Origin of the sequence: Agromyces sp. NDB4Y10 (assembly GCF_001620055.1) — a bacterium.
Taxonomy (GTDB): domain Bacteria; phylum Actinomycetota; class Actinomycetes; order Actinomycetales; family Microbacteriaceae; genus Agromyces; species Agromyces indicus.
Map to the genome: position 1 here is coordinate 1 of NZ_LQGY01000059.1, position 45328 is coordinate 45328.

The window sequence follows — 45328 nt, forward strand, 5'->3', positions numbered from 1 at the left end:
CGGGCGGCGCGCGCCTCCCGCGCGCGGCGCCGGGCCGCGCGCCCGCCCCGGACGGATCCCGGACCGGCGATGCCCTCGTCGGCGAATCGGATCCTGGCCTCGGGCACCGCGACCACCCGGTGGCCCGCGAGTCGGGCCCGCGTTCCGAGGTCGAGTCCGTCGTCGACGGTGGGGAGCGCGGGATCGAATCCGTCGAGACTCCGCCACAGCTCGTGCCGGACGAGCATGCCCGCCGGGTCGCCTCCGAGCACGTCGGAGAGGTCGTCGTGCTGGCCCTGGTCGAGCTCGTCCTCCACGATGGCGAGGCTGCGCCCGCCGCGCGTCACCGAGCGTCCGAAGCGCAGGATCCGTCCGGGCTCGTCCCACGCGACGAGCTTGGGGACCGCGATGCCCGCGGTCCGTGCGGTGGAGAGCGCCGCGGAGAGCGCCTCGAGCGCGCCCGGTTCGGGGGCGGCATCCTCGGTGAGCAGCCAGATCGCGTCGTCACCGGTGCCGGGCGGATCGAGCGTGGTCTCGATCGTGCGCACCGCGTCGCCGAACGGCAGCGGCGACTCGACCTGCACCACGCGGGCGGGGTGGGCGGCCTCGACGAGCGCGCGGGTCGCGTCATCGCTGCGCATCAGCACCACGGCGAGCGCGTCGACGGGCCGGCGCTGGGCGCGGATGGCGTCGAGCGTGGCACGGAGGCGGTCGCCGCCATGCTGCACGACGAGGACGGCGGTGACTCTGGGGAACATCGGGGCAAGCCTAGGCGGCGCGTCCCGTGCCATCCGTCAGCGGCCTCGGGCGTGCCTCGATTCGGCCCGCCCGAGACCGGTGATCATCCCGCCTGACGGCGGAGCTTGCGGCGCTCCCGCTCGGAGAGCCCGCCCCAGATGCCGAACCGCTCGTCGTTGCCGAGCGCGTACTCGAGGCACTCGGCGCGCACCTCGCATCCGGAGCAGATCTTCTTCGCGTCGCGCGTGGAGCCGCCCTTCTCGGGGAAGAACGCCTCCGGATCCGTCTGCGCGCACAGCGCGTCGGTCTGCCACGCCAGTTGATTGTCGTCGTCGTCTGCGACCCCGCGAACCCCTGGAACGCCGAGCCGCACGGGGTCGACGAACCAATCCTCAGGTACCCCAGAACGATATTCAGGCTTGCCCATATCGTCTCCCACCCAGTTGTACCGACATCCCGTAAGGGCGTGTCACGACAATTACATCGGTGTAATTCGGTGGAAGTCAAGTCGCGAATCGCAACCCTCAATAGCGCGTCGAGGCTTGTCGCGGTCGGCGACACGCGGACGACGTGTCCGGTTCGTGATGCAGCGGTCAGTCGACGGATGCCGCGCGCCGGGCCGACCACGCGCTCTCGACCATCTCGGCGAGGCTGTGGCGCATGCGCCAGTCGAGGTCGCGGGCCGCGAGCTCGCCGGAGGCGACGATGCGCGCGGGGTCGCCCTCCCGCCGGGGCCCGACCTCCGGCTCGAAGTCGATGCCGGTCACCTTCGCGACCTCGCGCATGATCTCGCCGACGGAGACGCCGTCGCCCGAGCCGAGGTTGTACACCGGCTCGAGGGGCTCGCCGGCGTCCAGCCGCCGGGCGGCCGCGACGTGCGCGTCGGCGAGGTCGGCCACGTGGATGTAGTCGCGCACGCACGTGCCGTCCGGAGTCGGGTAGTCACCGCCGTTGATGCGCGGGGTCCGCCCCTCGAGGAGGGCGTCGAAGACGAGCGGGAACAGGTTGTGCGGGCTGGGGTCGAACACCTCGTCGGTGCCGGAGCCGACGACGTTGAAGTAGCGCAGCGAGGTGTGGCGGAGGCCCGCCGCGCGTCCCTGGTCGGCGAGCAGCCATTCGCCGATGAGCTTGGACTCGCCGTACGGGGACTCGGGATGTTTGGGCGTCGCCTCGGTGACGAGGTCGACGTCGGGGGTGCCGTAGACCGCGGCGCTCGAGGAGAAGACGATGCGGTCCACGCCGCTCGCCTCCATGGCGCCGAGCAGGGTGGTGGTGCCGGTGACGTTCTGCCGGTAGGTGTGCAGCGGGCGCTGCACCGAGACGCCGGCGTACTTGAACCCGGCGAGGTGCACGACGCCGCGGACCCCGTGGCGGCGCATCGCGTCCTCGAGGAGGGCGCCGTCGAGGATGGTCCCCTGGACGAACGGCGCACCCTCGGGGAGGAAGCCCTTCCGGCCCGAGGAGAGGTCGTCCACGACGACGGTGTCGATGCCCTGCGCCTGGAACGCGCGCACGACGTGCGCCCCGATATACCCCGCTCCTCCGGTGACCAGCCAGCTCATGTCCGCCTTCCGTCGCCGGTGCCTCCGGCGTCGTGACGATGCTAGCGGGGCTGCTCAGGCGTTGCGCGGCGGGAGGTTCTCGGCGTGACGCACGCGATCGCGGATCTCCGGACGACCGTAGCCGTCGGTCTCGAGGCGCGTGAGCGTCGCCACGACACCCCACACGGCGAGGGTCGCCAGCACGAGGAAGAAGATGATGTCCATGGCAGGAATCCTGCTCCTTGCAAGATCCTGCCGACAGTGGCAGACTCGCCACTGATCGACACATTCCTGCCAGCGTGCTGGCCGCACCAGGAGGCCCTCCGTGCTCCACTCCATCGCCTGCCTCGCCGTCCCGCAGATGGCCCCGTTCGAGTTCGGCGTGATCTGCGAGGTCTTCGGGATCGACCGCTCCGAGCAGGGCGGCCCCACGTTCGACTTCCACGTCGTCGCCGCGGAGCCCGGGCCCATCCCGACCAAGCTCGGCTTCGACGTCGTCGTGCACGAGGGCCTCGACGCCGCCCGGACCGCCGACCTCGTGGCCGTCCCCGCCTCGCTCATCGACGAGCCGGCTCACCCCGAGGTGCTCGAGGTGATCCGCGACGCCGTCGACCGCGGCGCCTGGGTGCTGAGCGTCTGCTCCGGTGCCTTCACGCTCGGTCGCGCCGGGGTGCTCGAGGGCCGGCGCGCCACCACGCACTGGATGTACACCGAGCGCATGGCCGAGATGTTCCCCGGGACCGAGGTCGACCCCGACGTGCTGTTCGTGCAGGACGGCCGCGTCGTCACGGGGGCCGGCACGGCGGCGGGCATCGACGCCGCACTGCACATCGTGCGCACCGAGCTCGGCGCGAGCGCGGCGAACATCATCGCCCGCCGAATGGTGGTGCCGCCCCAGCGCGACGGCGGCCAGTCCCAGTTCATCCAGACCCCGGTCGCCGAGTGCCGCTCCGACTCGTTCGCCGAGGTGCTCACGTGGATGCTGGAGCACCTCGACGAGGAGCTCACCGTCGACCGCCTCGCCCGCAAGGCCCTCATGTCGCCGCGCACGTTCGCCCGCAAGTTCCGCGCCGAGACCGGCACGACGCCGAACGCCTGGCTCAACCGACAGCGCCTCCTCCGCGCGCAGCAGCTCCTCGAGGAGACCGACCTCTCACTCGAGGAGATCGCGCGCGAGACCGGCTTCGGCGCCGCCGCCGTCATGCGGCACCACTTCGTGAAGGTCCTCCAGACCACGCCCACGCGCTACCGCCGCGTGTTCGGACCGCGCCAGGCGGGCTGACGCCGGGGCCGCCTAGAGCAGGATCCTCCCGGCCCGGGAGCGCGCGAGGAGCAGGCCGACGAGGATCGGCACCGCGAGCGCCGTCGCGAAGACGAGGAGCGACGGGGCACCCACGAGTCGGCCGGCCATGATGACGAGCGCGTGCCCGAGGATCACCGGCATCGCGACGCCGGCGACGGTGGTCGCGGCGCGCCCGAGCCACTCCGGGACGCGGTGAGCCAGCGACTCGGCGACGAGGATGAGCCCGCACGAGATCGCCGCGGCGACGAGCACGCCCGCGACCGGCGTGCCGACGTCGGCGGCCTTGAGGTCGACCGGGGCGACGAGCCCCGAGCCGGCGAGCGCGAGGCCGCCCACGACGAGGACGACGCCCAGCTCGAGCGGCGCGCGGACGCGGTGGCGCACCTGCCGCAGCCACTCGCCGACCGCGAGGAAGACCAAGGCCATGAGCCCGACGCCCACCGACCAGGGCAGCTCGGCGACGAGCTCGGGCCGCACGGTGGCGACCGCCACGGCGGCGACCCCGACCACGGCCGGCAGCCACGGTCGGACGGCGGAGAGCGCCCGCATCGCCACGACGGCGGCGAACAGCGCCGTCACGAACCAGAAGGCCGCGTACTGTCCCCCGATGGCGGATCCGCCCATGAGGAGCGCGACGGGGTCGGGCATGGACGTCGCCCCGGCGAGCGAGGTGATCGCCGCCCAGGCGGCCGTCACGATGAGCAGCCAGAGCGCGTACGGCACGAGCAGCGACCGCGTACGGCGGTGCACCTCGTCGCCGAGCGGCCGGGACCGGCGCCAGAGGTACCCGCTGATGACGAAGAAGACGGGTACGTGCCAGCTGTACAGGAGCGGACGCAGGAGCCCCTCGGCGGAGACGTGGCCGAGGACGACCGCGACGAGCCCGACGAGCCTGACGAGATCGAGCGCGACGGACCGCACGCGCGGCGGCGCGGCGAGACGGGCGAACTCGATCGTGGGCATCGCGCGGTATTGTACGCACGCCCCGGCTGGGCGATCCATCCGTTTCCACATCGGCCGGGCGCCGGCGAGGCGCCCGCCGCCCGGCTCAATCGGCGGTCGGCTGTCCCGTCGTCGCGACCCATGCCACGGCCTCGGGGGCGACCGTCAGCACCCCCTCGTCGGGCGAGCCGAACACCGCCTCGCCCCGCGGCACGCGCGTCGCACCCGATGCGGCGGACACCTTGACGTCGCCGCCCTCGGCGAGCACGATCGCCGGCCCGGCGAGCGCGAGCCGCGCCGGCGTCGCCGCCGGCTCCACGCGGTACAGCGTGAAGTCGGGCACGGGCGGACGGTACTCGACGACGCCCGGCGCGACCTCGAGCGGCTGCAGTCGAGGCGGCTCGATCGCGCGGAAGTCGAGCACGTCGAGCAGCTCGGGGATGTCGATGTGCTTGGGCGTGAGGCCGCCGCGGAGCACGTTGTCGCTCGCGGCCATGAGCTCGACCGCGAGTCCCGAGAGGTAGGCGTGGATGTTGCCGGCCGCGAGGAAGAGTGCCTCCCCCCGTCGCAGCGTCACGCGGTTGAGCAGCAGGGAGATGACGATGCCGGGATCGCCGGGGTACTCGTCCGCGAGATCGGAGACCGTGCGGAAGGAGGCCGCGTACGGCGACGACAGCGCCGCGTCCGAGGCCGCGAGCGCGGTCACGCGCTCGACCACCCAGGCGGCTTCGCCGGTGTCGCCGCCGCGGCCGTCCTGCAGCAGCCAGCCCACGGTCTCGCGCAGCGGATCGTCGGTGGCCAGTCGCGCATCGAGGAGGTCGAGCGCACCGGGCTGCGGTTCCTCGCTCGCGGCATCCGCGGCGCGCAGCACCTCCATGACGCCGCGCACCTCGTCGAGCGGCCGGAAGCCGGACAGCGCCTCGAAGGCGTCGCTCACCGCGACGATGAGTTCGGGCTTGTGGAACGGATCGCGGTAGTTGCGGTCGAACGCGTCGATCGGGACGCCCTCCGCCTCCTCCTCGGCGAAGCCGGCGCGTGCGCGCTCCGGCGTCGGGTGCGCCTGCAGCGAGAGCGGCCGCGCCGCGGCGAGCACCTTCAGCAGGAACGGCAGGCGCGCGCCCTCGCGGGCGAGCGCCGGGCCGAGGGCGGCGGTCGGGTTCGTCGCGATGAGCTCCGCGAGGTCGGCGGCGCCGAGGGATGCCGCATCGACGACCTCGGCGGGCGAGCCCGCGTGCGCGCCGAGCCACAGCTCCGCCTCCGGGCCGCCGCTCGGCTCGGTCCCCCGGAACTCCGCGATCGCCGTGTGGGAACCCCACGCATAGTCTCGGGGCGTGTTGCGGATGGCGACAAACATGCGTGAGGGAGTCCTTTCGGGTTTGGCAGCAGGCTACCAACGGCTGACGGTGCGCCCGGGGACGTGCCTAGGCTCGTGCCATCCGACGACGTATTGGAGCCGACATGCCCTTCGAGCCGCTCGCGAGCGACTTCTACTCGTACGAATCCCAGCTCACCGAGCGTGAGCAGGAGGCGCTCGCCGCGCTCCGCGACTGGCTCGAGCGCGACGTGAAGCCCATCGTGAACGGCTACTGGGAGCGCGCCGAGTTCCCCATGCAGGTCGTGAAGCCGCTCGCCGAGCTGGGCACGCTCTCGTACGCCTGGGAGGAGACGCGGCCGTTCGAGAACTCGGCCGTCTTCCGCGGGTTCGTCGCGCTCGAGCTCGCGCGGGTCGACCCGTCCGTGAGCACCTTCGTGGGCGTGCAGAACGGTCTCGCGACCGGGTCGATCGCCGTGGCCGGCTCCCCGGAGCAGCGCCGGGAGTGGATCCCGAAGCTCGCCTCGGGCGAGGTGCTGGGCGCCTTCGGCCTGACCGAGCCGCTCTCCGGCTCCGACTCGGCGCGCGGGCTGCGCACCACCGCCCGCCGCGAGGGCGACGAGTGGGTGCTGAACGGGCAGAAGCGCTGGATCGGCAACGCCACGTTCTCCGACATCACGATCATCTGGGCGAAGGACGAGGCCGACGGCCAGGTCAAGGGCTTCATCGTGCCCACGTCGACCCCCGGGTACGAGGCCACGAAGATCGAGGGCAAGGTGAGCCTGCGCATGGTGCAGAACGCCGACATCACCCTCACCGACGTGCGCGTGCCCGAGTCGCTGCGCCTGCAGAACGCGAACTCGTTCCGCGACACCGCCGCGGTGCTCCGACAGACCCGCGCCGAGGTCGCCTGGGCCGCGGTCGGCACCGCCGTCGGGGCGTACGAGGCGGCCGTGCGGTACGCCAAGGAGCGCGTGCAGTTCGGCAAGCCCATCGGCGCGCACCAGCTGGTGCAGGACCTGCTCGTGAAGTGCCTCGGCAACATCACCGCGTCGCTCGGCATGGTCGTCCGCGTCTCCGAGATGCTCGATCGCGGCGAGCAGCGCGACGAGCACTCGGCGCTGGCCAAGGCGTACACGACGGAGCGCATGCGCGAGACCGTCGCGTGGGCGCGCGAGGCGTGCGGCGGCAACGGCATCGTGCTCGACTACGACGTGGCGCGGTTCTTCGCCGACGCCGAGGCGCTGTACTCCTACGAGGGCACGCGCGAGATGAACACGCTCATCGTCGGCCGCTCGATCACGGGCGAGGCCGCGTTCGTCTGAGCCGGGCCTCCGCATCGGGCGTGATGGTGTGAACGGATGCCGCGGGGCGCGCGTCGCCGCCGCGGCATCCGTCGTCTACGACCGCCCCAGCCCGCGGTACGCGAACCCGGCCGCGCGCCACGCGGCGGGGTCGAGCACGTTGCGTGCGTCGATGATGCGCGGCTCGGCCATGAGCGCGGTCACCGCGGCGGGCTCGAGGTCGCGGTACTCGCGCCACTCGGTCACGAGCACGGCGAGGTCGGCGTCGCGCAGCGCCGCCTCCGCGGTCTCGACGTAGTCCAGCTGCGGATGCCGCAGGCGGGCGTTGGCGATGCCGTGCGGGTCGGTCGCACGCACGAGCGCCCCCAGGCCGTGCAGCCGGGCGGCGACGTCGAGGGCGGGCGAGTCGCGCGTGTCGTCGGAGTCGGGCTTGAACGTCAGGCCGAGCACCGCGATGCGGCGCTCGTACACGGAGCCGCCCAGCATCTCGACCGCGAGCTCGACCGCCCGCTCGCGCCGGCGGAGGTTGATCGCGTCGACCTGGCGCAGGAACGCGACCGATTCGGCCCGGCCCAGCTCCTCGGCACGTGCGGTGAACGCGCGGATGTCCTTCGGCAGGCAGCCGCCGCCGAACCCGATGCCGGCGTTGAGGAACCGGCGGCCGATGCGCGCGTCGTGGCCCATCGCGTCGGCGAGGGTCGTGACATCCGCGCCGGTCGCCTCGGCGATCTCGGCCATCGCGTTGATGAAGCTGATCTTGGTCGCGAGGAACGCGTTGGCGGCGGTCTTCACGAGCTCGGCGGTGGCGAAGTCGGTGACGATGCGCGGCGTGCCGCGTTCGAGGACGGCGGCGTACACGCGATCGAGCAGTTCGGTCGAGCGCGGGTCGTCGACGCCGTACACGAGCCGGTCGGGGGTCAGCGTGTCGGCGACGGCGAAGCCCTCGCGGAGGAACTCCGGGTTCCAGGCCACGAGCGCCTCCGATCCGGCCTGCCGGAGCCGCCCGACGAGGTCGGCGGCCGTGCCGACCGGCACCGTGCTCTTGCCCACGATGAGCGAGCCGGCGGATGCCACGGCCGCGAGCGCGTCGAACGCCCCGTTCACGAAGCGCAGGTCGGCGCCGTCGGCGCCGGGCAGCTGAGGGGTCCCCACCGCGACGAAAAGCACCTCGGCACCCGCCGCCTCGGCGAGGTCGGTGGTGAACCGCAGCCGCCCGGAATCGATGCCCGCGCGGAGCAGCTCGTCCAGGCCGGGTTCGAAGAACGGCGCGGTCCCCGCGGTCAGCTTCGCGATCTTCGCGGCGTCGGTGTCGACGCCGACGACCCGGTGCCCGAGCTCGGCCATCGCCGCTGCGTGCACGGCGCCGAGGTACCCGCAGCCGACGACCGAGATCTCCACGCGCGCTCCTCCCGACGGACCAAGCCCATTCTGGCCCACGGTGCGGGCCCGCGGTCGCGGCCGCGCACCGCGATAGCCTTGTGCGCATGACCAGCGGACGACGTCACGCGCTCGAGGGCGCGTTCGCGACGTTCGCGTTGTTCACCGCGTTCTCGGGCCAGTTCTGGCGCAACCTGCTCGGTTGGTGGGGGTTCGGCGTCATCGCGCTGCTCGTCGTGGCCGGCGCGGCTTGGCTCTGGTGGTCGCGACGTCCGCAACTGTCCTGGCGGCGGGTGCCCAAGTCCACCCTCGCGTTCCTGATCATCGCCGCGGCATCCGTGGCCTGGTCGAACTACCCCGGCACGACCGCCGTCGCCGTCGCCCTCACGCTCGCGACGACGTTCGTCGCCCTCTCGCTCGCGCTGTCGCTCGGATGGCACGGGTTCCTGCGGGCGCTCGGCGGCGCGCTGAAGTGGCTGCTCGGCCTGTCGCTCCTGTTCGAGCTGTGGGTGGCCGTGTTCGTGCGCGAGCCGCTGCTGCCCAACTTCCCCGACTTCGACCCGGATGCCGAGTCCATCCCGATGGCCTTCTACTGGTCGCGCGCGCTGCTGTTCGAGGGCGGCCCCATCGAGGGCGTCATCGCCAGCCGCAACCTGCTCGCGATGGCCGCCCTGCTCGCGCTCATCCTGTTCGGCGCGCTGCTGGCCAGCGGCGGCATGCGCCGCGCCCAGGGCATCGGCTGGCTCACCGTGGCCGGCCTCGTGTTCGTGCTCACGCGGTCGGCGACCGTCATCCTCGTCGCCGTCATCGTGCTCGTCGCCCTCGGCTTCGCCCTGTGGGCGCGGCGCCTCGGACCCGACCGTCGCCGACGGGTGTACGCGGCCGCGGCCGCGGCGCTCGCGGCATCCGTCGCGCTGCTCGCACTGTCCTGGAACGCGCTGCTCGAACTGTTCGGCAAGGGCGAGGACCTGACCGGGCGGCTCGACATCTGGGAGGCCGTCATCGGCCTCGCGACCGAGCGACCGTGGCTCGGCTGGGGCTGGGTCAGCTACTGGGCGCCATGGGTCGAACCCTACGACGACCTCGCCGTGCGCAAGGGCGTCGAGTACCTCCAGGCGCACAACGCGTGGCTCGACGTCTGGATGCAGCTCGGCGTGCTCGGCCTGGTCGCCTTCGCATCGATCGTCATCGGCGCGCTGTGGCGCTCGTGGTTCCTCGCCGTCGATCCGCCCATGGACGACCGCGGAGCGCGCGTGCCGTACACGGCCGCCTCCCTCATCCCGCTGCTCGCCCTCGTCGCCCTCGTCGGCCAGTCGCTCGCCGAGAGCCGCATCCTCATCGAATCCGGATGGCTGCTGCTCATCACCATCGCGTGGGGCACCAAGCAGCGCCAGTGGACGCCCGAGCCGCTGCCCGCGCTGACCCCCACGCGTTCGCCGCGCCGCTTCGCCCGACCGCGGGTGCGTCCGTGAGGTCGGCGCTGCGGGAGTTCGCCGGCTCGGCGCGCTTCGCCCAGGCGCTCACCCTCATCGCGATCGGGCTCGCGTTCTCCACCCACGCCGTGCGCGCCATGATCGGGTGGCCCGGCCTGCTCGCCGCGCTCGCGGCACTGCTCGTGCTGTGCGGACTCTCGCTCGTGGCGCGGTGGCGCGCCGTCGAGTGGTACGGCATCCTGCCGCTCACCATCCTCGTGTTCGTCGGCTGGGCCGCGGCATCCGTCCTCTGGAGCGAGGCGCCCGGGACCACGCTCGTGCGGGTGGCGTACCTCGTGGCGTTCGGCGTGCTCGGCCTCTACACGGCCCTCATGCGCGACACCATCCAGATCGTCCGCGCCTTCGGCGACGTCTTCCGCGTGCTGCTCGGGGTCTCCCTCGTCCTCGAGGTGCTGTCGGGGATCCTGCTCGACCTGCCGATCGTCTTCCTCGGCATCCAGGGCGACATCGCCTCGCTGGGCCCCATCCAGGGACTCTTCGGCTCGCGCAACCTGCTCGGGTTCGTCGCGCTCATCGCCCTCCTCACCTTCATCATCGAATGGCGGACCAAGTCCGTGCAGCGGCCCCGCGCCATCGCCTCGGTCGTGCTCGCGTCGCTGTGCCTGTTCCTCGCGGGCTCCCCGGTCACGTGGATCGCGCTCGGTGCGTCGCTCCTCGCGCTCGCCGCGCTCTACGGCCTCCGCCGGGTCCCCGCGGCGAGCCGGTGGCGCTGGCAGCTCGGCCTGCTCGTCGCCGGGTTGGCTGCGATCGTGACCGCGTGGGTGCTCCGGATCCGGATCATCGAGCTGCTCGACGCGCGAGGCGAGTTCGATGTCCGCCTCGACGTGTGGCGCGAGGTCTCGCGCTACCTGGCCGCGAACCCGCTCCAGGGCTGGGGCTGGATGGGCCGCTGGCCGGACTCGGCGCCGTACGTGTGGATCGAGCGGGCGATCGGCCGCGACCTCACCTCGGCGCTCAGCGCCTGGATCGACGCCTACTTCCAGGTCGGCGTGATCGGCATGCTGCTGTTCGCGGCCCTCGTCGGCGTCGCGCTCGTGCGATCGTGGCTGCTCGCCTCGAACCGGCGAAGCGTGGTCTACCTCTGGCCGGCGCTCGTGCTGGTGGCGATCGCGGTGACGAGCTTCGCCGAGAGCTTCGCCCTGCAGGAAGGCGGCTGGATGCTCCTCGTCGTGTGCGCCGTCAAGGCCGCGCGCGACATGAGCTGGCGCGACGCGCTCGCCGCCGCCCGGGGGCCCGAGCCCTCGGCATGATGCGGCAGAATGGGGCGGCGGTTCCAGCGCACGCCGACGGGCGCGCCGCCCGACCGGTGAGGAGGACCGCATGCGCAGGGGCGTGATCGCGCGCGCACTGGGCGGATACGGCCTCTCGGTCGTGCTCAGCGGCATCGTGAGCCTGATGGTGATCCCCGCGGTCATCATCGCGGCCGGCACCGAGTCGTGGGCCACCATCGCCGTCGCGCAGGCCGTCTCCGGGTTCGCGTTCGTGCTCGCCGTCTACGGCTGGGGCGTCGTGGGCCCCACCGAGGTCGCCTCGCGCCCCGTCGAGGAGCGCGGGCGGTACTTCGCCGACTCGGTCCTCAGCCGGGTGTGGCTGAGCCTCGTCGTCGTGCCGGTCGCCGTCGTCGTCGCCATCGCCATCACCCCCGCGCAGCCGGTGCTCGCCGCGCTGACGACGATCAGCGGCATCCTCGTCGCGCTCGGGGCCGGGTGGTTCTACGTGGGCGAGCGGAGTCCGCTGCGGTTCCTCCTGCTCGACACCGCCCCGCGGCTGGTGGGCACGCTCGCCGGCGCGGGCGCGGTGATCGCCACGGGCGATGCGATCTGGTTCGCCGCCCTGCAGCTGGCGGGCGTGGTCGTCTCGGCGCTCATCTGCACGGTCGACATCCTCCGGCGGTACGACGGCTGGCGGATGACGCTCTCCCCCGTGCGCGCGGTGCGGAACCTCAGGGGGCAGGGCCACACGGTCGCGATGTCGGCGACGTCGTCGATCTACGTGAACGTCCCGATCGTGCTCGTCGAGCTGTTCGTCCCCGCCGCCACCGCCGTGTACGCCCTGGCCGAGCGGATGGTGCGCCTGGCGCTCTACGCGACGCGCCCGATCGTGCAGGTCGCCCAGGGCTGGGTGCCGCACCCCGACCCCGCCGCCCTCGCGGCGCGCGCCCGTCGCGTCACCGGCATCGCGCTCGCGCTGGGCGTGCTCGGCGGCCTCGCGTACGCCCTCCTGTCGCCGTGGGCCGGCGACATCCTCTCCGGCGGCGCCCTCCGGATCGGCTGGGACCTCGCGATCCCGATGGGCGTGAACCTCGCCGCGATCCTGGCCTCGCAGCTGACGGGCTTCGCGTGCCTCACGGCGCTCGGGATGTCGCGCGTCCTGTCGACGAGCACCATCGCCGGCGCCGTCGTCGGCACCGCACTGATGATCCCGCTGCTGCTGCTCATCGGCGCGCCGGGCGTGGCCTGGGGCCTCGCCGCGGCGGAGATGGCGGTGCTGGCGGTGCAGCTCTGGAAGCTGGCGCCCAGACTGCGTCCGGCGGTGGCGGTAGGCTCGTAGCGGCCGACCGTCGTCGGCCCCACCGACTTCCCCGGAGAGCAACGAGTGACCTCGACCTGGACCGAGCTGCAGCGCGTCGTCTTCCCGCAGGACGGCGACCCCGATGTCCTGCCCCTGTACGTCGACGCCGACGTGTGGGCGCGATTCGGCACCCGCGAGGTGCGCGTGAGCGACCGCGCGCACATCGACGACGTGCTGGGGCGCGACCGCTTCCGCGTGGCGTCCGGCGAGCGCATGTCGTTCGCGGGCTACTTCAACGCCTTCCCGGCCTCGTACTGGCAGCACTGGACCGTGGTCGACCGCATCCGCCTCCGGGCCACGCTCAGCGGCTCGGGCACGCTGCTCGTGTACCGGTCGACCGCGCAGGGCGTGCCGCAGCGCGTAGCATCCGAGTCGTTCTCGGGCGAGGGCGGCACGGTGCACGTCGACCTGCCCGTGACGACCTTCGGCGACGGCGGCTGGTACTGGTTCGACGTCGTCGCCGGCCGCGGCGACGTGGTGCTGAGCGACGCCGCCTGGGAGACCGACGTGCCCGCCGTCCGCGACGGCCGCGCCTCGATCGGGATCACGACCATGAACAAGCCGGACTACTGCGTCCGCACCCTCGAGGCGCTCGCGAGCGACGCGTCGGTCGGCGAGGTGCTCGACCGGGTCTACGTCGTCGACCAGGGCACGCAGCTCGTGAGCGCACGCGAGGAGTACCCGGGCATCGCCGAGCGCATGGGCGACCGGCTCGAGGTCATCGAGCAGGCGAACCTCGGCGGCTCGGGCGGGTTCGCTCGCTCCATGCTCGAGACCCTCGAGGCCGGCACGAGCGAGTACGTGATCCTCCTCGACGACGACGTCACGATCGAGCCCGAGAGCATCGCACGCTCCGTGCGGTTCGCGCGGTACGCGACGCAGCCGGTGCTGGTCGGCGGCCACATGTTCGACCTCCTCGACCGTCCGGTCATGCACGCCTTCGCCGAGTCGATGGACCTCGGCCCGTTCATGTGGCACGCGCAGCCGCACGACGAGGTGCCGCACGACTTCCGGTTCAGCAACCTCCGCCAGACGCGCTGGATGCACGCGCGCATGGACACCGACTACAACGGATGGTGGTTCTGCCTCATCCCGACGGCGGCGCTGCGCGAGGCGGGCCTCGCGCTGCCGGCCTTCATCAAGTGGGATGACGCGGAGTACTGCCTGCGCGCCCGCGCCCACGGGTTCCCGACCGTGACGCTCCCCGGCGCCGCGCTCTGGCACGTCTCGTGGCTCGACAAGGACGACTCCATCGACTGGCAGGCGTACTTCCACGCGCGCAACCGGTTCGTCGCGGCCCTGCTGCACTCGCCGCACGAGGGCGGCGGTCAGCTCGCCGAGGACAGCTGGCGCTGGGACCTGCGCCACCTGCTGTCGATGCAGTACTACCCGGTCACGCTGCGGCACCGGGCGCTGAAGGACATCCTGCGCGGGCCGGACCACATGCAGGCCGAGCTCGGCAGCATCCTCGGCGAGCTCCGCGCCGAGGCGAAGCGGTTCCCCGAGAAGACCGTGCTGAAGACCGAGGAGGAGGTCCCGGCGACGGTCGAGGGCAAGAAGGTGTTCCCGCTCGGTCCCGACGGCAAGCCCGGCAAGGGGCCCCGCGGCATCCCGCTCGTGCTCTTCACGGCGCGGATGGTGGCGCGCCAGTGGTTCACGAAGCCGCAGCCGCGCAACATCGCCGCGCCGCAGGTGGAGCTGGCCAAGCGCGACGCGACCTGGTTCCGCCTGCCCGTGTACGACAGTGCCCTCGTGTCCACGGCCGACGGGACCGGCAAGGTGCGCTACACGCGCGACCCGCGCACGTTCCGCCGGCTGGTCCGGCAGAGCCGGAAGCTGCACCGCGAACTCAAGCGGCGCTGGCCGGAGCTGTCGAAGCAGTACCGGGACGCGCTCCCGCGCATCACGTCCCCCGAGGCGTGGCGCGACACGTTCGAGCGCTGACCGCCCGGCCGGGAGGGGCCGCGGCCGCACCAGCGGTGCTGTCCGGGCGATCCCGGCTCAGTGGTCGAGGAACGCCGTCGCGAGCACCTCGGCCGAGCGCCGCCCGTCGTGGACCTCGCGGACGAAGTCGGGACCGTCGGCGGCGATCGAGCGGTGACGCTCCCGGTCTGCGACGATCCCGCGGATGACGCGGTCGAGGTCCGCGGCACGGGACTCGACGACGGGCAGCTCCCGCCCCGTCGCCCGGCGCACGTGGTCGCGCACCTGGTCGGAGACATGGCTCACCACGACCCGACCCGTCGAGAGGGCCTCGCACGTCGCCACGCCGTAGATGCCGAGCGAGAACTGGTCGAGCACGATGTCGGCGCGACCGTACAGCTCCGGCATCCGCTCGGCGACGACGCCCTCGTGACGTTCGTAGGTCACGACGCCCTCGGCATCCAGGGCGCGCATCGTGTCCTCGATCAGGTCGGACCCCTTCAGCCCGGCCCGGCTCGGCACGTGCACGACGAGCGGGCGGTCCCGCTCGAGCACGGGGGCAGCGGGTCGTTCCCGCCAGCGCTCGCCGACCACCACCGGGAGCCAGACGCCTTCGGGGACGTCGAGGAGGAGGTCCGGGGTCGACACGAGCACCGTGGACCCGATCCGGTCGAGGAGCGCCCGGTGACGCGTCGCCTGCTCCTCGAGACGATCGGTCTCGGCGTAGCCGCCCTCGACGAACGGCGAGTCGGGCTCGTGGGTGCGATGCCGGCTGGGCAGCCGGATGTCGGAGCCGTGGCACAGCATGGCGACCCGGATGCCGGCGCGACGGAGCACGGCGACCTCGCGGGTGACGTCCTCGTCGTAGCGCCGACCGAAGATCGGCCGCTCCGCCTCGATGATCACGTGGGTGAAGCCCCGCTCGACCGCGCGGACCTGACGTCGCTGCCACGTGCGCGACTTCGCGAACACCGCCGTGGGGACCTCGTAGTCGGTCGGGAACGCGAACTCGCCGGGGTTGCGGTACGAGAGGTTCGTCGCGCCCACACCCGTGATGCGCTCGGCGGCGCGCGCCCACTCGAACCCCTGCCCGGCGAAGTTCGCGGGCGCGATCAGCAGTCGCACGCGGCCCTGCGGGGCGACGATCGGCGCGGGGATGTCGGCGGCGGTGAAGCCGAACAGCTGCGGGCGGAGCCGCATCTGCACGGAGTCCGGGATGAGGGCGACGAGTCGGCGCTGCAGGGTCGAGGGGCTCACCCGTCCATCATGCCGGAGGCGCGGCGGATCGGTCGGCGAGGAACGACGCACCGAGCACCGCAGCCGATCGACGGCCGTCGTGGACGGCGCGCACGAACCGGGGCCCTTCGGCGGCCGCCGCGCGCGCACGCGCGGGGTCGGCGAGCAGGTCGCGCACCACGCGGTCGAGATCCTCCGCGCGCGACTGCACGATGGGCAACGCGCCGCCGCCCGCACCGAGCACGTGCTCGCGGACGTCCTCGCGGACGTGGCCGATCACGATGCGGCCGGCGGCGAGCGCCTCGCACGCCGCGACGCCGTAGGAGCCGAGCGAGAACTGGTCGAGGACGATGTCGGCCCGTCGGTAGAGCTCCGGCATGGCGTCGGCCGCGACGCCCTCGTGCCGCTCGTACCGCACGAGCCCCTCGTCGTGCAGACGCCGCATGGCCGGCTCGATCGCGGCGCTGCCCTTGAGGCCGGCGCGACTGGGGATGTGCACGACCAGGGGCCGATCCCCCGCGAGCACGGGGGCCGCGTCGCGCGCGAGCCACCCCTCGCCGACGACGACGGGCAGCCAGGTGGCGCCCGGTGCGTCGGCGAGGAGGTCGGGCGTCGAGACGAAGACCGGCGCGCCGACCTGCGCCAGCACGTCGAGGTTGCGCGCCGCCGACCGTTCGAGCTGGTCGGTGCCCTCGTATCGTCCGGGCGCGAAGGGCGAGTCGGGTTCGGTCGCCCGGTGCCGGCTCGGCAGTCGGATGTCGGACCCGTGGGCCACCATGGCGACCTCGACCCCGGCCTCGCGCAGGGCGGCGACCTCGCGGACGACGTCGCCGCGGAACAGGCGCCCGAAGATCGGCAGTTCCGCTTCGACCAGGACGTGCGTGAATCGGCCGGAGACGGTCGCGAACCACGTGCGCTGCCATGCGCGGGAGCGCAGGAACGTGCGCGTGTCGACGGCGTAGTCGCTCGGGAAGCCGAAGCCCGCCGCCCCGCGATAGGTCATGCTGCGGGCACCGACGCCGTCGAGCCGCTCGGCAGCGCGAGCCCACGCCCATCCCTGGCCCGCGAAGTTGGCCGGCGCGACGAGCAGTCGACGGGCACCGTCGGGCGGGCTCATCGGAGCGGGCGGCGGACGAAGGTCGGGCACGGCCGAGATCGCCCGGTCGAGGCCGCGCACGACCCCGGCGGGCAGCGCGGCCCGCACGCGCGCGGCGAGGGAGGGCGGCGTCATCCGCTCGCCCCGCTCATGTCAGGCCGGCGAGCGCCGCCTGCACCTTGAACTCCGGCACGCGGGACACGAGCTCGGCGAACGTGCCCTGCGCCACGATCCGGCCGTCGTCGAGGTAGCAGAGCAGGTCGTTGTCGCGCACGGTCGAGAGCCGGTGCGCGACGGAGACGACGGTCACCTTGCCCTCGAGTGCGCGGATGGCCTGCGCGACATCCGCCTCGGTCTTCGTGTCGAGCGCGCTCGTCGCCTCGTCGAGGACCAGGACGAGCGGCTCGCTGTACAGGGCCCGCGCGATCCCGAGGCGCTGCCGCTGCCCGCCCGAGAGGGAGATGCCCGCATCGCCGATGCGCGAGTCCATGCCGCCCGGTCGAGCGGCGATGGCCGGCCAGAGCTGCGCGCGCTCGAGGGCGCGCTGCACGCGGTCGTAGTCGATCTCGCCCTCCCACGACAGCGCCACGTTCTGCGCGACGGTGCCGTTGAACAGGGCCACCTGCTGGGGCACGTAGCCCACGCGGTCGCGCCACGCCGCCAGCACGCGCTCGAGCGGCATCCCGTCGACCTCGATCGTGCCCTGCGAGGGCGAGATCAGCCCGAGCAGGATGTCGACGACCGTCGACTTGCCGGCACCGGACGGTCCGACGAGCCCGAGGGTGGAGCCCATCGGGATGTCGAGGTCGATGCCCTGGACGGCCGGGCGCTCGGAGTCCGGGTAGCTGAACGCGACGTCGCGGAGGACGAGCCGCTCGGGCTCGCCACGGAGCGGCTCGTGGCCGATCTCCTCGGCGCGGCGGAGGTGCTCCTGGGCATCCTCGACGTCGCTCACGACCATCTCGACGTGCGGCGCGTTCGCCTGCGCGTTCGTGAGGAGGCCCTGGAAGGAGATGATCGACGGCACGATGCGGAAGCCCGCGACACCGAACAGCGCGACCGCCGCGATCGCCTCCGAGAGCCCGCCGACGGCGTACGCCGCGCCGCCCACGATGACGAAGCCGCCGACGAGGGCGCCGTCGAGCACGAACTTCGGCACGCCGCCGAGGAAGTAGAGGTTCGCCCGCGCCCGCGTCGACGAGATGCGGTTGCGGTGCACGTTCGCGGCGACCTCGGCCGCCTTGTTGCGCAGCGTGATCTCCTTCAGGGCGTTGACCATGTCGGTCATGATCGCCGCGGCGCGGATGGAGTAGTCGCGGTTGACCCGGCCGGCCTGCACGGCGCGGCGCGAGACCCAGCGGTAGAGCAGCAGGCCGATGGCGCCGAGGTAGACGACCGTGATGAGCGCGGTGAGCGGTGCGGCGACGAGCACGACCACGAGCACGGCGATGAACGTCGTGATGAGCGAGGGCAGCGTGATGACGGGCAGGAGGAAGCCGGACGTGGTCGTCGCCACGCCCACGTCGACGAGCCGGACGAGCTGCGAGGTGCTGCGCGTGATGCGCTCGACCCACGGCGCGCGGATGTACGCATCGAACAGCCGATCGCCGACCGTGAGCTCGTACTTGGCGAACTTGCGCGTGGCGACCCACTGCAGCAGCACGTTCAGCGCGGACTTCAGGATGATCAGCAGCGACACGGCGAGCAGCACCCACACGTACCCGTCGATGCCGACCTGGCCGATGCCGGGGATGTTGATGGGCGCCGACTGCACCATGGAGCCGAGGGACAGCGCGAGGATGCCGAGGGCGAGGATGTCGAGCAGGGCGAGCGCGCTGGAGAGGACCACGAACCACCAGAGGAACGCGCGCTCCTCGGGGGGAAGGATGGGCAGCAGGCGGCGCAAGGTCCGCCAGATGAGCTTCACGGAACCAGATTCTCCTCTCACGTGTCGCGGGGGTCATCCTCCCACACCGGCGGTGCGTGCCCGCTGAGACGGCGGATGCCGCCGGCGGCGTTCCGGATGCGCGACGACGCCGCTGATACGATCCCTTCATGCTTCCGAGGCCCCAGGGCACGCTCATCGTGCTGCCCGCGTTCAACGAGGAGGCCTCGGTCGGAGCGGTGCTGGCGGAGATCCAGCGCGCGATGCCGGGCGTGCCCTGCCTCGTCGTCGACGACGGTTCGACGGATGCCACGGCCGAGCGTGCCGCGGCGGCCGGCGCCACGGTGCTGCGCCTGCCCTACAACCTCGGCGTCGGCGGCGCCATGCGCGCCGGCTTCCGCTACGCCAAGTCGGAGGGGTATCGCACGGTCGTGCAGCTCGACGCCGACGGCCAGCACGACCCGGCCGAGGTGCCCGAGCTGATCGCGGCGCTCGACCACAGCGACATCGCGATCGGCGCCCGGTTCGCGGGCAAGGGCGAGTACGCCGCGCGCGGGCCCCGCCGCTGGGCGATGGTCGTGCTCTCGCGCGTCATCAGCCGCATCAGCCGCACCCGCCTCACCGACACGACGAGCGGCTTCAAGGCCAACGGGCCCCGCGCCATCGCGCTGTTCGCCGAGCACTACCCGGCCGAGTACCTGGGCGACACCGTCGAGGCCCTCGTCATCGCCGCCCGCGCGGGCCTGCGCATCCGCCAGGTGCCCGTCGCGATGCGGCCCCGCCAGGGCGGCGCGCCCTCGCACCATCCGATCAAGGCCGCGGTCTACCTCGTGCGCGCGTTCGTCGCGCTCGGGTTCGCCCTGCTGCGCCCCCGGGTGGTCATCCCCGAGACCGGAGGCAGCCGATGAGCACGGGCACCTACCTCCTCGGCGTCGTCGCGGCGCTCATCGCGTTCGCCGCGGTCGTCGAGCTGCTCCGTCGCCGGCGGCTCCGCGAGCGGCACGCGATCTGGTGGTTCTTCGCCGCGGTCGGCGCGCTGGTCATCGGCTTCTTCCCGAGCCTGCTGACGTGGGCCGCCGACCTGCTGAACGTCGGCGTCCCCTCGAACCTCGTCTTCTTCGTCAGCATCGTGATCCTGTTCCTCGTGAGCCTCCAGCACGCCGGCGAGCTCACCGACCTGGAGGACCGCACGCGAACGCTCGCCGAGGAGGTCGCGCTGCAGCAGGTAAAGTTGGACCGCCTCGAGCGGGCGTCCCGGCCCGACGACGCCGACACCGACTCCCCCGACTGATCGCGGCACCCGCCCACCACCGGGCGCGGCGCCGGAAAGGACATGCCCGTGACTACGATCGCTCCGAGCGCGGACGTCTCAGACGACGCCGTCATCGGCGACGGCAGCAAGGTCTGGCATCTCGCGCAGGTCCGAGAGGGTGCTCGCCTCGGCGAGAACTGCATCGTCGGCCGTGGCGCGTACATCGGCAGCGGCGTCGTCCTGGGCGACAACTGCAAGGTGCAGAACTACGCGCTGGTCTACGAGCCGGCCGAACTCGGGCAGGGCGTGTTCATCGGCCCGGCGGTGGTGCTCACCAACGACACCTATCCGCGGGCGATCAGCCCCGACGGCTCGCTGAAGAGCGCCCACGACTGGACCCCGGTCGGGGTGACCATCCGCGACGGCGCATCGATCGGCGCACGCGCCGTGTGCGTCGCGCCGGTCACGATCGGGCGCTGGGCCACCGTGGCCGCCGGCGCGGTCGTCACGAAGGACGTGCCGGACTTCGCGCTCGTCGCGGGCGTGCCCGCGCGACGCATCCGCTGGGTCGGCCGCGCGGGCGTGCCGCTCGAGCAGCAGGGCGACGCCTGGGTGTGCCCCGAGACCGGCGAACGCTACATCGAAGACGCAGGGATCCTGCGGGAGGAGCAGTCATGAGCGAGTTCATCCCGGCCGCCAAGCCGATCGTCGGCGACGAGGAGCGGGCCGCGGTCGACGCGGTCCTCGCCTCGGGCATGCTGGCGCAGGGCGCCGAGGTCGCCACGTTCGAGCAGGAGTTCTCCGAGGTCCTCCTCGACGGACGCGCCGTCGTCGCCGTCAACTCGGGCACCGCCGGCCAGCACCTCGGCCTGCTGGCCTCGGGCGTGGGTCCGGGCGACGAGGTGATCGTGCCGTCGTTCACCTTCGCCGCGACCGCGAACTCCGTCGCCCTCACCGGCGCGACGCCGGTGTTCGCCGACATCGAGCCGAACCACTTCTGCCTCGACCCCGCCGACGTGGCCGCCAAGGTCACCGAGCGCACGGTCGGCATCATGCCCGTGCACCTCTACGGGCACCCCGCGAACATGACCGCCTTCGAGGAGCTCGCGGCCCAGCGCGGCCTGGCCCTCTACGAGGACGCCGCGCAGGCGCACGGCGCCAGCCTCGGCGGGCGCCGCGTCGGCACGTTCGGCCGCTTCGCGATGTTCAGCCTCTACCCGACGAAGAACATGACGAGCGGCGAGGGCGGCATGGTCTCCACCGACGACGCCGGCGTCGAGCGGATGCTGCGCCTCCTCCGCAACCAGGGCATGGAGAAGCAGTACGAGAACGAGGTCGTCGGCTTCAACGCCCGCATGACCAACATCCACGCCGCCATCGGCCGCGTGCAGCTCACCAAGGTGCTCGGCTGGACCGAGACCCGCCGCCGCAACGCCGCCTTCCTCGACGCCAACCTCGAGGGCGTCGTGACGCCCCCGGTGGCCGAGGGCGCCGAGCACGTCTACCACCAGTACACGATCCGGGTCCCCGAGGACCGCGACGGGTTCGCGACGGCGCTGCGCGAGCAGTACCAGATCGGCTCGGGCGTCTACTACCCGATCCCCAACCACCGCCTGCCCTCGTTCGGCCTCGACCTCGACCTCCCCGAGACCGAGCGGGCCGCGCGCGAGGTGCTGTCGCTGCCGGTCCACCCGTCGCTGTCCGAGGCGGACCTCGAGCGCATCGTCTCGGCCGTGAACGAGCTCGCGAAGGCGGGTGCGTGATGGCGGAACTCCGCATCGGCGTCATCGGCCTCGGCATGATGGGGCGTCACCACGTCCGCGTCACGCGCGAGCTCGAGGGCGTGCGCCTCGTCGCCGTCGCCGACGCGCAGGGCGACCCGCACGGCGTGGCCGGGGGCCTGCCCGTGCTCGAGTCCGTCGCGGCGCTCATCGAGCAGGGCATCGACGCGGCCGTGGTCGCCGTGCCCACCGGCTACCACGAGGCGGTGGCGCTCGAACTGGCGGATGCCGGCGTGCACACGCTCGTCGAGAAGCCGATCGCCAGTGACAGCGCCGCCGGCGAGCGCGTCGCGTCCGCGTTCGAGCGGGCCGGCCTCGTCGGTGCCGTGGGCCACATCGAGCGGTACAACCCGGCACTCCAGGACCTGCGCCGTCGACTCGCCGAGGGCGAGCTCGGCGAGCTGTACCAGATCGCCACGCGACGCCAGGGTCCGTTCCCGGCGCGGATCGCGGACGTCGGCGTCGTCAAGGACCTGGGCACCCACGACATCGACCTCACGGCCTGGCTGGCGCAGTCGGCGTACACGAGCATCGCCGCGCGCACCACGACGCGCAGCGGTCGCCCGCACGAGGACATGGTCTCGGCCACCGGCCAGCTGGCCAACGGCGCGATCACGAACCACCTCGTCAACTGGCTCTCGCCCATGAAGGAGCGCGTGACGGTCGTCACCGGTGAGCGCGGCGCGTTCGTCGCCGACACGGTGAGCGCCGACCTGACCTTCTTCGAGAACGGCACCCAGACCACCGAGTGGGAGTCCGTGGCGGCGTTCCGCGGCGTGTCGGAGGGCTCGATGATCCGCTTCGCACTCGCCAAGCGCGAGCCCCTGCGGTCCGAGCACGAGGCGTTCCGCGATGCCATCCTCGGGAAGTCGTCGGAGACGGTGACCATGCGCGAGGGCCTCACGACCCTCCGCGTCGCCGAGGCGGTCGTCGAGTCCGCGCGCACCGGCCAGTCGCAGTCGCTCGCGGCCGCCTGAGCGATGGCGGACGCGCCCCGGATCCTCATCGCCTCCCGCCTCTTCGCTCCCGAGGTGAGCGCGGGGGCCTTCCGACTCCGTGCGCTCGCGCGGGGTTTCGCGCGGCGAGGCTGCCGCGTGCGGGTGCTCACGACCACCCCGCCGAAGACCGCTCCCGCCCAGCAGGTCGACGAGCCGGGGATCGAGGTCTCGCGCGTACCCGTGCTGCGCGACCGCGGCGGGAACGTGCGCGGCTACGTGCAGTACCTGAGCTACGACATCCCGCTCGTGTTCCGCCTGCTCTTCGCGCGCTACGACCTGGCGGTCGCCGAGGCGCCGCCCACGACGGGGCTCGTCGTGGCCGTGGTGAGCGCACTGCGGCGCAAGCCGTTCGCGTACTACGCGGCCGACGTGTGGACCGACGGCGTGATCTCGATGGGTGCGCCACGGCTCGTGGTGCGGATCATGCGCGCCGTCGAGGGCGCGGTGCTCCGCCGGGCCGCGAGCGTCCTGTCGATCTCGGACGAGGTCACCGACCGGCTGGTCGAGCTCGGCGCGCGCCGCGACCGGATCGCGACCGTGGGCAACGGCGTCGACACCGGGCTCTTCTCACCCGATGGTGCCGCCAAGGAGGACGACGGCCCGTACCTCGTCTACACCGGCACGATGTCGGAGTGGCAGGGCGCCGAGCTGTTCGCCCGGGCGATGCCGGCCGTGCTCGAGCGTCACCCCGACGCCCGGCTGCGCTATTTCGGGCAGGGCGCGTCGGAGCCCGCCATCCGCGGCGAGGCGGCACGGGTCGGCGGTGACCGGATCGTCCTCGGCGGCGTGGTCCCCCCGACGGAGGCGGCCCAGTGGATCCGCGGGGCGGCCGCCGCGCTCGTGAGCATCGTGCCCGGGATCGGCTACGACTTCGCCCGACCCACCAAGACCTACGCGGCCGCCGCGTGCGGAGCGCCGGTGATCTTCGCCGGCACCGGCAGCGGCGCCGCGCTCGTGCGCGACCACGGCCTCGGCGAGGCGGTCGCCTTCACGCCCGAGGCCGCGGCGGAGGCCATGATCCGCGCGATCGACGCGTGGCGCTCCGGCGAGACCGACGCGGGCCGCGCCGCCCGCGCCGACTGGGTGCAGCGCAACGCCTCCCTCGACGCCGTCGGGGGCGCCGCCGCCGACGCGGTCCTGGCCGCGAGCCGGTGAGGCGCGGCATCCGTCGCACCCTCACGGGAAGCGCGGATGCGGTGTCGAGTACGCTTGATCGTCGTCCCGAGAGGAACCCCCACCCCGTGAACACAGACCTGCTCGTCGTCGGATCCGGCTTCTTCGGCCTCACCATCGCCGATCGCGCGGCCCGCGAACTCGGCCTCCGAGTCACCGTCATCGACCGCCGGCCGCACATCGGCGGCAACGCCTACAGCGAGAACGAGCCGCAGACGGGCATCGAGGTGCACCGGTACGGCGCCCACCTCTTCCACACCTCGAACGAGCGCGTGTGGGAGTACGTGAACCGGTTCACGACCTTCACCGACTACGTGCACCGGGTGTACACCCAGCACCGCGGCGAGGTCTTCCCCATGCCCATCAACCTGGGCACGATCAACCAGTTCTTCCGGTCGGCGTACGGGCCGGATGCCGCGCGCGAGCTCATCCGCGAGCAGGCCGGCGAGCTCGCGGGCACCGACCCGCAGAACCTCAACGACAAGGGCATCCAGCTCATCGGACGCCCGCTGTACGAGGCGTTCATCAAGCACTACACCGCCAAGCAGTGGCAGACCGACCCGAGCGAGCTGCCCGCCGAGGTGATCTCCCGACTTCCGGTGCGGTACACCTACGACAACCGCTACTTCAACGACACGTACGAGGGCCTGCCCACCGACGGCTACACGGCGTGGCTCGAGCGCATGGCCGACCACCCGAACATCGACGTGCACCTCGACACCGACTTCTTCGACGAGTCGCAGCCGTTCTCGAAGGGCAACGCGGTCGGGCAGGTGCCCGTCGTCTACACCGGTCCCGTCGACCGCTACTTCGACTACGCCGAGGGCGCCCTGCAGTGGCGCACGCTCGACTTCGAGGAGGAGGTCGTGCCCACGGGCGACTTCCAGGGCACGAGCGTCATGAACTACCCCGACGCCGATGTCCCCTTCACGCGCATCCACGAGTTCCGGCACTTCCACCCGGAGCGCGACTGGTACCCCACCGACCGCACGGTGATCATGCGGGAGTTCTCGCGCTTCGCCGAGCAGGGCGACGAGCCGTACTATCCCGTGAACACCGCCGCCGACCGCGAGCGGCTCCTGAAGTACCGCACCCTCGCCAAGCAGGAGCGCGACGTCCTCTTCGGCGGCCGGCTCGGCACCTACAAGTACCTCGACATGCACATGGCGATCGGTTCCGCCCTGACCATGTTCGACAACCGCCTGCGTCCGTTCCTCGAGGGCTCCGGCCCGCTCGAGTCGGGCGACGGCGAGGCGTGATCGAGGTCCCCGCCCGCAGATGAGCTGGATCGAGGCGTTGCCCGCGATCGCGGTCGCGATCGTGCTGTTCGTGGTCCCCGGTGCGCCGTTCGCGCTGCTGCTGGGACTGCGCGGCGTCGCGTTCCTCGGCGTGGCCGTCGCGGCATCCGTCGGCATCGTCGGCGCCGCGTCGATCGCCGCGCCGCTCGTCGGGCTCGACTGGGGCCTGCTGCCCGTCGGCATCCTGGCGGTCGTCGGCGGCCTCGTCGGGTTCGCCCTGCGTCGCTGGTCGCGTCGCCCGTCGTCGCGGGACGCCGGCGGCTGGTCCGAGCTGCTGCCCGCCGCCGCGGGTCTCGCCGCGGGGGCCGCGCTCATCCTGGCGACGCTGCTGCCCGGCATGGGCTCGCCGCGCAACCCGTCGCAGACCTACGACGCGATCTTCCACCTCAACGCCGTGCGGTGGATCGCCGACACGGGCGACGCCTCGCCCTTCCACATGACGATGACGACGCCCGGCGCCTCGTCGGGCTTCTACCCGACGACGTGGCACGCCTTCGCGGCCCTCGTGATGCCCGCGGCCGGTGCCGATCCGGTCGTCGCCGCGAACTCGCTCGCCGTCGTCGTCGCGGCCGTCGTGTGGCCGGTCGCCTGCGTCTTCCTCGCCCGCATGCTGTTCGGGCCGCGCCCGCTGGTCCTCGCCCTCGCCGGAGCCCTCAGCGCCGGGTTCGCCGCGTTCCCCTACCTGCTCGCCTGGTACGGCGTGCTCTACCCGAACTCCCTGGCGATCGCACTGGTCCCCGTCGCCCTGGGCTCGCTCGTCGGCGCGGTCGGCGGCAGCGCTCCTCGGCTCGTCGGCATCACGCGCCGGACCGATGACGCGGGGCTTCCGCCCACCCGCCTCGATGCCGGGGCATCGCCCCTCGCGTGGGGTGTCGCGACCCTCGTCGCGGTCGTCGCGGCGACGCTCGCGCACCCCAACGCCCTGTTCTCGATCTTCGTGCTCAGCGCGCCGCTCGTCATCGCGGCCGCCGTGCGCGGCGTCCGCACCGCGACGCGCCCGTCCCGACGGGTGCTGATCGTCGCAGCGACGCTCGCGGTGTTCGCCGTGGAGGCGTTCATCTGGTCCCGGTTCCAGACGGGCGACAACGGCTGGCCGTCGGTGCGGCCGTTCTACGTCTCGCTGGCCGAGGCCCTCCGCAACAGCCCGCTCGACATCACCGTCGGCTGGGTGGTCACCCTCCTCGTCGGCATCGGTGTCGTGGGCGGCCTGCTGCTCCGGCGCACGCCGGGCTGGCTCGTGGCCTCGTGGCTGCTCGCCGCGACGCTCTTCGCGTTCGCGAACGGCTGGCCCGAGGGTCCGCTCCGCACGGCCATCACCGGGCTCTGGTACAACGATGCGTTCCGGCTGGCCGCCCTCGGGCCGGTCGTCGCCGTGCCGCTGGCCGTGGTGGGCCTCGTGCTCGCGCTCGACTGGGCCGGCGCCGGCCTCGACCGACTGGCACGACGCCGTGGTGCGGAGCCATCGGCGGCCCTGCGCGCGACCGTGCTGTCGCTCGTCGCCGCGATCGCCGTCGTGGGCACCCAGTTCGGCGCGATCCGGAGCATCGACGGCAACCTCGCGGACGCCTATCGCCTCGATGCCGACAGCCCCTCGGTGAACCCGGACGAGCTGGCCCTGTTCGACGACGTCGCCGAGCTGGTACCCGAGGACGCGGTGATCGCCGGGAATCCGTGGAACGGCAGCGCGCTCGTGTACGCGTTCACGGGCCGTCAGGCGCTGTTCCCGCACGTCGGCGGCGCCTACCCCGAGGCGCACCGCGCGATCGCCGAGGGGCTCGCCGACGGCGCGCCCGAGGCCTGCGCGGCGGCCGCCGAGCTCGGCGTCACCCACGTCATCGACTCCGACGACCGCATGCTGTTCATCGGCGACGCGCGCGCCGAGCTGTACCCCGGCCTGACGGACCTGCCGCGCGACCCCGCCGCCCTCTCGTTGCTGGCCGAGCGGGGCGACGCGAGACTGTACGAGGTGACGGGCTGCTGAGCCGCGTCGCACACACCAAGAGGAGAGCATCACTGTGAAGATCGCCGTCATCGCCCTGGGCAAGATCGGACTGCCGCTGGCCGTGCAGTTCGCCTCGAAGGGCCACGACGTCGTCGGCGTCGACGTGAACCCGCGCACGGTCGAACTCGTCAACGCCGGGATCGAGCCGTTCCCCGGAGAGGCGCACCTCCAGGAGCAGCTCTCGGAGCTGGTGCCCGCCGGCCGCCTCCGCGCGACGACCGACTACGCCGACGCCATCCCCGGCGCTGACGCGGTCGTGCTCGTGGTGCCGCTGTTCGTGGACGCCGAGGCGCGGCCCGACTTCGGCTGGATGGATGCCGCGACCCGCTCGCTCGGCGAGCACCTCGCGCCCGGCACCCTGGTCGCCTACGAGACGACGCTGCCGGTCGGCACGACCCGGGGTCGCTGGAAGCCGATGCTCGAGGAGACCTCGGGCCTCGTCGAGGGCCGCGACTTCCACCTCGTGTTCTCGCCCGAGCGCGTGCTCACGGGCCGCGTCTTCGAGGACCTGCGCAAGTACCCCAAGCTCGTCGGCGGCCTCTCCGAGGCGGGCGCGCAGCGCGCGATCGAGTTCTACGAGGCCGTCCTGGACTTCGACGAGCGCAGCGACCTCCCTCGCCCGAACGGCGTGTGGGACCTCGGTTCCGCCGAGGCGTCGGAGCTCGCGAAGCTCGCCGAGACGACCTACCGCGACGTGAACATCGGACTGGCCAACCAGTTCGCGCGCTTCGCGCAGAAGTCGGGGATCGACGTGTACAAGGTCATCGAGGCGTCCAACTCGCAGCCGTACAGCCACATCCACCAGCCGGGCATCGCGGTCGGCGGGCACTGCATCCCCGTGTACCCGCGGCTCTACCTCTGGAACGATCCCGAGGCGACCGTGGTGCGCGCGGCGCGCGAGGCCAACCTCGACATGCCCGACTACGCCGTCGGCATGCTGGAGGGCGCGATCGGCGAGCTCGCCGGCCTCCGCGTCGTGGTGCTCGGCGCCGCCTACCGCGGCGGCGTGAAGGAGACGGCGTTCTCGGGGGTGTTCGACGCCGTCGCGTCGCTGCAGCGCCGCGGTGCCGAGGTGCTGGTGCACGACCCGCTGTACACCGACGACGAGCTCGCCGGTCTCGGCTTCACGCCCTACCACCTGGGCGACGACATCGACGCGGCCATCGTGCAGGCCGACCACGCCGAGTACCGTTCGCTCGCCCCGGCCGACCTGCCGGGCGTGCGGGCGTTCATCGACGGCCGTCGCGTGAGCACCCCCGAGGCGTGGGGCGACGACGTGGTCTACCGGGTCATCGGCCGGGCCTGATCGGAGCGGATGCCGCGCGGCGCCCGCGTGCGCGCGGATCCGTGGCCCGCGGCATCCGTCACCGCCGCGCCAGCACCGTGGCGATCATGTAGCGCAACGGCGCTTCGCGGGCGCCGAGGTACCGCAGGCGGCGCGGCAGCAGGGCGGCGGGGCTGGCGAACCGCCGGCGCTCGCGCGCCCGCCGGTTGAGATCGTCGTCGGAGACCGCCTCGTCGCCGGCCGCGTCGACGAGCGCGCGCTCGAGGCGGGAGAGCCGCTCCAGCGCGTCCGGGGCGAACGCCGCGAGCGCCGTCGCCAGGACGGAGAGATCACGCCGGTCTTCCGGGGCCCAGGCGTGTCCGCTGCGGTAGAAGAGGGCGCCGAAGACGTTGATGCGCCACATCTTCACGGCCCAGGCCGTCCGGTGCGGCCGCGGCGCCCCGACCAGCCACGGGGCCTCGAGCAGGAGCGGGAGGTAGGCGAGCTCGTCGGCGATCGGCCGCGGCGTGAACGTGACGCGGGTCGGCGCGTCGTCGTGCACGAGGTACGCCGGCGCGCGCCGGGCGAGGCTGATGGCCGCGCCCGACGACCACAGCCGACCGGAGTACTCGAGGTCCTCTCCCACACGCGGTCCGACGGCCATGCGCACGTCCGCGAACCGGGCTCGCGAGACCAGTCCGAGCGGCGCACTGCGGTAGCTCAGGCGATCGGCGACGCCATCGAGGCGCCGCGAGCGCCAGGGCCGGACGGGCGGGGTCGGGATCGTCGCTCCGCCGGCGTGCCGGAGCGGCGGGATGACGACGTCGGCATCGTCACGGTCGGCGACGCGGAGCCAGGCGTCGATCGCCCCGGGCTCCAGCTCGTCATCGGACCCCATCACCGAGGTGAACCGGGCGGTGGCGGCATCCAGGCCGGCGTTGAACGGGCCGGTCGGGCTCGGGATGCCGTCGTGGTGCTCGATGAGTCGCACCCTCGGATCGTCGGCCAGTGCCCCGAGCCGCCCCGCGATCGCCTCGCTCGGAACGTTGTGGCAGACGACCGTGACGCGGACCGCCGCGGACGATCGCAGCACCGAGGCCACGGCCCGGTCGATGGCCCGCGCGGGGTCGTGCACGGCGATGACGACGTCGACGTCCGGCTCAGCCATGGGCGAGCACCGCCTGGCGGTAGGCCGCATCGTAGGCTGCGGCACGGGCCGCGGGACTGACACGCGATCGGAGCGGTGCGGCGATGTCGTCGGCCGAGCGGTCCCGGGCGAGCTCCAGCGAGCGCTCGACGGCATCGGCGTAGGCGATCCCCGTGCGCTCCGCCACGAGGATGCCGTCGGGTTCGGCCACGAAGTCCCGCTGGCCGCCGTTCGCCCCGACGACCACCGGACGGCCGCTGAGGAGCGCCTCGGCGATGGACACGCCGAAGGTCTCGACCGAGGTCGGCAGCAGGAAGAGGTCGGATTCCGCGAGCGCGGCGGCCACGCCCTCGGGCGCCAACCCGCCGGGCAAGTCCACGACGTCGTCGACGCCGAGCCGCCTGGCGAGCGCACCGATCTCGGCGCGGGACGGGCCGTCCCCGATCCACCGGAGTCGCGCATCGCGTCCGCGTCGTCGCAGCTCGGCGACCGCCTCGACGGCGAGATCGGGGCCCTTGCGCGGGATGAGTCCGCCGACTGCGACGAGACGCAGCGGTCCGCCGGCCGGCGGGCGCGGTCGGGGCTGCTCCGGGGCGTCGACGGCATTCGGGATCACCTCGACGGTCCGGCCCAGCCTCGCCTCGAGGTGCTCCGCGAGCGCCGAACTCACGGCCACGACGACGTCCGGCCGCCGCATCAGCCGGAGCGCCGCACCGAGGCCGAGGCGTGCCGGAAGGCCGACCGTGGACGCATCGAGCAGGGCCGACCAGTGCTCGGTGTGCACCCACGGGATCCGCACCCGCAGGGGGGCGAAGGGCAGCAGCGCCGACGGCGACATGGTGTGCACGAGGTCGTAGCGCGCGAGTCCGGCCCGCAGCGCGCGGGAGGCCCGCAGGATGTCGACCGGGTTCGACGTCGACATCGCCAGCCGGCGCACGCCGGGCGCGGCATCCGTCGGCCCCACCGCACCATGCGGATGCAGGTGCAGCACGTCGACCTCATGGGTGCGCCGGAGCAGTTCGACGTCGCGGCGGACGAAGACCCCTGAGGCCGGTGCGGACGCGGACGGGAACCACGTGGTGACGACCAGGACCTTCACCCGAATACGCTAGCACCGGCCCGTCACCGTAGAATCGGGGCCCGTGAAGGTCATCAGCGTCGTCGGCGCGCGCCCCCAGTTCGTCAAGCTCGCCCCGATCGCGCACGCGGCGGCCGCCGCCGGGGTGCAGCACGAGATCGTCCACACCGGGCAGCACTACGACCCCATGCTCTCGGACGTCTTCTTCGCCGACCTCGGGATCCCCGCACCCGACGTGCACCTCGGCGTCGGCTCGGGCAGCCACGGCGTCCAGACGGGCGCGATCCTCGGCGCCCTCGACGCGGTGTTCGAGGAGCACGCGCCCGACTGGGTGCTCGTCTACGGCGACACCAACTCGACGCTCGCCGCGACGCTGAGCGCGGTCAAGCTGCATCTTCCGGTTGCCCACCTCGAGGCCGGGCTGCGTTCCTTCAACCGTCGCATGCCCGAGGAGCACAACCGCGTGCTCACCGACCATGCCGCCGACCTCCTCCTCGCGCCGACGGAGGTGGCCGCGCGTCACCTCGCCGACGAGGGCCTCGCCGCCCGGTCGGTGGTCGTCGGCGACGTGATGACCGACGTCCTGATGCAGGTTCGCGACGCGCAGCAGGGCCGTCCGGTCGAGCTCGTCGACGAGCTCGGCCTCGAGCCGGGCGGCTACTCCGTGGCGACCATCCACCGCGCCGAGAACACCGACGACCCGGCGCGGCTGCGCATGATCGTCGACGCCCTGTCGACCATCGACCACCCGGTGGTGCTGCTCGCGCACCCGCGCGTCATCGCGCGCGCCCAGCAGCACGGGATCGACCTCGACGCCGGCTCGCTCGTCTCGCACGCGCCGCTCGCCTACCCCGACCTCATCAACGCCGTCCTGTCGGCGCGCGGGGTGGTCACCGACTCGGGCGGACTGCAGAAGGAGGCGTTCCTCCTGCGCGTTCCGTGCACGACCGTGCGCACCGAGACCGAGTGGGTAGAGACCGTCGAGCTGGGCTGGAACGTGCTCGCCAACGGCGCCGAGGAGATCCGCGACGCGGTCGGCCGTGCCGCGCCGCAGCCCACGGATGCCGCTCCCTACGGCGACGGGCGGGCGGCCGAGCGCGTCATCGACGAACTGGTACGCCGCGCCCGCTGAGCCGACTCACGCCGAGCGCGCACGCGCGGCCAGCGCGTCGATCGCGCGACGCCACACGGCGACCTGGGTCTCGCTGGACAGCTCCGTGGCGGCCCGGTCGGACGCGGCCTTCCACTCGGCGACGCGCTCGGGCGTGAGCGCGTCGATCTCGCGGGCCAGGTCGTCGGCGTCGAATCCGGCGGTGACGGTGCCGAGTCCGTGCCGCTGCACGACGCCGGCCATCTCCGGGGACGGGCCGACGATGATCCCGAGGCGCGCCTGCACGAAGTCGAACAGCTTGTTGGGCAGCGCCCAGCGGTAGTTGAAGTTGATCGGCGGGAGCACGAACACGCCGACGTCGTACTCGGCGAGCTTCCGGATCAGGTCGGCGTACGGCACGGGCGGGTGCAGTCGGACGCGCTCCGACTGACGGTCGCGGATCTCGGCGATGAGGCCGGGGTCGTTCTCGGTGAGGTATAGGTCGAGCGTCACGGGCCTCGTCGCGCGCTCCACGGCGTCGATCATGAGCGTGATGCTGCGGTTGCGCAGGCCGGCACCGCTGTGCACGAGCCGGATGGGCTCGCCGACCGGCGTCGGCGCCGCGGCGACGTACGGGGCGGCGTTCGTCGCGACCCCCGCGCGGATGCCGAAGACGCGCTCGTACTCGGCGGCGACGCCCTCCCCCACGGTCGTTACGGAGTCGGCGCGACGCACGTAGCGGCGAACGAGCCACGCCATGAGCGGGGCGAAGAAGATCCGCCACCGCAGGTCCTCGTATCGCTGGCGGGGGGTGTACTCGTGCAGGTCGGCGTGGACGCCCCCGCGCGGTCGCAGCCCGATCGCGAGCGGCACGGTGTCGAGGTCGTTGGCGAGCACGACGTCGAAGGTGCGCTCACCGAGCAGCCGTTGCGCCTCGACGACGGCGCGGTTGCCGCGGTACGCCCGCTCGAACCGTCGGAGGACGAGCGCGACCCGGTCGAAGCGCCACGCGGGAGCGTCGGACGGGATGCGCAGGTGCTCGACCACGCCGTCCGGCGCCGCCCCGTACCCGCACGTGGTCACGTCGTAGTCGCGGGTGAATTCGCGAACCTGCTTGAGGACCCGGGCATCGCCGCGGATGTCGGAGAACGAGAGGATCAGCAGCGAGGGCCGGCTCACGAGGGGCTCCCGGCCCCGAGCAGTCGATCGATCGCGGTCTCCCATCCGTGGACCTCGCGTTCCGCCGACACGACCGGCGCGGCGGCGTGCGAGGCGAGCTTCATCCGGCGGACGGCGTCGCCGTCCAGGGCATTGATGGCGCGGGCGAGGGACTCGGCGGTGAAATCGTCGGCGACGACGCCGAGGTCGTGCTCGCGGACGTAGTGCGCCATCTCCTCGGAGGGGCCGACGATGATGCCCAGGCGCGCCTGGATGTAGTCGAAGAGCTTGTTGGGCAGCGCCCAGCGGTAGTTGAAGTTGACCGGCGGCAGCACGAAGACGCCGACGTCGTACTCGTTGAGCGTCGCGATGAGGCGGTCGTAGGGAACCGGGTCGTGCAGCCGGACCCGGGTGCTGTGCTCGGCGTGGCGGCGGATGCGGTCGAGGTAGGCGGGGTCGTTGGGCGTGAGGTAGAGATCGAAGGTCACCTCGCGCCGGGCGAGCTCGACGCCCTCCACCATGGTCATGAGGTTGCGGTTGCCGAGGCCCGCCCCGCTGTGCACGAGACGGATCGGATCGCCGACGGGTCCCGGCTGGAGGTCGGCGTAGGGCGCGGCGTTCGTCACGACCGCGGGCGCGAAGCCGAACTGGCGCTCGTACTCCCGCGCGAGGCCGGCGCCCACCGTGGTCCAGGATGCCGCACGCGCCGCGTAGCGTCGGGCGAGCCATTCGGCGAAGGGGCGGATGCGGCGATTCCATGCGGCGTGCTCCTCGTGCAGCCGCGGCGCGTACTCGTGCAGGTCGGCGTGGACGCGACCGCCGTCGGCGACGCGCAGCGCGAGGGGCACCGCCTCGAGGTCGTTGGCGAGCACCGCGTCGAACCGTCGTCCGGCGAGCGCCTGGCGCACCCACCGCACGGCGGGAAGGCTCCAGAAGGCGCGCCGATACCAGCGCAGGGTGATGAGCCGGCCGTTCAGCGCCGTGACCGAGAGCCCGTCGGGGATCCGGATGTGCTCGACGCCCTCCGGCGCCTCGCCGTACCCGCAGGTGGTGACGGCGTAGCGGTCGCGGAACAGGCGCACCTGCTTCAGCACGCGCGCGTCGCCGGCGATGGGCGAGAACGACAGGATCAGGAGCGCAGGCTTGGTCATCGTCCCTCTCTCATGCACCGGTGCGGTGCTCAATGCGGCCACCCCACGTACCTGAGCAGCCGGCGCAGGTCGGACTCCCGGTCGAGCGCGTGCCGCAGGTCGCGGGTGAGCAGCCGGTCGGCGCGACCCGCGCGGTTGCGGCGCCGGCCCGCTTCCCGGAGCGCGCCGAGTTCCGCGGGCCGTTCGGCGACGAGGAGGTCGAGGATGGCACGGTCGCGCCGCGACATCGGATCGAGCGCGCGCGGCGCGATCGAGAGTCCCGCCTGCGCGAGCGAGCGATAGGCCTCGTGCTCGCCGGGGCCGAGCGAGTCGGCCTCGGCGCGCCGGACCAGCCCGCCCACGAGGTGGATCCTCAGCGTCTTGACGACGAGCGCGTGACGGCGGGAGGGGGGCATGGCGGCCACCCACGGCTCGGCGAAGAGCCCCAGGTACGGGGCGAGCTCGTCCTCCACGTCCATCGGGGCGGTCGTCACCCGCACGGCGGCGTCGGCGCCGATCACGTAGCCCGGGTCGGCGGGGTGGAAGTCGATGCGCTCGGCGAAGTTCCAGAGGCGGGCCGAGAACGGGGCGTCCTCGCCCGAGCGGAGCCCCGGCACGAATTCGAGTCCGAGCCGGTCGACCAGTCGCCGGTCGATGAAGGCGAGCGGCGCCGTGCGGTAGGCGAGGCGGTCCTTCACGGGGTCCAGCCGGCGATGCCGTCCGCGGCGGCTGAGGGGGTTCGCCATCGGCGGGCCGTCCTGATGGCGCAGGGGCAGCACGAGCACCTGCGGGGCGTCGCGTTCGAGGTGGCGGACCGCGGCGTCGACCGCGCCCGGGTCGAACCAGTCGTCGGAGCCCATGACGCTCACGTAGGGCGCTTCCGCACGGGCGAGTCCGTGGTTGAAGGGGCCCGCCGGGCTGCGGATGCCGTCGTGCAGCTCGAGCCACCGCACGTCGGCATCGGCGAACCGCTCGACCGTGGCCGCGAACGCCGACGCCTCGATGTTGTGGCACACGACGGTCACCCGCGCGCGCGCCGGCGCACCGGGCCGGCGGCCCGCTCCGGGCTCGCCCACGATCGAACCGATCGCCCGTCCGACTGGGCGCCGCGCGTCGTGAACGGCGATGACGACCTCCGCGACGGGACCGGCGGCGGTCACTCGCCTGACCTCACGGAGCACACCCGACGATCCTAGCGGAACCGCCCCGCGCAGCCCGGCGCCCGGTCAGCCGATGAGCGTCATGGACTGCCATCCGCTGCCGACCTGGCGCACGGTCAGCCATCCGCCCCGGCCGTTGCCGGGATACAGCCGGAGCACGCCGTCGGAGCTGCGGGCCAGGACGTCGGCCCTGAGGTCGCCGTCGAGGTCGCCGGGGCTGCCCACCCACGTCATGCCCTGCCAGCCGCTGCCGATCACGGTCGGGGCCGCGTACCCGGTCGCGGTGCGCGCGTACAGGCGCATCTCGCCCGCGCTGGTCACCGCGATGAGGTCGGGGCGCCCGTCGCCCGTGAAGTCGCCCGGGCTGAACACCCACCGCATCGTCTCCCAGCCTCCGCCGACGCGGACGCGGGGTTCGAACCCGCCTGCGCCGTTGCCGGGGTAGATCCAGAGGACCCCCGAGCTGTCGCGGGCCATGATGTCCCAATCGCGATCACCGTCGACGTCGCCGCCGCCGAACACCGCCGTGAAGCCGCCCCAGCCGTTGCCGGCCTTCACTCGAGGGGCGAACCCGCCGTTGCCGTCGCTCGCGTGACGCCAGAGGTCGCCCGCGGTGTCGCGCGCGAACACGTCGCGACGCCCATCGCCGTCCCAGTCGCCTCCGCCGAACACGAGGTTCGTGCCACCCCACTCGCCGGGCGCCGTCCGACGCGGCAGCCAACCGCCCGACCCGTTCGACGGGTAGATCCAGGTGCCGACGCCCGAGGCCTGCGCGATGAGGTCGCGCGTGCCGTCGCCCGTGAGGTCGCCCATGCCCGTCGTGAGCGGGACCACCCGGCCGGACTTCGCCCCCGGACCGGCGAGGAGCGCCATCCCGTTCCACCCGTTACCGATGAGCTTGGGTGCGCGCCAGCCTCCCGTGCCGTTGCCGGCATACAGGTAGAGGCCACCGGCGCCGTCGCGCGCCAGGAGGTCGTCGCGTCCGTCGCCGTCGAAGTCCCCGGGCGTGATGATGCTGGTCATCACGTTCCAGCCGGTGCCGACCCGCTGGGCCGGCTTCCATCCGGCACGGCCGTCGCCCGCGTAGAGCCACAGGGCGCCGTCGGCGGCGCGACCGAGCACGTCGGGGTTGCCGTCCCCGTTCACGTCGATGCTGCCGACGAACGTGGTGAACACGTTCCAGCCGATGCCCACCTGCTTCGGCGGCGCGAACGTGCCGTTGCCGTTGTTCATGTGCAGGCGCAGCACGCCGGCCGCATCCCGCGTGAAGAGGTCCTGGTCGCCGTCCGAGTCGAAGTCGCCCGCGGCGAACATCGCGGTGACGTTCTGGAACCCGGTCCCGGCCTCGACGGGGCTCCGGAAGTTCCCGCGGCCGTCGGTCGGGTAGGTCCGCAGGGTCCCGGCCGCGTCGATCGCCATGACGTCGCGGTAGCCGTCACCGGTGACGTCGCCCACGCCGTCGATGAACTTCATGTTGTTCCATCCGCTGCCGACCTGCACGCGCGGTCGCCAGCCACCCGTACCCGACCCGGGGTAGAGGTACATGGCCCCGGCGCCGTCGACGGCGTAGACCATCGGGATCTGGTCGGTGGACAGCGGCGCGGGCGGCGGTGCGGCCGGCGCGCTCGTCGAGCCGAACCAGTCGGTGAAGAGCCTCCAGAAGTTGCGGTTGCCGTAGCTCGAGCACGCGTCGCCCGTGCCGTACAGGTTCGCGAGCGCCGCCGCGTTCGGGCGGTAGGGCGTGTAGATGTACAGGCCCGCCGTCGCCTGGTTCTGGATGTACACCTGCGACGATCCGCACGCCGTGTTCGGGTGCCACAGGATCGTGTTGTACCGACCCGCCTGGTAGGCGCGGATGCCCGGGTTCGCACGGTACTTCCGGAACTGCCAGGCGGCGTTGTACACCTGGTTGAAGAAGCCGTAGTAGTTGGCGTCGCAGTCGGCGGTGTCGGGGCAGCCGTAGCCCGTGGCCGAGCGGTACTGCCGCGACGACGGCGACGAGTCGGTGACGATGCCCTGCTCCTTCTCGAGCAGCACGATCAGCGAGCGCGGGTTGATCCCGCAGGCGCGCGCCACCTTGTAGATGATGAGCGCGGCGGATTCGTTCGCCTGGCCGGCGTACGCGGCGCAGCCCTCGCTGCGGGCGGGCTGGCTCGTCGTGGCCTGCGAGTAGTCCTTCAGGCACACGTAGCCGCTCGCGCAGGTGGGCACGCGGGCGTTCAGGAAGGACTGGATCTGCGCCGCGGTCATCGTCGAGCTGTCGTAGAAGACCTGGTCGCTGATGATCATCCCGGCGTTGAAGTCCTTCGGATCCGCCGCCGCCGCCGCGCTCTGCGCAGGCATCGTCACCTGCGCCGTGAGCGCGCTCGCGATCAGCGCGACCACAACCCCCGCCGTCGTCAACACCGCACGTACCGACGCCATGTCATTCCCCCCGAACCGCCCCTGCACGCAGGGACACGGGCCTCATGGTAAGCGGATGCCGGGGGCCCCGGGGGGTATTCCGGCTCGGCGCGTCGCATCGCGGGCGGCGCGTCCCGTCCGGCGCGAGCGGGCGTCGCGAGCGCGCCGACGGATGCCGCCGGGCGGTTCAGGCGTGGTCGGAACTCGATCCGCGGGCGATGAGGCGCCGGTACGCGCGACGCCGGATCGGCTCGGGGACGAACCGGTAGGTGCCGCGGACGAGGACGTTCCGGAGGTACTGCAGCCGGGTGGTGAAGCCGATGCGACGCAGGGCGCGCTGGAGCTGCATCTCACTGCTCCACTGGGCCCGGCCGCCGCGCCGCGCGTAGGCGCCGTCGCCCACGCGGTACATCAGCAGGGGCTCGGCGAGGTTCCCGACCCGGGCCCCGGCGTGGATCATGCGCGCGAAGAGCCAGTAGTCCTCCATGAGGCCGAGGGGCTGGTATCCCCCGGCGCGCTCGACCGCGCTGCGCCGGTAGACGACCGTCGGGTGACTGAAGGGGTCATGGAAGCGGGCGAACCGCTCGATCTCGGCCTGCTCGGTGCGCGGCACGCGTCGGCCCACGATCGAGCCGTCGTCGTCGAGGAACTCGAGCATGCCGGTGCCCACGAGATCCAGTCCGCCCTCGATGAGCGGCAGCTGCGCCGCGAAGCGCTCCGGGAGCGAGATGTCGTCGGCGTCCATCCGGGCCACGATGTCGTGCTCGCAGCGGGCGAGCCCCTCGGCGAGCGCGTGCGCGAGGCCCGCGTTCTCCTGGATGCGGTGGTGCAGGACGGGGACGGGCGAGTGGGCGATCGCCGTCTCGATCGCGCCCTCCAGCCCGGGGGAGACCGGTCCGTCCTGGACCAGCACGACCTGGGCGGGGCGTCGCGTCTGCGCCTCGACGCTCGAGGTGAACGCCTTGGCGAAGTGCACCGGATGGTCGCCCCGGTACACGGCCATCAGGAGGCTGAACGGTTCGCTCACGGCGCCTCCACCGCCGCGATCGCGTCGGAGGCGCGGCCGAGCCCGGCGAGCGCGTCGGCGTTCGGCCGCGGACGGTAGCGGGTTCCGTCGTGCCATCCGCGACGCCAGCCGTCGGCGAGCACCGACCGGTCGGCCGAGCGCGCGAACGTGCGCACCCACCGCAGCACGCTCGAGCCCCCGTAGAGCAGCTTCTCCCAGCCGGCGAGGCTCCGCGACCGGCGGAACATCCACAGCTTGTTGCGGACCTCGTAGTAGAACCGCGCCCCCGGGTCGGCATCCGTCGAACCCAGGACGCGCGTCTTGTGCACGACGACGGATGCCGGGACGTGCACGCCGCGGCGGCCGCGGAGCGCCCGCGTGGAGTACTCGAAGTCGTCGTTCCAGATGAAGTAGTCCGCGATCGGCAGCCCGATCTCGCGGACCACGTCCGCCCGCAGGAGCATCGAGACGAAGGACGTGCTGCGGATCGGCACGACGCCGCGCTCGGCGGCCGTGCGCCGCTCCCGGCGCGCGGCGAACGGCTTCGGCCGCGGCGTGTTCATCGGGTGCTCGGTGCCGTCGAACCACTCGACGCGCGAGCCCGCGACGACGGCGTCGGTGCCGGACACCCCGGCGAGCAGCTCCCGGAGGGCGGCGGGCTCGGGGACGGTGTCGTCGTCCATCAACCAGATCCAGTCCGGGCGGTGATCGGCGAGGGCGACGGCCATGCCGGCCGCGAAGCCACCGGCCCCGCCGGTGTTCCTCGGCAGTTCGACGAGGTCGACGAGGTCGCCGGCCGCGCGGGCGACGTCGGCCGAGGCATCCGTCGACGCGTTGTCGACGACCACCACGCGCTCGAGCGGCGACTCCTGGGCGGCGAGGGCGGCCAGCACCTCGGCGAGCAGGTCGCGGCGGTTGTAGGCGACGACCACCGCGACGACGCGCGCGGACGCAGGGGTGTGGCTCATTCGCTCTCGTTCTCGGTGGGACGGGACCCATCCATCTTGCCCTGTCCGCACGTCGTCGCCGTCCACAGGGTCGCGGCCGGGGCACGGCGACCGGCCCCGGACGTTACAGTTGACGGGCCGCCGCACGAGCATCCGAGGAGGGGCATGGCCACCACGCTCCGCGTGATCGTCGACCAGTTCGTCGCGCCCGTTCCCGGGCCGACCGGCCGCTACACCGAGGCCCTGACGCGCGCGCTCATCGCGACCGCGCCGCGCGGGTGCGAGGTCGAGGGCGTCGTCTCCAGCTCGCTGCCGAGCGACTACGACCGGATCCTCGAGGCGTTCCCCGGGCTGTCGGGCCTTTACAAGTCGAGCCTCGCGCGTCGCGAGCTCGCGGCGGCCTGGCAGTTCGGCCTGACGACCTCGCCGGGCGGCGGCATGATCCACGCGCCGACGCTGTTCGCGCCGTTGCGCCGCCACGACCGCACGGTCCCGGGCGAGCAGGTGGTGGTGACCGTGCACGACGTCCTCGCCTGGACCAACCCCGAGTCGCTCACGTCGGCGTCGGTGGCCTGGCAGAAGGCGATGCTGAAGCGGGCGCGACGCCACGCGGATGCGGTCGTGGTGCCGACGCACGCCCTCGCCGAGCGCCTGGCCCAGGTCGTCGACCTCGGCGACCGCGTGCGCGTCATCGGCACGGCGCCCCGACCCGGCCTGGAGGTGCCCGGCGACGCCGACGAGGTCGCGCGGCGCTTGGGGCTCCCGGCCGAGTACCTCGCGGTCGAGGGCACCCTCGAGCCGCGCAAGGGCGTGGTCGACGTGCTGCACGCGCTCGGCCGGCCCGGCGTGCCGGAGATCCCCCTCGTCGTGATCGGCCCGCAGACCTGGGGCGAACAGCACCTGGCCACGGTCGCCGAGGAGGCCGGCGTGGCGCCGGCGCGCGTCGTCGCGGTCGAACCCGACGACCCCGCCGAGCACGCGGTCGTGCTCTCGCGCGCGACCGCGGTCGTCGCGCCCAGCCACGACGAGGGCGACGGCACGGCGCTCATCGAGGCGTTCCGCCTCGGCGCTCCCGTGATCCACTCCGACACGCCCGCCTACCTGGAGGTCTCGGCCGATGCCGGCATCGCCGTGCCGGTCGGTGTCGGCGGGGGCTACGTCGAGCGCCTCGCGGCGGCGATCACCGCCGTCGTCGAGCAGCGCGACGTCGCCGAGCGACTCTCGATCGCCGGCACCGACCGGGCGCAGGCGTTCGACTGGCGCGACTCCGCCGAGCGGGTCTGGCAGCTGCACGCCGACTTGTAGCCGCTCGACCTCGAGGCGATCAGCCGGCCTGGGGCGCCGGCGGGGTCGGCTCCGCGGTCGCCGTCGTGATGGCGTCCTGGATGAGCGCGTGCACGAGGTCCCAGTCCGGGTACGCCGGGTCGACCCCGGCGTCGGGCGTGAGCTCGACCGTCGCGACCGGCAGCTCCCGGGTCTTCCCGGCGAGGTCGACGAAGTAGCCGAGCATCGACTGCGGGATGTCGGTCCGGACCGTCTCCGCGCCCGCCTGCGCGACGGCTTGGAACTTCGTGAGCACGTTCGCCGGCGTGAACTGGCGCAGGATCGCCTCCTGCAGCACGCGCTGGCGCTCCATCCGGTCGTAGTCGGTGCCGCTGTACCGGGAGCGCGCGTACCACAGCGCCGTGTAGCCGTTCATCCGCTGCGTCCCGGCCTCGACCCAGCCGTCGACGTTCTGCAGGTACTCGTCGCCGCCGATCGGCAGGCGCTCCTCGACGGTGATCTCGACACCGCCGAGCGCGTCGATGAGCGCCTCGAAGCCCTGCATGTCGATGACGACGAAGTACTGGATGGTGAGGCCGGTGACGCCCTCCGCGGCATCCCGCATGGCCTCGATGCCCGGCGAGCTGTTGCGGCTCGCCGCGTCGGGGTAGAGCTCGGGCGTGACGACCTCGGCCTCGGTGTAGATCGAGTTGAGCAGGCACACGTCGACCAGGCACCCCTGTTCCGTGCCGTACCCGCTCGGATAGGCCGACGCCATCGGGGAGTCCGCCGGGAAGTGCACGTCCTCGAGGTTGCGCGGCAGGCCGATGAGCACGGCCTGCCCGGTCTGCGCGTCGATCGAGGCCACGGTCATGCTGTCGGGACGCGTGCCCTCGCGGTCCGGCCCGGTGTCGGCACCGAGCAGCAGGATGTTGTACCGCCCGTCGACGGGCGGCTCGCTGGGGCCGGCCGCGAAGACCGTCGACAGGAAGCCGCTCGCCGTCGTGGCAAGGTAGGCGCCGTACGCGGCGCCGCCGGAGGCGACGACGAGGACCACGGCGGCGAGCGCGGCGATCGGCGCCCGCGCCGACGGCTGCGCCTTGACCAGGCGGACGAGCCGCAGCGTGTCGAGCGTGAGCACCAGCCACAGCACGGCGTAGAAGACCAGTCCGAGCGCGATGATCCAGAGCGCGATGCTGTTCGATGCGATCGTGTACACCACGGTGGGCGCCGCGAACCACGTGATGATCGCCGCGAGCACCAGGACCCACAGCGCGAGCGTCGCGCCGAGGCCGAATCGGCCGAGCCGGCGGTCGCCGGCGAGCACCTGTGCCGAACCGGGGATGAGGATGTTCATCCCCACGAGCCACCAGCCGCGCCGCGTCATGAGCGGGCGCGACCCGGTGTCGGGGTGCCGGATGGGACTGGCGGCGAGGGTCATCGGCTGGACTTCAGGCGTTCGTTCTTCTGCTCGACGAGCGCGGCGAGCGAGGCGGCGTAGTCGGCGAGGGCGTCGCGCAGGGCGTCGTCGGACGTGGCGAGGATCTTCACCGCGATGAGTCCGGCGTTCTTGGCGCCGCCGATCGAGACCGTCGCGACGGGCACGCCGGCGGGCATCTGCACGATCGACAGCAGCGAGTCGAGTCCGTCGAGCCGGGAGAGCGGCACGGGCACGCCGACGACCGGCAGGGTCGTGACCGACGCGAGCATGCCCGGCAGGTGGGCGGCGCCGCCCGCGCCCGCGATGATGACCCGGATGCCGCGACCGGCCGCCTCCTTGCCGTAGGCGATCATCTTCTCGGGCGTGCGGTGCGCCGAGACGACCTCGACCTCGTGGGCGACGCCGAACTCGTCGAGGAGCTCCGAGGCCTCGCGCATGACGTTCCAGTCGGAGTCGGAACCCATGACGACGCCGACGAGGGGTGCGGGGGAATTGCCTGCGATCACCCGTCGATAGTAGGGCCGCCGGCTGGGTGATTCCGTGAGCCCGCCCGCGGGTCTAGTCCTGCAGCGCCGCCGCAGCCGCCCGCGCCTCGTAGACCGCCTCGTCGAGGTCGGGCCCGATCGCGGTGACGTGGCCCACCTTGCGGCCCGGCCGTGGCGCCTTGCCGTAGTTGTGCACCTTCACGGTCGGGTGACCGGCGAGCGCGTCGGCGTAGCGGTCGGTCAGCGTGCCCTCGGCGGGCCCGCCGAGGAGGTTCACCATCACGGCCCACTCGTCGTGGCATCCGGTGCCGCCGAGCGGCAGGTCGAGCACCGCGCGGAGGTGCTGCTCGAACTGGCTCGTCGTGGCACCGTCCATGGTCCAGTGCCCGGAGTTGTGCGGACGCATGGCGAGCTCGTTGACGAGCACGCGGTCGTCGACGGTCTCGAACATCTCCACGGCGAGCACGCCCGTCACGCCCACGCCCTCGGCGACGGCGATGGCGACATCGGCGGCGACATCGGCGAGCCGGCCCGCGGAGCGCGGCGCCGGCGCGATGACCTCGCTGCACACCCCGCCGACCTGGACCGTCTCGACGAGCGGCCAGGCGACGACCTCGCCCGAGGGGCGGCGGGCGACGAGCTGCGCGAGCTCGCGCCGGAAGTCGACGAGCTCCTCGACGAGGAGGGCGCCGTCGCGGCCGTCCTCGCCGACGGTGGCGAACCACTCCGCCACCTCGGCCGCGCCTCGCACGACGCGGACGCCCTTGCCGTCGTAGCCGCCGCGCGGCGTCTTCACGACCGCGGCGCCGCCGTGCTCGGCGATGAACGCGTCGAGTTCGTCGGGCGTCGACACGCGCGCCCACTCGGGCACCGGCAGCCCGAGCTCGGCGAGCCGCTCGCGCATGAGCAGCTTGTCCTGCGCGAAGCGGAGGGCGTCGGGACCGGGGTGGACGGCGACGCCGGCGTCGACGAGGGTCCGCAGCACGTGCTGCGGCACGTGCTCGTGGTCGAAGGTGACCACGTCGACCTCGCGCGCGAACGCGAGCACGGTGTCGGGGTCGGTGTAGTCGCCGACGCGCTCGGCGGCCAGCGATGCGGCCATGCCCTCGCCCTCGGCGAGGACCCGGAGCTCGACCCCGAGCTCGATCGCCGCGGGGATCATCATGCGGGCGAGCTGCCCCGCGCCGATCACTCCGACTCGCACCCGTGCACGCTCCTCCCCGCGGCGCCCCGTGCACCGCGACACCCCATCCTATGGCGGCCCGGCCGTAGGATTCAGGGATGCCAGCGACGTTCCGCGACCTCGCGTCCCGGGCGTGGAACGGGTTCCTCGCCTACCTCGTGAAGTTCGGCGTCGTCGGCCTCATCGGCCTCGTGATCGACGTGGCGCTGTTCAACGCGCTCCGCCTGGGCGTGCTCGGCGAGGGCACGTGGGTGCAGTCGGCGATCGGCGCGAAGACCGTCTCGACCTCCGTGGCGATCGTGTTCAACTGGCTGGGCAACCGCTACTGGACCTTCCGCCGCCACCGGCGCCGCCACGCGCTCCGCGAGTTCGCGGAGTACGCGGTCGTGTCGGTCGGCGGCATGGCGATCGCGCTGCTGTGCCTGTGGATCAGCCACCACCTGCTCGGATTCACCAGCCTGCTCGCCGACAACATCGCCACGAACGTCGTCGGGCTCGCGCTCGGCACCGCGTTCCGCTTCCTGCTCTACCGCTACTGGGTGTTCGGCCACCACCGCGCCGACGGCCTGTCGAACCTGGCGCGCGTCGAGGAGGCGCAGCGCGCCCTGTTCGAGGAGCCGCCGCTCGAGCCCGCCCCCGAGGTCGGCGGCGGCGACCCTGCTCCCGGGTGGGGCGGGGCGGATACCGCTACTCGGCCGCCGCCTGGAACCACGGCGGATACACGGCGACCCGGGTCTTCGACCCCACCGCCTGCAGCGCGGCCCTGACCCGGTCGCGCACGCGGTCGTTGGCCACGGCGACGAGGGCGATCCGCTCGAGCGGCACGGCGCCGTGCACGAGGACCTCGGCGGCGCGCAGTCCCGCGCCGTCGTCGGCGAGCGTCAGGCGCACGAGGGTCCGCTCGGCCTCGGCCCAGGTGGCGGCGAACGAGCCGCCCCCGACCGCGGCATCCGTCTCGGACACCACGACATGCCCGGGCGCCTGCAGCCGGGCACCCGCGGCCGCACCGACGGACGTGACGAGGATCACGTGATCGGCGATGGGGTGGCCGACCGCCTCGGCGTTCAGCCGGGGGTCGGGCGTCCCGGTGCGGATGGACTCCCACACGTGGGCGTCGGTGCTGACCAGGAAGGGCACGTACTCCGCCACCCGGGCGCCGGACTCGCCGACCGAGGCGGACCGGCGGAACGCGCGCGCCGCGGGCGCGGCGAGGTCGACCGCGGGTTCGGCCGGCGGGTCGCCCGCGTCGGCGAGCAGCGCGCCGGCACCGAGGATGCGGCCGAGGTTGTCGATGTGGGTCACGTGGAAGAGACGGGTCGCGGCGGCGTCGACCGGGGCCTCGGCGCCGGCGCTCGACCCGCGCGCGGCA

General features: G+C 73.0%; 40 protein-coding genes. 18 read left to right on the forward strand and 22 right to left on the reverse strand.

Translation table 11 applies throughout. From position 1 onward, the window contains the following. The 4 genes from AVP42_RS14030 to AVP42_RS16510 form a co-directional block, all read right to left on the reverse strand. The coding region (locus AVP42_RS14030) for a glycosyltransferase family 2 protein (RefSeq protein ID WP_197467033.1) at positions 1-737 on the reverse strand (737 nt) is incomplete at its 3' end. Between the two features lie 83 nt (positions 738-820). Next, positions 821-1144, reverse strand: a complete 324-nt coding sequence (locus AVP42_RS14035) for a WhiB family transcriptional regulator (RefSeq protein WP_082847296.1) — start codon at positions 1142-1144, stop codon at positions 821-823. 166 nt (positions 1145-1310) lie between these two features. Continuing rightward, complete coding sequence (gene galE, locus AVP42_RS14040; RefSeq protein ID WP_067950113.1) at positions 1311-2279, reverse strand: UDP-glucose 4-epimerase GalE; 969 nt, start codon at positions 2277-2279, stop codon at positions 1311-1313. A 54-nt stretch (positions 2280-2333) separates the two neighbouring features. Then, positions 2334-2483, reverse strand: coding sequence for a hypothetical protein (locus AVP42_RS16510; RefSeq protein WP_157356855.1), 150 nt, complete (start codon positions 2481-2483; stop codon positions 2334-2336). Positions 2484-2583: 100 nt separating this feature from the next. Here AVP42_RS16510 and AVP42_RS14045 point away from each other — a divergent pair, with 100 nt between their 5' ends. After that, positions 2584-3540 carry a GlxA family transcriptional regulator gene (locus AVP42_RS14045; protein ID WP_067950116.1) on the forward strand — a complete coding sequence of 319 codons (957 nt, stop codon included), beginning with the start codon at positions 2584-2586 and terminating at the stop codon, positions 3538-3540. Positions 3541-3552: 12 nt separating this feature from the next. On the opposite strand, the gene AVP42_RS14050 is transcribed toward AVP42_RS14045, so the two are convergent. Together AVP42_RS14050 and manA are read right to left on the reverse strand one after the other, a co-directional pair. Then, positions 3553-4524: an acyltransferase family protein gene (locus AVP42_RS14050; RefSeq protein WP_067950118.1), complete on the reverse strand. Its 972-nt coding sequence runs from the start codon at positions 4522-4524 to the stop codon at positions 3553-3555. 85 nt (positions 4525-4609) lie between these two features. Continuing rightward, positions 4610-5857, reverse strand: coding sequence for a mannose-6-phosphate isomerase, class I (gene manA / locus AVP42_RS14055; protein ID WP_067950120.1), 1248 nt, complete (start codon positions 5855-5857; stop codon positions 4610-4612). 104 nt (positions 5858-5961) lie between these two features. Between manA and AVP42_RS14060 the strand changes: the two genes are divergently transcribed. Beyond that, positions 5962-7140 (forward strand): acyl-CoA dehydrogenase family protein, encoded by a 1179-nt coding sequence (locus AVP42_RS14060; protein WP_067950122.1) that lies wholly within the window; start codon positions 5962-5964, stop codon positions 7138-7140. Positions 7141-7215: 75 nt separating this feature from the next. Here the strand turns inward: AVP42_RS14060 and AVP42_RS14065 are convergent, their stop codons facing one another. Next, positions 7216-8517, reverse strand: a complete 1302-nt coding sequence (locus AVP42_RS14065) for a UDP-glucose/GDP-mannose dehydrogenase family protein (RefSeq protein ID WP_067950124.1) — start codon at positions 8515-8517, stop codon at positions 7216-7218. An 86-nt stretch (positions 8518-8603) separates the two neighbouring features. Here AVP42_RS14065 and AVP42_RS16955 point away from each other — a divergent pair, with 86 nt between their 5' ends. The 4 genes from AVP42_RS16955 to AVP42_RS14085 all read left to right on the forward strand — a co-directional run bounded on the left by AVP42_RS16955 (position 8604) and on the right by AVP42_RS14085 (position 14504). Next, positions 8604-9968: an O-antigen ligase gene (locus AVP42_RS16955; RefSeq protein WP_082847298.1), complete on the forward strand. Its 1365-nt coding sequence runs from the start codon at positions 8604-8606 to the stop codon at positions 9966-9968. Further along, positions 9965-11239, forward strand: a complete 1275-nt coding sequence (locus AVP42_RS14075; RefSeq protein WP_231878642.1) for an O-antigen ligase — start codon at positions 9965-9967, stop codon at positions 11237-11239. Before AVP42_RS16955 ends, AVP42_RS14075 begins: the two co-directional genes overlap by 4 nt. 70 nt (positions 11240-11309) lie before the next feature. Continuing rightward, complete coding sequence (locus tag AVP42_RS14080) at positions 11310-12539, forward strand: lipopolysaccharide biosynthesis protein (protein WP_067950126.1); 1230 nt, start codon at positions 11310-11312, stop codon at positions 12537-12539. 45 nt (positions 12540-12584) lie between these two features. Beyond that, a complete protein-coding gene (locus tag AVP42_RS14085) occupies positions 12585-14504 on the forward strand; it encodes a glycosyltransferase (RefSeq protein ID WP_067950128.1) in 1920 nt (639 codons plus the stop codon). Positions 14505-14561: 57 nt separating this feature from the next. Here the strand turns inward: AVP42_RS14085 and AVP42_RS14090 are convergent, their stop codons facing one another. Genes AVP42_RS14090 through AVP42_RS14100 form a run of 3 tightly spaced genes read right to left on the reverse strand, consistent with a single transcriptional unit; the run spans position 14562 to position 18742 of the window. Further along, positions 14562-15740 (reverse strand): glycosyltransferase family 1 protein, encoded by a 1179-nt coding sequence (locus AVP42_RS14090; protein ID WP_067950130.1) that lies wholly within the window; start codon positions 15738-15740, stop codon positions 14562-14564. Positions 15741-15747: 7 nt separating this feature from the next. Next, positions 15748-16950, reverse strand: a complete 1203-nt coding sequence (locus AVP42_RS14095; protein WP_067950132.1) for a glycosyltransferase — start codon at positions 16948-16950, stop codon at positions 15748-15750. 13 nt (positions 16951-16963) lie between these two features. Next, positions 16964-18742: an ABC transporter ATP-binding protein gene (locus AVP42_RS14100; RefSeq protein ID WP_067950133.1), complete on the reverse strand. Its 1779-nt coding sequence runs from the start codon at positions 18740-18742 to the stop codon at positions 16964-16966. A 128-nt stretch (positions 18743-18870) separates the two neighbouring features. Between AVP42_RS14100 and AVP42_RS14105 the strand changes: the two genes are divergently transcribed. The 9 genes from AVP42_RS14105 (at position 18871) to AVP42_RS14145 (ending at position 28510) form a co-directional block, all read left to right on the forward strand. Then, complete coding sequence (locus AVP42_RS14105; RefSeq protein ID WP_067950135.1) at positions 18871-19608, forward strand: glycosyltransferase family 2 protein; 738 nt, start codon at positions 18871-18873, stop codon at positions 19606-19608. Further along, positions 19605-19991, forward strand: a complete 387-nt coding sequence (locus AVP42_RS14110; RefSeq protein ID WP_067950137.1) for a DUF2304 domain-containing protein — start codon at positions 19605-19607, stop codon at positions 19989-19991. Before AVP42_RS14105 ends, AVP42_RS14110 begins: the two co-directional genes overlap by 4 nt. 42 nt (positions 19992-20033) lie before the next feature. Continuing rightward, complete coding sequence (locus AVP42_RS14115) at positions 20034-20630, forward strand: acyltransferase (RefSeq protein ID WP_067950139.1); 597 nt, start codon at positions 20034-20036, stop codon at positions 20628-20630. After that, on the forward strand, positions 20627-21715 hold the full coding sequence (locus AVP42_RS14120; protein ID WP_067950141.1) for a DegT/DnrJ/EryC1/StrS aminotransferase family protein: 1089 nt from the start codon (positions 20627-20629) through the stop codon (positions 21713-21715). Before AVP42_RS14115 ends, AVP42_RS14120 begins: the two co-directional genes overlap by 4 nt. Further along, positions 21715-22710, forward strand: coding sequence for a Gfo/Idh/MocA family protein (locus AVP42_RS14125; protein WP_067950143.1), 996 nt, complete (start codon positions 21715-21717; stop codon positions 22708-22710). The genes AVP42_RS14120 and AVP42_RS14125 overlap by 1 nt, the downstream gene beginning before the upstream one ends. Positions 22711-22713: 3 nt before the next feature. Beyond that, positions 22714-23886 (forward strand): glycosyltransferase family 4 protein, encoded by a 1173-nt coding sequence (locus AVP42_RS14130; RefSeq protein ID WP_067950145.1) that lies wholly within the window; start codon positions 22714-22716, stop codon positions 23884-23886. Between the two features lie 86 nt (positions 23887-23972). Further along, positions 23973-25163, forward strand: a complete 1191-nt coding sequence (glf, locus tag AVP42_RS14135) for a UDP-galactopyranose mutase (protein WP_067950146.1) — start codon at positions 23973-23975, stop codon at positions 25161-25163. Positions 25164-25182: 19 nt separating this feature from the next. Beyond that, on the forward strand, positions 25183-27183 hold the full coding sequence (locus AVP42_RS14140) for a DUF6541 family protein (RefSeq protein ID WP_067950149.1): 2001 nt from the start codon (positions 25183-25185) through the stop codon (positions 27181-27183). Positions 27184-27217: 34 nt separating this feature from the next. Further along, complete coding sequence (locus AVP42_RS14145; protein WP_067950151.1) at positions 27218-28510, forward strand: nucleotide sugar dehydrogenase; 1293 nt, start codon at positions 27218-27220, stop codon at positions 28508-28510. A gap of 58 nt (positions 28511-28568) precedes the next feature. On the opposite strand, the gene AVP42_RS14150 is transcribed toward AVP42_RS14145, so the two are convergent. Then, entirely contained in the window at positions 28569-29636 is a 1068-nt protein-coding gene (locus AVP42_RS14150) for a glycosyltransferase family A protein (RefSeq protein ID WP_067950153.1), read from the reverse strand. After that, positions 29629-30714 carry a glycosyltransferase family 4 protein gene (locus AVP42_RS14155; protein ID WP_067950155.1) on the reverse strand — a complete coding sequence of 362 codons (1086 nt, stop codon included), beginning with the start codon at positions 30712-30714 and terminating at the stop codon, positions 29629-29631. Before AVP42_RS14155 ends, AVP42_RS14150 begins: the two co-directional genes overlap by 8 nt. A 43-nt stretch (positions 30715-30757) precedes the next feature. Between AVP42_RS14155 and wecB the strand changes: the two genes are divergently transcribed. Then, positions 30758-31825 (forward strand): non-hydrolyzing UDP-N-acetylglucosamine 2-epimerase, encoded by a 1068-nt coding sequence (gene wecB / locus AVP42_RS14160; RefSeq protein WP_067950158.1) that lies wholly within the window; start codon positions 30758-30760, stop codon positions 31823-31825. Positions 31826-31831: 6 nt separating this feature from the next. Here wecB and AVP42_RS14165 read toward each other — a convergent pair whose 3' ends face one another. The 6 genes from AVP42_RS14165 to AVP42_RS14190 all read right to left on the reverse strand — a co-directional run bounded on the left by AVP42_RS14165 (position 31832) and on the right by AVP42_RS14190 (position 39608). Continuing rightward, positions 31832-32962: a glycosyltransferase gene (locus tag AVP42_RS14165; protein ID WP_067950160.1), complete on the reverse strand. Its 1131-nt coding sequence runs from the start codon at positions 32960-32962 to the stop codon at positions 31832-31834. Beyond that, positions 32959-34092: a hypothetical protein gene (locus AVP42_RS14170; RefSeq protein WP_067950162.1), complete on the reverse strand. Its 1134-nt coding sequence runs from the start codon at positions 34090-34092 to the stop codon at positions 32959-32961. Before AVP42_RS14170 ends, AVP42_RS14165 begins: the two co-directional genes overlap by 4 nt. Before the next feature lie 29 nt (positions 34093-34121). Then, positions 34122-35231 (reverse strand): glycosyltransferase, encoded by a 1110-nt coding sequence (locus AVP42_RS14175; protein ID WP_067950164.1) that lies wholly within the window; start codon positions 35229-35231, stop codon positions 34122-34124. Between the two features lie 66 nt (positions 35232-35297). Further along, the gene (locus AVP42_RS14180; RefSeq protein WP_197467034.1) at positions 35298-37574 is read right to left on the reverse strand and encodes a VCBS repeat-containing protein; all 2277 of its coding nucleotides are present in this window, start codon (positions 37572-37574) and stop codon (positions 35298-35300) included. Positions 37575-37821: 247 nt separating this feature from the next. Then, positions 37822-38661, reverse strand: a complete 840-nt coding sequence (locus AVP42_RS14185) for a glycosyltransferase (RefSeq protein WP_231878644.1) — start codon at positions 38659-38661, stop codon at positions 37822-37824. After that, complete coding sequence (locus tag AVP42_RS14190; protein ID WP_067950168.1) at positions 38658-39608, reverse strand: glycosyltransferase; 951 nt, start codon at positions 39606-39608, stop codon at positions 38658-38660. Before AVP42_RS14190 ends, AVP42_RS14185 begins: the two co-directional genes overlap by 4 nt. Positions 39609-39752: 144 nt before the next feature. Here AVP42_RS14190 and AVP42_RS14195 point away from each other — a divergent pair, with 144 nt between their 5' ends. Next, the gene (locus AVP42_RS14195; protein ID WP_067950170.1) at positions 39753-40892 is read left to right on the forward strand and encodes a glycosyltransferase; all 1140 of its coding nucleotides are present in this window, start codon (positions 39753-39755) and stop codon (positions 40890-40892) included. A 19-nt stretch (positions 40893-40911) separates the two neighbouring features. On the opposite strand, the gene AVP42_RS14200 is transcribed toward AVP42_RS14195, so the two are convergent. From AVP42_RS14200 to AVP42_RS14210, 3 genes are all read right to left on the reverse strand, one after another. After that, the gene (locus AVP42_RS14200; RefSeq protein ID WP_067950172.1) at positions 40912-42291 is read right to left on the reverse strand and encodes an LCP family protein; all 1380 of its coding nucleotides are present in this window, start codon (positions 42289-42291) and stop codon (positions 40912-40914) included. Further along, the gene (purE, locus tag AVP42_RS14205) at positions 42288-42755 is read right to left on the reverse strand and encodes a 5-(carboxyamino)imidazole ribonucleotide mutase (RefSeq protein ID WP_067950182.1); all 468 of its coding nucleotides are present in this window, start codon (positions 42753-42755) and stop codon (positions 42288-42290) included. The genes AVP42_RS14200 and purE overlap by 4 nt, the downstream gene beginning before the upstream one ends. Positions 42756-42849: 94 nt before the next feature. Next, a complete protein-coding gene (locus AVP42_RS14210; protein ID WP_231878645.1) occupies positions 42850-43941 on the reverse strand; it encodes a 5-(carboxyamino)imidazole ribonucleotide synthase in 1092 nt (363 codons plus the stop codon). A gap of 116 nt (positions 43942-44057) precedes the next feature. Here AVP42_RS14210 and AVP42_RS14215 point away from each other — a divergent pair, with 116 nt between their 5' ends. Further along, entirely contained in the window at positions 44058-44726 is a 669-nt protein-coding gene (locus tag AVP42_RS14215; protein WP_157356857.1) for a GtrA family protein, read from the forward strand. On the opposite strand, the gene AVP42_RS14220 is transcribed toward AVP42_RS14215, so the two are convergent. After that, positions 44647-45328: DarT ssDNA thymidine ADP-ribosyltransferase family protein (locus AVP42_RS14220; RefSeq protein ID WP_067950175.1), on the reverse strand; the 682-nt coding region annotated here is incomplete at its 5' end. The two genes, AVP42_RS14215 and AVP42_RS14220, sit on opposite strands and share 80 nt — an antisense overlap.

Excerpts from the sequence above, each read along its gene's own strand:
- AVP42_RS14035 (WP_082847296.1), bottom strand. The coding sequence starts at position 1,144 with ATGGGCAAGCCTGAATATCGTTCTGGGGTACCTGAGGATTGGTTCGTC.
- galE (WP_067950113.1), bottom strand. The coding sequence starts at position 2,279 with ATGAGCTGGCTGGTCACCGGAGGAGCGGGGTATATCGGGGCGCACGTC.
- AVP42_RS16510 (WP_157356855.1), bottom strand. The coding sequence starts at position 2,483 with ATGGACATCATCTTCTTCCTCGTGCTGGCGACCCTCGCCGTGTGGGGT.
- AVP42_RS14050 (WP_067950118.1), bottom strand. The coding sequence starts at position 4,524 with ATGCCCACGATCGAGTTCGCCCGTCTCGCCGCGCCGCCGCGCGTGCGG.
- manA (WP_067950120.1), bottom strand. The coding sequence starts at position 5,857 with ATGTTTGTCGCCATCCGCAACACGCCCCGAGACTATGCGTGGGGTTCC.
- AVP42_RS14060 (WP_067950122.1), top strand. The coding sequence starts at position 5,962 with ATGCCCTTCGAGCCGCTCGCGAGCGACTTCTACTCGTACGAATCCCAG.
- AVP42_RS16955 (WP_082847298.1), top strand. The coding sequence starts at position 8,604 with ATGACCAGCGGACGACGTCACGCGCTCGAGGGCGCGTTCGCGACGTTC.
- AVP42_RS14080 (WP_067950126.1), top strand. The coding sequence starts at position 11,310 with ATGCGCAGGGGCGTGATCGCGCGCGCACTGGGCGGATACGGCCTCTCG.
- AVP42_RS14095 (WP_067950132.1), bottom strand. The coding sequence starts at position 16,950 with ATGACGCCGCCCTCCCTCGCCGCGCGCGTGCGGGCCGCGCTGCCCGCC.
- AVP42_RS14105 (WP_067950135.1), top strand. The coding sequence starts at position 18,871 with ATGCTTCCGAGGCCCCAGGGCACGCTCATCGTGCTGCCCGCGTTCAAC.
- AVP42_RS14110 (WP_067950137.1), top strand. The coding sequence starts at position 19,605 with ATGAGCACGGGCACCTACCTCCTCGGCGTCGTCGCGGCGCTCATCGCG.
- AVP42_RS14115 (WP_067950139.1), top strand. The coding sequence starts at position 20,034 with ATGCCCGTGACTACGATCGCTCCGAGCGCGGACGTCTCAGACGACGCC.
- AVP42_RS14120 (WP_067950141.1), top strand. The coding sequence starts at position 20,627 with ATGAGCGAGTTCATCCCGGCCGCCAAGCCGATCGTCGGCGACGAGGAG.
- AVP42_RS14125 (WP_067950143.1), top strand. The coding sequence starts at position 21,715 with ATGGCGGAACTCCGCATCGGCGTCATCGGCCTCGGCATGATGGGGCGT.
- AVP42_RS14130 (WP_067950145.1), top strand. The coding sequence starts at position 22,714 with ATGGCGGACGCGCCCCGGATCCTCATCGCCTCCCGCCTCTTCGCTCCC.
- AVP42_RS14140 (WP_067950149.1), top strand. The coding sequence starts at position 25,183 with ATGAGCTGGATCGAGGCGTTGCCCGCGATCGCGGTCGCGATCGTGCTG.
- AVP42_RS14150 (WP_067950153.1), bottom strand. The coding sequence starts at position 29,636 with ATGGCTGAGCCGGACGTCGACGTCGTCATCGCCGTGCACGACCCCGCG.
- AVP42_RS14170 (WP_067950162.1), bottom strand. The coding sequence starts at position 34,092 with ATGACCAAGCCTGCGCTCCTGATCCTGTCGTTCTCGCCCATCGCCGGC.
- AVP42_RS14180 (WP_197467034.1), bottom strand. The coding sequence starts at position 37,574 with ATGCCTGCGCAGAGCGCGGCGGCGGCGGCGGATCCGAAGGACTTCAAC.
- AVP42_RS14190 (WP_067950168.1), bottom strand. The coding sequence starts at position 39,608 with ATGAGCCACACCCCTGCGTCCGCGCGCGTCGTCGCGGTGGTCGTCGCC.
- AVP42_RS14195 (WP_067950170.1), top strand. The coding sequence starts at position 39,753 with ATGGCCACCACGCTCCGCGTGATCGTCGACCAGTTCGTCGCGCCCGTT.
- AVP42_RS14200 (WP_067950172.1), bottom strand. The coding sequence starts at position 42,291 with ATGACCCTCGCCGCCAGTCCCATCCGGCACCCCGACACCGGGTCGCGC.
- purE (WP_067950182.1), bottom strand. The coding sequence starts at position 42,755 with ATGGGTTCCGACTCCGACTGGAACGTCATGCGCGAGGCCTCGGAGCTC.
- AVP42_RS14210 (WP_231878645.1), bottom strand. The coding sequence starts at position 43,941 with ATGATGATCCCCGCGGCGATCGAGCTCGGGGTCGAGCTCCGGGTCCTC.
- AVP42_RS14215 (WP_157356857.1), top strand. The coding sequence starts at position 44,058 with ATGCCAGCGACGTTCCGCGACCTCGCGTCCCGGGCGTGGAACGGGTTC.